This window comes from Solidesulfovibrio aerotolerans (assembly GCF_009856865.1).
Taxonomy (GTDB): domain Bacteria; phylum Desulfobacterota; class Desulfovibrionia; order Desulfovibrionales; family Desulfovibrionaceae; genus Solidesulfovibrio; species Solidesulfovibrio aerotolerans.
Map to the genome: position 1 here is coordinate 1 of NZ_WVUD01000024.1, position 57,671 is coordinate 57,671.

General features: G+C 49.6%; 50 protein-coding genes, 1 tRNA gene and 3 pseudogenes (1 of these 54 running past the window's edge). 18 read left to right on the forward strand and 36 right to left on the reverse strand.

The annotated features are described in order from the left end of the window. The 3 genes and pseudogenes from GTA51_RS20970 to GTA51_RS21500 all read left to right on the forward strand — a co-directional run. A partial coding sequence (locus tag GTA51_RS20970) for an ATP-binding protein (RefSeq protein ID WP_246198130.1) occupies positions 1 to 112 on the forward strand: 112 nt, incomplete at its 5' end. A gap of 85 nt (positions 113 to 197) precedes the next feature. Then, the gene (locus GTA51_RS12965) at positions 198 to 440 is read left to right on the forward strand and encodes a hypothetical protein (protein ID WP_160961705.1); all 243 of its coding nucleotides are present in this window, start codon (positions 198 to 200) and stop codon (positions 438 to 440) included. 78 nt (positions 441 to 518) lie between these two features. Beyond that, positions 519 to 626: pseudogene (locus GTA51_RS21500) on the forward strand (hypothetical protein); the annotation flags it as partial. Here GTA51_RS21500 and GTA51_RS20975 read toward each other — a convergent pair. The 6 genes and pseudogenes from GTA51_RS20975 to GTA51_RS21265 all read right to left on the reverse strand — a co-directional run. Next, positions 579 to 792: pseudogene (locus GTA51_RS20975) on the reverse strand (integrase core domain-containing protein); the annotation flags it as partial. The pseudogenes GTA51_RS21500 and GTA51_RS20975 overlap by 48 nt on opposite strands. Before the next feature lie 246 nt (positions 793 to 1,038). Then, positions 1,039 to 1,410, reverse strand: a pseudogene (locus GTA51_RS12975) (DUF6573 family protein); the annotation flags it as partial. Positions 1,411 to 1,890: 480 nt separating this feature from the next. Then, positions 1,891 to 3,309: a hypothetical protein gene (locus GTA51_RS12980; RefSeq protein WP_160961707.1), complete on the reverse strand. Its 1,419-nt coding sequence runs from the start codon at positions 3,307 to 3,309 to the stop codon at positions 1,891 to 1,893. An 11-nt stretch (positions 3,310 to 3,320) separates the two neighbouring features. Next, positions 3,321 to 3,809, reverse strand: coding sequence for a type II secretion system protein (locus GTA51_RS12985; protein WP_160961709.1), 489 nt, complete (start codon positions 3,807 to 3,809; stop codon positions 3,321 to 3,323). Positions 3,810 to 4,196: 387 nt separating this feature from the next. Continuing rightward, positions 4,197 to 4,667, reverse strand: coding sequence for a pilus assembly FimT family protein (locus tag GTA51_RS12990; RefSeq protein WP_160961710.1), 471 nt, complete (start codon positions 4,665 to 4,667; stop codon positions 4,197 to 4,199). A 625-nt stretch (positions 4,668 to 5,292) separates the two neighbouring features. Continuing rightward, a complete protein-coding gene (locus GTA51_RS21265) occupies positions 5,293 to 5,712 on the reverse strand; it encodes a type IV pilin protein (RefSeq protein ID WP_281353969.1) in 420 nt (139 codons plus the stop codon). Positions 5,713 to 6,202: 490 nt separating this feature from the next. Between GTA51_RS21265 and GTA51_RS13000 the strand changes: the two genes are divergently transcribed. Further along, positions 6,203 to 7,243 carry a sigma-54-dependent transcriptional regulator gene (locus tag GTA51_RS13000; protein ID WP_160961712.1) on the forward strand — a complete coding sequence of 347 codons (1,041 nt, stop codon included), beginning with the start codon at positions 6,203 to 6,205 and terminating at the stop codon, positions 7,241 to 7,243. Positions 7,244 to 7,928: 685 nt separating this feature from the next. Here GTA51_RS13000 and GTA51_RS13005 read toward each other — a convergent pair. The 11 genes from GTA51_RS13005 to GTA51_RS13055 all read right to left on the reverse strand — a co-directional run bounded on the left by GTA51_RS13005 (position 7,929) and on the right by GTA51_RS13055 (position 20,129). Further along, entirely contained in the window at positions 7,929 to 8,330 is a 402-nt protein-coding gene (locus GTA51_RS13005) for a bacteriohemerythrin (RefSeq protein ID WP_160961714.1), read from the reverse strand. Between the two features lie 149 nt (positions 8,331 to 8,479). Next, complete coding sequence (locus GTA51_RS13010; protein ID WP_160961715.1) at positions 8,480 to 8,854, reverse strand: hypothetical protein; 375 nt, start codon at positions 8,852 to 8,854, stop codon at positions 8,480 to 8,482. Positions 8,855 to 8,890: 36 nt separating this feature from the next. Further along, positions 8,891 to 9,160, reverse strand: a complete 270-nt coding sequence (locus GTA51_RS13015; RefSeq protein ID WP_160961717.1) for a hypothetical protein — start codon at positions 9,158 to 9,160, stop codon at positions 8,891 to 8,893. A 62-nt stretch (positions 9,161 to 9,222) separates the two neighbouring features. Continuing rightward, positions 9,223 to 10,347 (reverse strand): tyrosine-type recombinase/integrase, encoded by a 1,125-nt coding sequence (locus GTA51_RS13020; protein ID WP_160961718.1) that lies wholly within the window; start codon positions 10,345 to 10,347, stop codon positions 9,223 to 9,225. Positions 10,348 to 10,482: 135 nt separating this feature from the next. Then, positions 10,483 to 11,040 carry a tyrosine-type recombinase/integrase gene (locus GTA51_RS13025; RefSeq protein ID WP_160961720.1) on the reverse strand — a complete coding sequence of 186 codons (558 nt, stop codon included), beginning with the start codon at positions 11,038 to 11,040 and terminating at the stop codon, positions 10,483 to 10,485. A 274-nt stretch (positions 11,041 to 11,314) separates the two neighbouring features. Then, the gene (locus GTA51_RS13030; protein ID WP_160961722.1) at positions 11,315 to 11,692 is read right to left on the reverse strand and encodes a hypothetical protein; all 378 of its coding nucleotides are present in this window, start codon (positions 11,690 to 11,692) and stop codon (positions 11,315 to 11,317) included. A gap of 1,878 nt (positions 11,693 to 13,570) precedes the next feature. Then, positions 13,571 to 15,418, reverse strand: a complete 1,848-nt coding sequence (locus GTA51_RS13035; protein ID WP_160961724.1) for a replication initiation protein — start codon at positions 15,416 to 15,418, stop codon at positions 13,571 to 13,573. Positions 15,419 to 15,637: 219 nt separating this feature from the next. Next, entirely contained in the window at positions 15,638 to 16,552 is a 915-nt protein-coding gene (locus GTA51_RS13040) for a hypothetical protein (protein ID WP_160961725.1), read from the reverse strand. Beyond that, positions 16,549 to 17,481 (reverse strand): hypothetical protein, encoded by a 933-nt coding sequence (locus GTA51_RS13045; protein ID WP_160961727.1) that lies wholly within the window; start codon positions 17,479 to 17,481, stop codon positions 16,549 to 16,551. The genes GTA51_RS13040 and GTA51_RS13045 overlap by 4 nt, the downstream gene beginning before the upstream one ends. Positions 17,482 to 17,489: 8 nt before the next feature. Continuing rightward, entirely contained in the window at positions 17,490 to 19,085 is a 1,596-nt protein-coding gene (locus GTA51_RS13050; RefSeq protein WP_160961729.1) for a DUF3987 domain-containing protein, read from the reverse strand. Positions 19,086 to 19,634: 549 nt separating this feature from the next. Continuing rightward, positions 19,635 to 20,129 carry a MucR family transcriptional regulator gene (locus tag GTA51_RS13055; RefSeq protein WP_160961730.1) on the reverse strand — a complete coding sequence of 165 codons (495 nt, stop codon included), beginning with the start codon at positions 20,127 to 20,129 and terminating at the stop codon, positions 19,635 to 19,637. Between the two features lie 628 nt (positions 20,130 to 20,757). Here GTA51_RS13055 and GTA51_RS13060 point away from each other — a divergent pair. After that, a complete protein-coding gene (locus GTA51_RS13060) occupies positions 20,758 to 21,168 on the forward strand; it encodes a hypothetical protein (RefSeq protein ID WP_160961732.1) in 411 nt (136 codons plus the stop codon). An 87-nt stretch (positions 21,169 to 21,255) separates the two neighbouring features. On the opposite strand, the gene GTA51_RS13065 is transcribed toward GTA51_RS13060, so the two are convergent. From GTA51_RS13065 to GTA51_RS13075, 3 genes are all read right to left on the reverse strand, one after another. Continuing rightward, positions 21,256 to 21,636 (reverse strand): DUF6573 family protein, encoded by a 381-nt coding sequence (locus tag GTA51_RS13065; RefSeq protein ID WP_160961734.1) that lies wholly within the window; start codon positions 21,634 to 21,636, stop codon positions 21,256 to 21,258. 567 nt (positions 21,637 to 22,203) lie between these two features. Beyond that, positions 22,204 to 22,413: a PleD family two-component system response regulator gene (locus GTA51_RS13070; protein WP_160961735.1), complete on the reverse strand. Its 210-nt coding sequence runs from the start codon at positions 22,411 to 22,413 to the stop codon at positions 22,204 to 22,206. Between the two features lie 131 nt (positions 22,414 to 22,544). Beyond that, a complete protein-coding gene (locus GTA51_RS13075) occupies positions 22,545 to 23,213 on the reverse strand; it encodes a response regulator (protein WP_160961737.1) in 669 nt (222 codons plus the stop codon). A 459-nt stretch (positions 23,214 to 23,672) separates the two neighbouring features. On the opposite strand from GTA51_RS13075, the gene GTA51_RS13080 reads away from it, so the two are divergent. Genes GTA51_RS13080 through GTA51_RS13095 form a run of 4 tightly spaced genes read left to right on the forward strand, consistent with a single transcriptional unit; the run spans position 23,673 to position 30,013 of the window. Next, positions 23,673 to 26,672, forward strand: coding sequence for a PAS domain S-box protein (locus GTA51_RS13080; RefSeq protein ID WP_160961739.1), 3,000 nt, complete (start codon positions 23,673 to 23,675; stop codon positions 26,670 to 26,672). Between the two features lie 17 nt (positions 26,673 to 26,689). Beyond that, positions 26,690 to 27,910 (forward strand): response regulator, encoded by a 1,221-nt coding sequence (locus tag GTA51_RS13085; RefSeq protein ID WP_160961741.1) that lies wholly within the window; start codon positions 26,690 to 26,692, stop codon positions 27,908 to 27,910. Continuing rightward, a complete protein-coding gene (locus tag GTA51_RS13090; RefSeq protein WP_160961743.1) occupies positions 27,903 to 29,033 on the forward strand; it encodes an HD domain-containing phosphohydrolase in 1,131 nt (376 codons plus the stop codon). Before GTA51_RS13085 ends, GTA51_RS13090 begins: the two co-directional genes overlap by 8 nt. Beyond that, positions 29,030 to 30,013 (forward strand): HD domain-containing phosphohydrolase, encoded by a 984-nt coding sequence (locus tag GTA51_RS13095; RefSeq protein ID WP_160961745.1) that lies wholly within the window; start codon positions 29,030 to 29,032, stop codon positions 30,011 to 30,013. Before GTA51_RS13090 ends, GTA51_RS13095 begins: the two co-directional genes overlap by 4 nt. A 643-nt stretch (positions 30,014 to 30,656) precedes the next feature. Here the strand turns inward: GTA51_RS13095 and GTA51_RS13100 are convergent. The 7 genes from GTA51_RS13100 to GTA51_RS13130 all read right to left on the reverse strand — a co-directional run bounded on the left by GTA51_RS13100 (position 30,657) and on the right by GTA51_RS13130 (position 38,816). Then, positions 30,657 to 31,904 carry an HD-GYP domain-containing protein gene (locus GTA51_RS13100; RefSeq protein WP_160961747.1) on the reverse strand — a complete coding sequence of 416 codons (1,248 nt, stop codon included), beginning with the start codon at positions 31,902 to 31,904 and terminating at the stop codon, positions 30,657 to 30,659. A 30-nt stretch (positions 31,905 to 31,934) separates the two neighbouring features. Next, positions 31,935 to 33,182 (reverse strand): EAL and HDOD domain-containing protein, encoded by a 1,248-nt coding sequence (locus tag GTA51_RS13105; RefSeq protein ID WP_160961749.1) that lies wholly within the window; start codon positions 33,180 to 33,182, stop codon positions 31,935 to 31,937. 323 nt (positions 33,183 to 33,505) lie between these two features. Continuing rightward, complete coding sequence (locus GTA51_RS13110) at positions 33,506 to 33,877, reverse strand: hypothetical protein (protein ID WP_160961751.1); 372 nt, start codon at positions 33,875 to 33,877, stop codon at positions 33,506 to 33,508. Positions 33,878 to 34,382: 505 nt separating this feature from the next. Next, the gene (locus GTA51_RS13115) at positions 34,383 to 34,847 is read right to left on the reverse strand and encodes a bacteriohemerythrin (protein WP_160961752.1); all 465 of its coding nucleotides are present in this window, start codon (positions 34,845 to 34,847) and stop codon (positions 34,383 to 34,385) included. A gap of 276 nt (positions 34,848 to 35,123) precedes the next feature. Continuing rightward, a complete protein-coding gene (locus GTA51_RS13120) occupies positions 35,124 to 35,492 on the reverse strand; it encodes a response regulator (RefSeq protein WP_160961754.1) in 369 nt (122 codons plus the stop codon). Between the two features lie 1,435 nt (positions 35,493 to 36,927). Continuing rightward, positions 36,928 to 37,003 (reverse strand) — tRNA-Thr (locus tag GTA51_RS13125). Positions 37,004 to 37,043: 40 nt separating this feature from the next. Further along, positions 37,044 to 38,816 carry an NAD+ synthase gene (locus GTA51_RS13130; RefSeq protein WP_160961756.1) on the reverse strand — a complete coding sequence of 591 codons (1,773 nt, stop codon included), beginning with the start codon at positions 38,814 to 38,816 and terminating at the stop codon, positions 37,044 to 37,046. Between the two features lie 223 nt (positions 38,817 to 39,039). On the opposite strand from GTA51_RS13130, the gene GTA51_RS13135 reads away from it, so the two are divergent. From GTA51_RS13135 to GTA51_RS13145, 3 genes are all read left to right on the forward strand, one after another. Next, entirely contained in the window at positions 39,040 to 41,463 is a 2,424-nt protein-coding gene (locus GTA51_RS13135) for a tetratricopeptide repeat protein (protein WP_246198128.1), read from the forward strand. Between the two features lie 404 nt (positions 41,464 to 41,867). Next, positions 41,868 to 42,305, forward strand: coding sequence for a hypothetical protein (locus GTA51_RS13140; RefSeq protein WP_160961758.1), 438 nt, complete (start codon positions 41,868 to 41,870; stop codon positions 42,303 to 42,305). Between the two features lie 2 nt (positions 42,306 to 42,307). Further along, complete coding sequence (locus tag GTA51_RS13145) at positions 42,308 to 42,814, forward strand: hypothetical protein (protein WP_160961760.1); 507 nt, start codon at positions 42,308 to 42,310, stop codon at positions 42,812 to 42,814. A gap of 118 nt (positions 42,815 to 42,932) precedes the next feature. Here GTA51_RS13145 and GTA51_RS13150 read toward each other — a convergent pair whose 3' ends face one another. Both GTA51_RS13150 and GTA51_RS13155 read right to left on the reverse strand, forming a co-directional pair. Then, entirely contained in the window at positions 42,933 to 44,741 is a 1,809-nt protein-coding gene (locus tag GTA51_RS13150) for a methyl-accepting chemotaxis protein (protein WP_160961762.1), read from the reverse strand. Between the two features lie 80 nt (positions 44,742 to 44,821). Then, the gene (locus tag GTA51_RS13155) at positions 44,822 to 45,115 is read right to left on the reverse strand and encodes a hypothetical protein (protein WP_160961764.1); all 294 of its coding nucleotides are present in this window, start codon (positions 45,113 to 45,115) and stop codon (positions 44,822 to 44,824) included. A gap of 183 nt (positions 45,116 to 45,298) precedes the next feature. Here GTA51_RS13155 and GTA51_RS13160 point away from each other — a divergent pair, with 183 nt between their 5' ends. Continuing rightward, on the forward strand, positions 45,299 to 47,851 hold the full coding sequence (locus tag GTA51_RS13160) for a ComEC/Rec2 family competence protein (protein WP_343039513.1): 2,553 nt from the start codon (positions 45,299 to 45,301) through the stop codon (positions 47,849 to 47,851). Between the two features lie 549 nt (positions 47,852 to 48,400). On the opposite strand, the gene trpS is transcribed toward GTA51_RS13160, so the two are convergent. From trpS to GTA51_RS13175, 3 genes are all read right to left on the reverse strand, one after another. Next, entirely contained in the window at positions 48,401 to 49,408 is a 1,008-nt protein-coding gene (gene trpS / locus GTA51_RS13165) for a tryptophan--tRNA ligase (RefSeq protein ID WP_160961765.1), read from the reverse strand. Positions 49,409 to 49,468: 60 nt separating this feature from the next. Next, on the reverse strand, positions 49,469 to 50,113 hold the full coding sequence (locus GTA51_RS13170; protein WP_160961767.1) for a site-2 protease family protein: 645 nt from the start codon (positions 50,111 to 50,113) through the stop codon (positions 49,469 to 49,471). A 161-nt stretch (positions 50,114 to 50,274) separates the two neighbouring features. After that, a complete protein-coding gene (locus tag GTA51_RS13175) occupies positions 50,275 to 50,649 on the reverse strand; it encodes a response regulator (protein WP_160961769.1) in 375 nt (124 codons plus the stop codon). A 146-nt stretch (positions 50,650 to 50,795) separates the two neighbouring features. Between GTA51_RS13175 and GTA51_RS13180 the strand changes: the two genes are divergently transcribed. Both GTA51_RS13180 and GTA51_RS13185 read left to right on the forward strand, forming a co-directional pair. Further along, the gene (locus GTA51_RS13180; RefSeq protein ID WP_160961770.1) at positions 50,796 to 50,993 is read left to right on the forward strand and encodes a hypothetical protein; all 198 of its coding nucleotides are present in this window, start codon (positions 50,796 to 50,798) and stop codon (positions 50,991 to 50,993) included. 172 nt (positions 50,994 to 51,165) lie between these two features. Then, positions 51,166 to 52,086, forward strand: a complete 921-nt coding sequence (locus GTA51_RS13185) for a PP-loop family protein (RefSeq protein ID WP_160961772.1) — start codon at positions 51,166 to 51,168, stop codon at positions 52,084 to 52,086. Between the two features lie 292 nt (positions 52,087 to 52,378). Here GTA51_RS13185 and GTA51_RS13190 read toward each other — a convergent pair whose 3' ends face one another. Then, the gene (locus tag GTA51_RS13190; protein WP_160961773.1) at positions 52,379 to 53,512 is read right to left on the reverse strand and encodes a pyridoxal-phosphate-dependent aminotransferase family protein; all 1,134 of its coding nucleotides are present in this window, start codon (positions 53,510 to 53,512) and stop codon (positions 52,379 to 52,381) included. 361 nt (positions 53,513 to 53,873) lie between these two features. Here GTA51_RS13190 and GTA51_RS20625 point away from each other — a divergent pair, with 361 nt between their 5' ends. Next, positions 53,874 to 54,050: a hypothetical protein gene (locus GTA51_RS20625; RefSeq protein ID WP_170300337.1), complete on the forward strand. Its 177-nt coding sequence runs from the start codon at positions 53,874 to 53,876 to the stop codon at positions 54,048 to 54,050. A 176-nt stretch (positions 54,051 to 54,226) separates the two neighbouring features. Here the strand turns inward: GTA51_RS20625 and GTA51_RS13195 are convergent, their stop codons facing one another. Beyond that, positions 54,227 to 54,472: a hypothetical protein gene (locus GTA51_RS13195; protein ID WP_160961775.1), complete on the reverse strand. Its 246-nt coding sequence runs from the start codon at positions 54,470 to 54,472 to the stop codon at positions 54,227 to 54,229. Positions 54,473 to 54,707: 235 nt separating this feature from the next. Next, the gene (locus GTA51_RS13200; protein WP_160961777.1) at positions 54,708 to 55,142 is read right to left on the reverse strand and encodes a hypothetical protein; all 435 of its coding nucleotides are present in this window, start codon (positions 55,140 to 55,142) and stop codon (positions 54,708 to 54,710) included. A gap of 96 nt (positions 55,143 to 55,238) precedes the next feature. On the opposite strand from GTA51_RS13200, the gene serB reads away from it, so the two are divergent. Then, positions 55,239 to 56,459: a phosphoserine phosphatase SerB gene (gene serB / locus GTA51_RS13205; protein ID WP_160961779.1), complete on the forward strand. Its 1,221-nt coding sequence runs from the start codon at positions 55,239 to 55,241 to the stop codon at positions 56,457 to 56,459. Positions 56,460 to 56,626: 167 nt separating this feature from the next. After that, a complete protein-coding gene (gene phoU / locus GTA51_RS13210; protein WP_160961780.1) occupies positions 56,627 to 57,301 on the forward strand; it encodes a phosphate signaling complex protein PhoU in 675 nt (224 codons plus the stop codon). 79 nt (positions 57,302 to 57,380) lie between these two features. Here phoU and GTA51_RS13215 read toward each other — a convergent pair whose 3' ends face one another. Next, positions 57,381 to 57,671, reverse strand: the 3' end of a protein-coding gene (locus GTA51_RS13215) for a methyltransferase domain-containing protein (RefSeq protein ID WP_160961782.1). Its footprint extends 1,740 nt past the window's final position; only the last 291 of its 2,031 coding nucleotides appear in the window; its start codon lies beyond the right edge, outside the window; the stop codon is at positions 57,381 to 57,383.

The following is a 57,671-nucleotide window of genomic DNA, read 5'->3' on the forward strand; positions in this document are numbered from 1 at the left end:
AGTCTTCGGAGACGCCAAGATGACCACGGCGCTCTTGGACCGTGTGACGCATCACTGCGAGATCATCGAGACTGGCAACGATAGCTGGAGGCTCAAGCACAGAAGCCAATGAGGCGCCCCCCCCCCCCGATTAGATGGAGGGCGGACATCAACATCGAGGGGGTCAATTTTGGACGCTGATTGGGGGTCACTTTTCGGTGCTGTTTGACACCGACATCCCGATTGAAGACTGTCATGATCTCGAAAAGCTCTTGCGGAGCAATGATCTGGCGGCTCTGAAAAAATTTGAGGAAATCAAGCAATCGTTGCCTACCGAATATCAGACAAAAATCCAGGAAATTTCCTGCCAACTCAACAAGCTCGATTTCGAGGCGGCGAGGTTCAATCTCTTGGAGATGGTCACAGCCTCCATCTCCAAGAAAACAAAGGATGCATTTTGAAGCCGACTCCCCAGACCATCCTCCTTGTTGACTGTTGACGATGATCCCATCCTTATCCAGACCCTGGGCAGTCTCCTTATGCCGTTCGGACGGATCCTCTTTGCCATGGACGACGCGAGAGCTCTGGCAATGGTCTCTTCAGAATTGCCTGATCTGATCCTGGTCGACATCGTCATGTCCGGCCTCAATGGCTACGAGATATGCGCCAGACTCAAAGCTGATCCGGGGGTGCACCTCGTTATAGTCTTCGAACCAGGCCGCCAGCTGACTGAGAACGGTTTGCGCGTCCGGGCGGTCATGGACATACTGATCGCGCTTGAAGGTCTTCACGAACCGCCTCGGCCATGCCGTTGTACAGCCGGCCCCAAGCATAGCGGCTGTGACAGTCGATAACCGACTGTAAATACACGCGGCCTACGCCCTTGAGTGTACCAACCAGGAATGGCCCTGAGGGGCCCTTTCTGTTGATTTGATCTCTCGGTTCTTTACCTTGGGGAAGGCTCTGGATTTTGTCCGTTATCCTCAAGAGATAGTTGGTCTTTGAGCCGGACGAATCTTCATTTTGCTTTGATTCAGCCTGGTCGCGGTAGGGACCACCCTTTGGGAGCATGATGGTCAAGACCGGCTCGCCGTGATCACCTGGACCCATCACTGCCAGGATCTTCACAGTGGCCCACTTGCCCGGCGACATGAGGAACAACACGTCGAATTCGATACGACTACCACCACCAAAGGTCTTAGCGGCGATAAGTGTTTTGAAGAGAAGATCAGTCAGACGTCCCTCGAAGGATTGACCTTCACCTTCCAGGCCAGCCGGCGGTGTCAGGTAATCACCATAGAGGTGGTCAGTGACGACCGTATTCACCTTGAAGCCCATCTGTTTCGCTTGGTCGGTGACGTCGATCAACACCCCGTCTTCAATGGCCTGTTTCCGCGTGTAGCTGAAGATGACATTCCAGTCCTGGTTCATTTGGATATCCTCCTCGGTGGAATCTTGAATAATTCCATAGGGGATATCCTGGGGCCGGAGGGGAGGTCACGAGAGACTCCAGGTAAGTTTGGTTGACTCCCGTGATTTGAAGTCAATCTCTACTTTCTTCCAGGAATACGTAATGGTTTTGAATACATGAAATCGCTTGCTGCGACCGCTAGAGAAAAGAATGTTGGCATCATTGAGTTGCTGAAGGCTGTTGACGAAGCTCATGAAACCAAGAGCAACCAAGTATAGCTTAGGATCAAAACAAGAAGCCCATGTTGACCACTTTAGCGTGGCAGACGTGGGCTTTTATCTATCCATATCACATGTGATTATTAGTAATTATAGTCGCTTGCTAGTATCTTTTTGCAACACTCCTTCTCAGAAAATAACTTACAAACACTATCACTCTATTTTGCATAAATTTATCAGTCATAAACAAACAAAAAAAATATTAGTTAAAATGCGCAAACACTATCTCCAGTTAGACCTTGCATAATTAGACAAAACATACTCAACGACATTAAGGTTATTGTTCAAAGAGACAGTACCAGGCGAAGCAAGCGTACCAATCAGAATAAAATTTTGTGAAACAGAAAGTGAATTTTTAGCGTAAATAGTTCCAAACCATCCAGTGTTATTGTTAAAAACAATATCTGTATTTGATCCAATATAAATTTTCGCTGCATCTGAATGCGGGACAACTCGATCAGTATCTTCTACAACAGATCTAAAAGCCCCATTACTGGTTGTTTTAACAAAAACATTGGTGTTTTGGCCTATATTTATATTTCCAGTTACTAAAATTGTTAAGTCACCGCCGGTAGATATATCAAGATACAATTTTGCATTGTTGTTTGTTTGAATTGATGAGAAAATATAAGTGCCACTTTTCAAGTAAGCTGAACCATTTTGGTTTATCGTAAAATTTGTATACTGACCACTTGCTAGTGGAGAAGATGATGTCGATGCTGGAGCAGGCAACGTACCTGTATTTGTAATAGTTGGAGCTATTGGTGCATTTGTTGATGGACATGTAACTGTTGGCATTGTATATTGAAGAGGTGTGCCAATATAATCATTTTGGGCACGATTAATTGCTCCACCTGCTTGCCCTTTTTGTTGAATTGTAGCGTTATTACTCATTTGAATATAGCTCGTAGCATAAGCATTCTGTTTTATAATAGCATTTTGAGAGACTTGGATATAACCATTCGCGCTAACATCTTCATCAACAACAGCATTGTTGTTCAATTGAACATTTCCACTGGCAGCACACACAAAACCGTGCGTTATAGAATTCTGAGCTAAATTTACAGAAGTTTCTGAAATAACATTACCCTCAACAACAGCATTATTATTCAATGTGATTGAAGTTCCTGCAACGCTTCCATTTATGTACGCATTTTGTGGGCCATTCAGCGCTCCACCAGAACTTATTACATAATCACCTCCATTCCATTCTGTTACTGCGTCTGGAAATACCACAGATACAGAGCTTGGGAGTAAGTAGCTTGCTTGGCCATTAGCGGTAGTTCCTTTAATATTGCAAGCCAACGTAGTTCCACTCCAAACTAAATTGTAAATCTCAAAGGTTCCTACTCCTGGAATTGTTTTTGTGAGGTTGTTATTAATCGTTGTTTTTGATGTATCCAAGGTTGAATTGTCTATCGTTGCCTTTTTGCTTAATCCCAAAAGGTAATTTTTACCTGTGTAAGCAAGATTCCTGGCTTGATTTGCCTGATTGAACATCAATTGATTATACACAGCGCTCGATGACATTTGTTGCATCCCAACACCAAGCGCACCCAATACAACGATAGCAACTATTGCACCTATTAATGTTGAACCACTCGAGTTCAATATGACTTTTTTATTTTTGTCTCTGCTCATGTTTATCCCAGTCAAAGTGGGTTGTGTATTTGAGTTGTAAATGTTTTTTGTGCCCCATCGGAAAAGTAGCTAGTAATCGTAACTGAAAAAATTTTTTGAACAGTATCATACGACAATGACGTTGAAGCAAGGTTTAAATTCTTGACCAAGATATGGTCGCCAGGATTTGCATTTGGAGAACTTGTGGTGAGAACAATTGAACTGTCAGCATTCTTGAATTGAATATTTCTAGTTTCTGTGTTGTTATATAAGTATGTAACTCCGTTTGTGACTGCAGTTACGTTTGTCGCATTTTGCAGTTCCAAAGTAATTCGGATAATTGCAAGTTGAACATTTTGAGCTTGAGAGTAATTTGCATCTGCCTTGACATGGCTTGTAACAGAATTCGTATACATAGTTAAAGGTATTGATGCAACGATTCCAAGCAAAACAAGTACACAAATCACCTCGATCAAGGTGAATGCGCGACAATTTTTATTAATTTTGCTCTGTAAAGACATGGCTTAAGCTTTCCGACAATCCAGTGGATGGGTTTGTGCATTCTATCGTAACCAAAAGTTGATTAGTCAGGGGGGTTAAGGAGTATGCGTTATCATTGGTTGTCGGTGTGCATGCAGAACAAAGGGCACACTTTCCTACATAATAAGTTGCAAAACTTGTGACATTGTTACTTAATGTGGTTAGGGCAAAAGAATCTTTTGTGCTGGCATCGTAATCTCTGACAATTAATTCCATAGCATCGTTCAAAATCGAGCTATATTGAAGACGTTCTATTGGTTGATGTTGAGTTAGAACACCGCTTTGATAGTAAGGAATAATCATAACTGAAACCAGAGAAAATAAAATAAATGTAAGGACTATTTCCAATAATGTAAACGCTCTCGTGTTCATTCCACGTAACCTGTGACAGGATCAATTGTGAATGGAAGGGATCCAGAAGCTATAGAGACTGCCGGCTGTCCCATATTATCAAAGCTTATAACGAATGATCCTGGGTTAGTTTTTATAGTATATGTTTGCTTGGTAATGTTATTTTTTTGAATTAAACATGTTCCAGTGCTGCCGTTGATTGAAATCTTCCAGCCTGCGCCAGGAATATCTGCCATGGCGCGCATTTGCGTTTGTCTAACAACATCTTTTATGACTGACTCGTCGACAACATTGTCAACATTTCCAGTGTTAAATTTACTTGAAGCGTAAACAGCAAGGATGCCAAGAACAACCAGCACCGCGATGACTTCTACAAGAGTGAAAGCCTTATTGGATTTAAGAGTTTTTAGCATAGACTTTATTGGAGAGAAAGCAAAGTGGTAATTGGGCTGCAATGTTAAGAAAAAAACTACCAGCAATAAATCCATATGTTTGACTAATCCCAAATGAATTAAAGAGGTATACGTGCATTATCAAAATTATAAAAAAAGCAAAAACATTGCTAAGCATGTTTACAAATCGCTTGTCGTCTTCTTTGTAAATAGATTCTACGACAGGAAGTAGAATTGTGACTGACAAAAATAAACAAAAATTTGAAATTACTTTAGAACCATGAATAATAAATATATTGCCTTCAGAAGAAAGAAATAGATATAATGCGATAAAAACGTACATAACAGCAACAGCAACACGCATCAAAATCAGCGCGCTGTGGTCTTCTATCTGTTTTTTCCACCACATAAAATCTCCCTTAACTTTTCTTCATAAATACTTCTCTTTGCGAGTTTGTGCAAGGAGGAAAATGCGTGTCTTCGACGTTTGTAATGGAATTATCCATTGAACGGGTTTGTTCGACCGATGGTTTTGATTGCATTGAGGCAGGTTTTACGGTGAGTTAGCTCGGTGGGCCCAACTGCGGCCATCTGTCCAATTGTACTTTCGGCAGCGTTACAGGGGGATTTTTTCAAAAAAAGAACTGCCTCAATGAGAATTTTTTGGTTGAGGCAGTTCATAGTTAATAGTAGCGAATTAATAAAAGTAACCCACGAAAAACTAGATGTTGAACACTGCTTTAGCTTTTGTTAAAGCAGCCCAGTTTTTTGTGATTGCCGCATTTGTTGTTGCCGTTACTGTGAGAGTAACAGCAATCGATGCTGGCGTGGAGCCTGTCGCAGCGACGTCTGCGAGGCCATATGTAACAGTGAAATCACCAATCGTTGTAAGTGACGAAAGTGCAGTACTGAGCAGGGCTGCAGTAATGGGCCCTCCTCCCGCTCCAAGGTTGGCATACTGAATATGAACGTTCGTAGCGGCCGCGGCAAGAGCTCCGTCTATCGCTGCTTGCTGCGCTGCCTGCTGCATATCCATGTATTTGGGTATAGCGACTGCTGCTAAAATCCCAAGAATCACCAGGACTGCAATCATTTCAATTAGGGTAAAGCCTTTTTGACCAAGCCGCTTTTTCATCAACATAAAAACCTCCTGGCTAGTAGAAAAGTTAGCGTAAGTTTTAATTCCACAAAAAACACACATCACTACATTTTTTGTTGACAAATATGCGTTGCCATGTCAAGTTTAAAAATGATGACAAACATTTAATAATCCGCTTACCGGCTGAAATATTTCACTTTTACTTTTCAGATTTTACTCCCTCTGCTATGCCGGTAGCGCCAATCTAAATGGATTGATCCATGCTCTTCACAAATACACGTGAATCCAGAGAGGGGGAGCTGAGGGCACAGAGGTTGTGAAAGCGGCTCTTGAGTTTGCGGCAGATAAAGCAACCTGCTATTTCAGGAAATTACCTTGCTCAGAACAGACCTTGAACGCATTTCTAGCGTCTCTCCTCACAGTGGACTATCAAATGATATGAGCTAAACAAATTTTTTGTCGTTGGTTTAAACACACTGACTTTTTGCTGGGTTGTGTTTATTAAAAAGTTTCAAAACTTGGAAGAAATAAAATGGCAGATTCGGATTTTTTTGAGTTAGTTTTAGAAAGCGGACTTGATGAAACTTCAGCAAGATTATTGTTTCCAACTGTTTTAGGAAATAGTCCTCATTTTTTGTTATTTTTAAACCAAATACTTTCAGCTGCCAGAAAAAATTCAATAACGGTTCTAGAAGGAGAGACAGGTACTGGCAAAACAATGTACGCAGAGTACATCTGGAGACTGAGCGAACGAAAGGACGCTCCATTCATTATTATTGATTGTGCCACCATGCATGACGAAATAGCACTCAGTGATCTGATTGGACATGTTCGCGGTTCTTTCACTGGTGCATATGCCGACAGAATTGGAAAAGTTGAGGAGGCTAATGGTGGTTTTCTCTTTTTTGAAAACATTGATTCGATGAGTCCTGAAGCTCAAGCGGTTGCCGTAAAAATTATTGATGACAAAACTGTTCAAAGATTAGGAGACAGCTACCCTCGACCCGTTGATGTCAGACTTATTCTATCAGCCCAAAGACCATTGCCAGAACTCGTCACGAGTGGAACTCTGGATAAGAAACTTTTTTTTCGGTTAGTTAACTCTCGGATATCTGTGCCTGCATTACGTGAATTAAAGTTTGATCTTGAATTTATCGCGAAGCGATGTTGTGTTGACTACCTTGACATTTCCATAACTCAGAAAGCACTTAATCAAGTTAGAGCATATGACTGGCCAGGAAACTTCAGGGAGCTCTTAGACTGTTTTAAAAATTTGAGAAATGAAGAAAAAACGGAAATTAATCACTTAGACTTGCAGCTATATATTTCAAGTATAAAAGGTCATGCCAACCCACTACGAGAATTGCCCCCTCACGACCCTATTCCTTTTAATTTTAATTTAGACCACTATATGGAAGAAGCAGAACGTGATATTATAAAAAAAGCTCTACATCAAGCATTTGGGCTCCAATCGATCGCAGCAAAGATTTTAGGCATTAAGGAAAGAAGCTTGTGGCACCGCATAAAAAAATTAGACATTAAAGTAGAGAAGATAAAACACATGCAGCAATAATTAAAATTTCGAACAGATTGAAGATCACAGAATTGTACTAATATTCACTTTAGTTTTCATATGATTAATAATACCAACCACCTCCGGCGATCCCCTTAATCATCCCCTTACCACACCCGCAGTCGTCTGCGCATTATGTAAATCGGCTCATCGCCGCATTATCTCGACTCATTTCGTCCCGGCCCGCACCGCCAGCACCACTCAGCCTCCCACACCTTCAAAATTTCAAAATTCCGCATTTTACGTCTTAACATGCTGAAATTTCATGCAAATTTATTTGAAAATGCTTTCAAAATCGTTCAAAACATCCCAACATGCTGAAATAGCATAAGAATCTGCTCATACAGCGAGCAACTCAAAAAAATGGGGGAGAGGGGGACTAGCTGACTATTCCCATCAACCAACGGAGCCAACAGGCAGGGGCATCTGAATAACGAAAAAGGGGCCAGGACTTTGACGTCCTAACCCCTTGAAATCCTTGGAGCCAGCATGGAGACTCGAACTCCAGACCTGCTGATTACGAAGACGCAAACTTTGGCTAATCATATTGATTTCATTGACGTATTTTGGCTATTCACATGATCATTTGTGGCGCCCTGCCAACAAGACAAATACGAGTAGGATTGAGCTTTTGGCGATCTTTTGGCAATTGTTTGGCTCATCTTTGGTGTAAAAACTAAATATTCTAGTTGGTAATCTGAGACCTATGCGTTTTGATTTTCATGTCTTCAGCTACGATATGATCAATTAGCCAATGCCTAATAAATTTAAGTATTTCATTGATATTGATCGCTTGGTTGTCGTTTAGTGACCTTTGAAATTCTGCAACCATTGATTTGAGTTCAAAATGCTTAGCCTTGTGTCGCGGAAGATCTGGGTAGTCAAGACTTTCCATGTATAATTCTTCATTTTTAAAATGAGTCATAGTATATTGCTTAAGATTCTCAAATAAGTTTTTTATAATATCGTTATCGTTGTCAGTCGCTGCTATCGCCAACTGATTCATCCAGGAAACTAGTTGCTTGTGTTCCCCGTCGATTGTAGATATATTCAACATGAGTTTGTCTGACCAAGCTAACAGGGGCATAGGTCCTCACTTTTCGAATAATTTATTCGACACATGACTTGCTGTCCAGCATTAAACTAGTATAGCCGCGCAGTGTAAATCAATAAATATTATTAGTGTTAAAAAGGCAGGTGGCTAAACCATCCTGCCTTTAGTAACTACCTAACAGATTAAACGTATGTTGTCTTGCTTAACAGTGCATCTACTATTTTTTTATGCCCATGCTCTGGACTTACGCATTTGTTGTCAGATGATCTCTCCTCAACACCTGAAGCACAATCTGTATTTTCTGTATACAGGTCAAGTGCGATCTGCTTGTAAGCATCATTAACAGACAAATCAGAATATTTGCTTGGTTTGTAAAAATTCTCAATGTGTATTCCTGTAGTAAAGCTATAAATTCCCGAAGAGAAATCTTCAATTGAATACTTGTGTCTGTTAGGAACGAAGTCATTTAAATAACAATCCAAACAAAACCAGGAATACTTAGCTCTTGGTTTGTAGTTCTTGCCACACAAAACGCATTTCTTGTCTCTAAATGCCATAATAAACTCCAAAAGTTTCTTGTTATTGTTTTTACATTAGTCCCAGCAGTCGTCATCTCTTGAACTACTGCCGTAGATGTTTCCATAGTTAATAGTAGGTTTTGCTTTTTCTTTTTCAAGGTTGACTACATATGCTCTTACTTCATTCCAATGGCCTGACAAATCTTTTACGCTATGAGTATCTTTGAAAGGCAAATAAAATCTAATGTAGCATTTTTTGTCGATAGTTGACCAAAGTTTGTCTGCCTGAGCCATAAACGGATCACCACAGCATTCACAAGTCTTCTTTTTGGAACCTTTTCTCATAACCGTCTCCTGTTTTATGTTGATTGGACCTCTTCCCACAAAGAGGTCCAATCTTTTTAAGTTTATGCAAGTTCAGGTAACAAACCGACAGCACGTTCTTTTTCTCCGGCAAGACAATGATAGTAGTGACTTGTTGTCGTTGAAATCATTGAATGCCCAAGAAGTTTTGATACTGCTGCCAAGTCTGCACCTTTACTCAACATGGTTGTCGCAAAGAGGTGTCTAAGGTCATACATCCTGACAGGGTAAGTAATCCCTGCCCGTTCACATGCTCTTCTAAATCCTTTGCGAATCATTCCAACCTGTTTGCCTCTGTACTCAATCACGAATCCAGCCTGAGATTGAGCTCTTTTCTCCTTCATCTTCTCCAGAAGAGTTGATGCAATGGGCACAGACCGATAAGTCTTGGTTTTACTCGCATATATTCGGGCGATGCCTTTCTCGAAATCAATGTGTTCCCATCGCAGAGCAAGGAGTTCAGATTCACCAGGTCGAGTCCCCAAGCTGAAGCATACCTCCATAGCCCATCGAGCATGAGGTTCAGCACATTCCATAATTCTCTTGACGTCATCGACGGTAAGTTGGACCTCTCGCTGCTTCTCTTTTGATTTTCTTCTGCCAGTCATGGGGTTTACCTTGGTAAGATCCATGGTGACACCGAAATTGAAGATTGCATTGACGTAGTCCCCATACCGGTTCACGGTCATCTGGGTTCGGGGCCGTTTTTGTTTCCCATTTGTCTCCTGGAAAAACCGAATGAACGGCACCATGTCCCCTATGTAGGTCATTTCATTCACAACTCTGTCGCCGATGAGGGGATTGAACTGGTTCTTGATCATTTTTGCAAGTTTTGAGGTGTTTTTTTCGGTGCGACCAGAAACCTTGAGATGTTCAAGGTATTTTGAAGTGAGTTCCCGAAATGTCATACCCACCGATTGTTGAACACCTATGGTCGGATAGGTATTTTCCTGAATCACCAATGCCGGTTCAGTTGAAGTATAGGTGATCACCTGTGGCGATATCGGAGGAGTAAGCCGCCCTACTCCACTCGGTTCCTTAACAGCAGTATTAAATTGTTCTGCCAGGGCAGCTGCTTCATCACCTCTACCAAAAGACTTATCCCGTCTTTTACCATTCTCATCATGATAAAAGACCATCCATCGTCCATCTCTTTGATAGACGCCCATAAACACCTCCAAAGTGTAGTATGTGACTTAATTTTTGTAGATTTTAAGTAGTCGGTCGAATAATATCAGCAATTCTCAATGAAGCATTCAAAATGTGATCAAATCAAAGGGCAATCAAGCCCCTTGATGGTTGAATTAGATAATGTTCAGTAAAATTTCTTCTACTTCCTCCTCTTGAACCCCCAGATATCTTCGAGTAATCGAAGGACTGGAATGGTTTAATCTTTTTGCGAGGACTTCCCATGAAACACCAAAGGTCTTTCTCTGATGATAAGTCCAGGTTTTTCGCAGCGAATGTGCTCCAAAATTACCTTTAAGATTAACTGATTCAGTCCACCGCTTGACATATTTTGTCACTGCGAAGGTTGTTAAAGGGTAATTGCTGCCTTTTCTGCTTTTGAACAGAAAATGATCAGAATCATCCCTTACGGTTCGTAAATACGAATCAAGAGCAGATTTAATCTCCTTATTCAAGATGAAGACATTTTCTTTACCTGTCTTCTTCTCGCGCAAGGTTATCCGTTCTCCAACTTTGATGTCCTTTACATCACTGATTTTTAATGCAAGTAAATCTTGGACACGGAGGCCAGAGTTGCAACCCAGGACAAAGAGTAGTTTGTCACGAGGATTGTCACTCAGGATCTTTTTGATACTCTTGATAGTTTTGAGGTCTATGATAGGTTCAACCTTCATCTTTCCCTCCAATTCCCAGTTTTAGTTCAGGGACATTGAAAACGGACATACAAATTGCCCCTTCAAGGATACCCCTCGAGGGACTCGGCAATAACCATTTAAATTTCTTCAATAAATCCATTCCTAATTCCCCAATGTACGTTATTATAATAAAACGTACATTCCTTTAAAGTATTATTTCTGTATAACTTTAGACAATAAAACATAACCTTGCGCCGATTAGTTAAAAAATAGTCACATCTTTCGATATGACTATGGTTCAGGTTCTAAACACTCACACCTTGGTCAGAATGATCATTTCATTCTCAACCGAGACAGAGAATTCATCTCCTTCGGTAATGACAAGACCTTGTAAATCAAGGCTCTTCAGGTAAAGCTTGAGTTCAAACTTGTTGTTCACCTTCGGCCTTCTCGAGTTCTTCAGGTATAAACCCTTGACCTCGTAGAATGTCCTGTCATCGCTCATCAGCTTTAAAACGTATTGCTTCAAAGTCTGGCGATGAGTGATACCCATCTTAACCATGATATCCGATGCATCCATATTGGTAGTGATGCACTCGCGGAGGATCGAAGGATTGTACTTCGACTCTACCTTCTTCTTTTCAGAAACCTCTTGAACGTCGCCAGATGTGTTATCCGTCTTCTTGCTCATACAAGCTCCTTGGTTTAGGTTGGTTATTAATTTCTCTATTGGTCAGTAGAATGTTCAAGATATTATGGTAATAAGCTATTCAGACTGGTTTTGCGCAAGATTAAGATGATCATCCCGGGGCCAAAAACGTGAATTGGTGCCAGGATCAATTCTCCTGGGTTTTCGGTCACGGGGGACAGTAAACCATAGGGCAAGCCCCAAACGGCCCAGGACGGGGCGTATATAGCCCTGAATTTCTGGTGCCTGGGGGAGTGGATCGGTGCCGGGGTCAAAGGGGAGAGCTATTCAGATCAAATTCTGAAACAAGAAAAGGACCAAGCCCGAAGGCAAGGTCCTTTAATTTAGAAACGTAGCTTGCCGCCGACAATGGTGATCATGACCCACCACAGCCGGCGACAATTAGAGGATCGAATGAATCGTTGCCGATCCAAGCGTCCTTAACAACTCAACGGACGGTTTTCCCGTATTGAGCTGAAGCGAGAGATATTTTGTTATATATTATAAGTATATTAAGCTAGTCTTGATTCGTTTAAAGTCACAACAAACAGTCACATCTTAAACAGTCTACATTAGTCGAGTATGTTTTCAAGACATATAAATAATCTACAAACATTTTTTCTCTCGCTGTATCCCTTACGGATACGCAGCCATTCTCACTGAAGATTAACATCTCCAATGCTTTTGCTATAAATAGCATCCAGTGAGAACTTCCCTTGGTTTAGGTCAAGTCTATGTAAAGACCGTCCCGAACCTAATCGCTTACGTATGAATAGAAGATTTTGATTCTTCTGAACCGTTTAATTCGGTAAACTTCAGTTTGCCATGAACTTCGTTCATCATACGCGCCACCTTGGTTTCTTCATGATAATCATGAATACGGGCCAGCCTTCTAGTCTCAATCCCTTTCAACAACTGAATCACTTCATATTGTCTAGATATTGCTCAAATACTCTTGTTCGATGGAGCCGACAAGTAGCTTTGAACTTTGAGCCAATTTTATTTTTTTGACTTTACAGATTATTTAGAAAATCTGTTGCATTGACTTGCATCAACACTTGACCAGCGACCTAATGCAAGGCACCCATGGCACTTTAACTACGCTATTTTGTTTGTGTGATTATTGATACGTCTTGAAACAATTGTCGACCTTAGTAGACTGTTCGTTTTTAGATGTGATCTGCTGAAATTCGTAAAAAATCTTCATGATCGCATAAATATACAATAATATTAAGTATTAATTTCTCTTTACTGCATGAGAATATTGCCGAATAAACTATGCAGTACCATCCCTCCTTGTATTGTAGCTAGCGACAGATGTCTAACTTAAAGGTAAGTATCCAATTAAGGAACTTATCTAATGTCAATCTTTGAAAAAGAGAGGATGCTCAATCATGGATTTGCACCATCTCTTAGTCTTAAGTTATATCAGGATTTTGAGGACACCGGGGTCAGTTTGGTATATCAGTTTTACTTCTTAAATTTTAAATATTATAAATATATAAAATGTTAAGGCAGTTATAATAGTTTTAATTAATATATTTAAACATACTACCAGTATTACATATATAATATCTAAAACAAATACAATAAGTATTAAAGTTACAATGCATAGCAAAAATTCAAAGTTTATATTGTATATTAATTTCTTCTGGAGACACAATTTAATTATAACTTTGTTATTATTTTGAGGACACCGGGGTCAGTTTGGTATATCAGTTTTACTTCTTAAATTTTAAATATTATAAATATATATACGATTATGACAAATACATTTATAATTTATAATAAGATACAAACCAAAAAAGATATGTACTAATTTTATACCTATTGAACTAATTATGTAAGTTAAAAAAATATTTTACATATAATACACATATTTTATTTTGTTATACTAAGCTGCAATTGCTTACTTTTAAAGTAACTATCAATCATATCATTCCTCAGCCGAATCGTATTCTTAGATAGACCGGTTACTTTAACTAGGTTTCGGTTGCTTATAATCATCCCTTTTCCCATCAATTCATCGACGGCATTCAATATTAATGAGTCATTGTTAAACATTTTAGTCTTATGGGTATGCTTAGTACCAAGGGCTTTGTTTTCTTTCTGAAGTTTAGAACGCTCATCATCGCTTATATTTTTTTGTATAGGCTGAAGACCCATGACTCCAAAGTTCTTTATAACTCTACCATATCGCTTGTCATCACGCTTCGGCCATATCCACTCTGAAACAAATTTAGTCTTCTCATGAATTACATAATTTTGCATCGGACCTTTGTCTGGCCAATGCAGAGGTATTGTATCGGAATTATATTTATTTAAATAAGCATACATGTCTTGTTTAAAAGAATTTATATCAAAATGTTTCTTGACATTAAGAAATCCCCATTTTCTAGCTATGTTAAACAATTCAGGATCACGCCCAGCATAGATAGAACTTCTTGTTGCTTCAAAGTACTCTTTAATTGATGGCAAATTTACGAAGCTAGCAAGTTCTTTCAAACTGTAAGCTTTATCTACCCATGTTGTCGCCCAAGAGTTGGAGAATGGATTTTTTATTGATGAATGATTGTAAGATCGGTCAGCGTTAAGCTGTTGATCGTAAGCAAACCTGATAGCTTTGAAATAAGCAACTGGTTTCTTTAGAATTGCAGTCTTATTATATTCACATGGCCAATAGACTGGTGTCGTAAGTTCATAAACTATATGAGATCGACCATTATGAGTATTGACAATAGTTATCGTTGGTTCGGGAAGTTTACAGGCCTTCCATGCAGAAGCCGAGTCAGTATAATCTAAATCAAAGCACATATAGGAACGTCTTGACTTAGGAAACATCAAGTAGTTACTGTTTTTAAAAGCTTCATTAGGGTAGGTTGCACGTTCAATCTCTTTTCCGAATCCCCACCAGACAATGTCATCGAAATGATCCTTAAACCTTCTTTGGGGTGAAGAGTCTTCATAACCATCGTCTTCTTCAAAATCGGGAGTCTCATAGTCATTGTAAATCGGTTTAATATTATAATTCACTTCATCAGGTTCAATGCCTTTTGAATTACTTGGTCTTGCATTACTATCCGCGAACGATTCTTTTCTACACAAGTCTAGAACCCATTCCGGTGCATCCGCGATAGGCAAGTTATCCTGGATAGTATAAAACTGCATAGTGACAGGATGGATTGAACCTGGCGCGACCACTTGACTTCTACAACCAAGAATATCAAAAGCTACAACTTGCTTCTTAATACCACTACAAACACTAATCTCGCCCCATTCTTGGTATCTTCCGTATGTAAACTGATCTTTTGGATATTTGAAATAATAATGAGGTTTGCCACTTCCAGTTTTTACTGTAAAAGTATTCGTGTATGCAGAATCGATATGATGGTTTCGAATATATTGATCGAATAGTTTGATATTGTCCACATCGAGTACTATTATACCACTGGCAAGACCGCAGGCTATGCCTGCATTGTTGCTGATGTAGTCAAAAGCCTCGAACTCTTTTTTTGTGTAACAAGCTTCAGTCCAACCTCTTTTTATCGGGGCTTTAGCAACTTTAGTTTTTGTTGAATATGTACGAACTGGGATTAAGGAAAATATTTCAGAAAGTGCACTGTAAATATCAAGACGAGCAAAGTCATCAAAATCTTTGAGATTATTGATTGCTTCTACGAGTTCAATCGGAAGTGGTGTCTGGCTCTCATTAGTACTGTTCTCTGACATAACTCAACCGTACATCCTTTTGTTCTAAATTTGACTTTAGTTTAATTCTTGCCGGGAAATGAAAAGTGGATTGTCAAAGTTTGGTGGATAACTACTCGGTCTTCTGCCGGGAAGATTTATGCTTAAATCAAGGCATTCCTCAATCCATTCACATCTGGAATGTAGTTAGCCTCTGGGGTTTCGCCATAAGATTGTTTTAAGAAATATGGGTTCATTCACCTAGGGATAGATTGTGTCAAAACCATTCGCTTTGTGTGCAGCTCTGACATGATCCTGAAGTGTAACGAAATAATGAGTATTCACAAGTTGCCTACAAAATGTAGCGTTGTGTCCGTAAAGGTCTCTGTAGGTAATGCTGAGTTCATTTTTAATGTATTGCTCAACCTCTGGCCTGTAGTCATAGTCTTCGAAATATATTAGTTTATTGTCTTCTCTGTCTGGCTCGCTATCTCTGAAACGAAGCATAATCTCTGCCTTATCTGGATTGTATGGATAATTCCAAAAGTATACATACCCAAATTTTTGAGCTTGTGCCCAATTACTGCTGTCGTTGTAATCAATTGGCAAGTCTTTCAGTCGATTGTAGGAACTAACTCCCAGAAGATGAACTTTCTTTCCTGCATCCTTAATACGTTTCACAATTCCACCAACTACAAAATCATCTTTTTTATCTTCTGACATGCCCAGTGATATTATTTCATAGTTTTTAAGGTACTCACCGACTTCGTCTGTGTTCAATCCTCTGTAATCATGCACTACAGGTACAAGATTTTTAATGCCTTTTTCTTCAAGTTGTTTTTGACACTTGCAATTGTCGTCATATCCTGTTGCTTTAAAGTTCTTGTCAAAGTTGAAGATAAAATCAAATTGATTGTTAAAAGTCTGGCAATAGCAAGCAAAGCCGTCGAGGTCTATTTTTTCACGCAGAGATTCTTTCGCGTAGTTATAAGTAAACGCGCCACTGTCAAGAATTAGGCTATTAATTTTGTCACGATGTGTTACGATCATGTCATAATAATCGCCTTTTACTGTACCATAAGACAAAAGAACATTTAGCTCAGCTTCCGGCCTCATCTCCTTGTATTTAAGTAATACATTCAGATCGAAAGAAGACAAATAAATCTTGATGCTCATCGCGAGCCAGCCTTTTTAATCTCACTGCTCAAGTATTGCAAACATTCAATCGCTTCGTCGACTCTATCCGCAGCAAGCTTGGAAGGTATTTTTGATGGGTCGCTGTAATATGCGTATACAGTTTCTACTAACTTAGAGAGAGTGCAGTGAATTGACTCGCAGTATAGTGGTTGAATTTTGCCTGTTCGATTTAATCCCTTGTTTGCTATGCATCTTCTCAAGTACGCATTGATCTCTTGTTCCCCACCCAAAGACCGCATGTAGTCGATGTCATTGTCGTCAAACACACATCCAACTTTATTTGCTCTGTACATTAGCTCTTTGTCGTAAACAATACTACCCACAGAAAATCTAGTATTCAAGTACTTAGTTAAATCAGAAATTTTTTTGGAAAGTTCTGTCAATTCTTCTTTTGATTTTGCTTTTGTTTTTAAGTCAATCCCAAATTGGTCAAGCAATGAAACCAATTCTCCTTTTTTATGGTACGTGTTTAACGCCATGTATAGAGGCAAGAGTGTGTCAATGCCAAGATAATATAGCTTTACTATGACTGGGCTGTACTTTTCGAATGCATACAGATTCTGTGCTTGACGACGACGAGTCTCTTTAATCTTGGGGAATTGTTCTGCAGCAAACTTATCCCATGATTGGACTTGACCATCTAATGGGCGCTCCGCCTCGAATCTTTCGCGAACATGAGTTAACAGTTCCCCAACCCTTGCCCAACCATAGGTCCTAGTTTCCTTATCTCTTCGACCAATAATATCGAACTGTATCTGTACTTTTCTTACGCAACGAGCCTCTTCATCGTAATCTGACGCATTATTTAGGTTTGTTATTATCATGTTCAAAGCATTCAAGTTCTTGTCTGCCTTGATATTTCTGCTTTCTATATAGCTCAAGTCGAAATGTATCGGGTTTGTTGTCATAGCCACTCCTAACCAACCATTGTAATAATACTATCTTTTTTTGGCTTTTTTGATGCAATCGTTATTCGACCTGCATCTTTTAGGATGGCTAATAGAGCGTCATATTTTTTTGTATTAGCTTCTTTTATTCTGCGACTGCTGCATATTTCGTTGTGAGTGCGTGTCCCGCCATTGTCAGCCAAGTATTTCATTATACTTTCTAATTCTCTTTCTGTCTTCGATTTAGTAACCACCTCATGGATTAACCACTTCGTTGATTTAAAAGCACATTCTACAACTCTAAGTGCATTGTATAATGATTTAAGTTCTATTTCGTCTGAGGATGGATTTAATGAAAATTGCATTAACATCGCAATTTTCAATATATACGGCGACCATCTTTTAAAAAATGGCTCTATGAGATCGCTTTTCTCTTTAGAATAGGCTTCAATTAATCCTTCAAGTTGATTGTGCCAATCTTCAAACCATTGCTTCGATTCATCTGTAAGGCGATAGCTGATCTCATCAGGTGAATCGAGCAAATATTTTAGCATGGCTTTTTTGGCATCATGTATGTGTTGTCCATTCTGCCCTTGGGGAAGTGCTGGAGCCCGCTTTTCATTCGGTTTTGGAGTAAAGAGAAGAAATCTTGCTAAAAAACCAGATGTAATATCTTCTTCAGTTATCAACGACTTGAACGAACTATATGTCAAGGAACCGTTGATTGATATATAAGGTTCTATGATGTGTTTGGTGCCATCCGTCTTAGTCGAATGGGTGTATTGATGTGGGACATCATACAATGCAGTCAGCGTCGCCCTAATTTGCAATCCTCTTGTTCCTCCAGATAAAGCTGTAAGCCAGGTACTAAACTCAGAACTGATGATGACACCACCGCCATCAACAGAAAGAATTTCTAAAAGTGCTTCCAGTGTTGCTCTTGTTGGCAAAAATATGTTTCTCTTGTACAAATGCAATGGTATGCAGTTAAAGTCCTGATGCTGATAGTGCTCATTTATTACCAAGTGGGAGTGGTATTGTTTGTCAATATCAATGATTGTGCTTTCAAAGGTGACATCTCCCTGGATGCCAGCAGCTTCAGCAAGATATTCTGTGTAATCGACTAATTGGTCAGGTAAGTCTTTTAAAGTCACTCCTGCGAGGTCATTAAGAGTGAACGGCGCTTGGGGATGATACTTTTTTTCAAGAACATCAGCAAAAGTGTGTAGTGCACCTCGTGCACGTAGTGCCATGTCTTCGATTTGATAAGCTATCTCGAATGCATTGTTTTGGCTTGTCGTTTTGAATTGTCCTGACTTGTTAACTTCAAGCACCCACAGGTTTGGATATAACTTCTGAAAATAACCATGATTAATACCTTTTGTGGCATATTTTGGTATATAAAGTGACTTCTGCAATACGGCCGACATAAGACTTAATGTGTTGATCACTGCAGACAGTTTTTCACAACCTGTCTCCAGCATGAGTGCTTCAATATAGTCTTTAATTACAGGCGCGAAATATTGGATATCTATGTCAATATCAGCCGGAAGCAACGTTTTCATGAAATCAGCTGCTATTTCAGCCGCGGTCTGTTGTTGCGCTACGGTTTGATTGGTGGTCATAAATGATTCTCCAAACGAGTATTAATTTCTGGAAAAACCGGCGCGCCAAGTCAAGAAGAGGCTGGTTCGGGCAAATCTACCCTCGTCCGAGGCAACTTAATCTACCCTACATTCACCCCAATTAGCCCAAATACGTAGCCCGCAGACTTCTGTGGGATGGAGAAGCCGCATTTTCCCGTCGTTTTCGGGTTCATTTTGCTCCACCTCCGACGTGTCCGCAACTTCAAATTTTCAAAATCAGCAATTATAAATATTTAATTCAATGATTACAAACACTTATTACAAAAAATATTTTGAATTGAGGTTCAAAAATTTTCAACCAACTGATTTTAATCAATAAAATATTTTCTTGGCGTGGCGTGGCGTCACTAGGCACCCTGAGGGTGTTCCATGCACCATCGGCCGTTTCCTCCAGAAACGTAGAGCCCTAGGGCATTCTGGAGCATTCTCAGCCCTAGCAAGCGACGTCAGCGACTCCGGTTGCCCCCCCTTGCCAAATCAAATGGCCCAGACCAGCTTTCGCCGATCTGGGCCATGTACAACCGGTCGTTAAGGCAGAGACGGAGACTCCTGCACAACTTCAGCAGTAGTTTCAGCAGTCGACTTAGCCAAGGCTTCTTTCGCCTGCTTCTTCTTCCACTGAGGAGTCTGCTCCCACGGCTTACTCTTCTCAGTCGTTGCTTTCCGTTCCGCAGCAAGGTTCTTCGACACAAGCTTGGTTTTTTTGTCATACCCACACAAGTTCAAGTACGCTTCGCGGGTATAGTTATGCTCAGCAAGATGAGCTTTCGTGAGCATACTGAACTCTTTACCACAAACGCAGCACTTGATCTTGTCCTTACCGATTGCCTTTTTCGGGTTCACTTTCAGAACGACATCGTCCTTTTTAGAACTATCAACCCCAGCAGAACCTTTGGAGTTGATAATGCCACTCTGAATGCGGTAGGAACCCTCAGCAAGCGTTTTCACCATAGCAAGAGTGTCTTCAGCGGACATGCCGGGATGAGAAGCCATAACGCCCAAAAGAAGAGTATCATTAATCATCTTTAGACTCCGTGTTTATTGGATTTTTACCGAATAAATTGAAGCTGAAGAGACAAATTACCGTGGGGACATAGGTGATTCTGAATAAGTTTGACTGATAATCGAGCTGATAAGCCGCCGGAACACAAATTAGTGATAAGTGTTTTGCTATGCCTCCCTCCGCGTTATAGGTGATCACCAATGGAGCCAATGCTGATCACTTAAAAAGGTGTGGCAAATCGACCGGATACCCTCTCGAGATGTGGCGCGAACGCCCTGTTGCTTTTCAAAGACCAGCAATACCTTGATATGTAACCGACCTAACAGTGTCAACGTTTACCTTCGGCCCGTACCGTTTTATTCTCATTCTGTTGCCATTTACCACTTACATGCTAAATTCGGAGCAATGGTGCTAAAAATCCTGGGATGAGACTTTTCAAATTACCACTTTGCTTGAATCTTTACGCGGTAGAGACATGAATTTTACCACTTGCGGATAATGGTCTTGAATTGCAACGCAGCTATTCCATCTGATTTTAGTATAGAATACGTGCGTGTCGTTTGGAGAATATTCGCTTTACTATCAATAAATATTCGAGTATTATCCAAAAATTGGTCCCTTAAAACCACATACTTTGTTGGAGTTGCTATGTGCAAATCAAAGCAAAAAACAATTGAATCTCTCCTCGATTCCATGGTGTTTAAAGATTTCTTGTTAAGCTTGTTAACAATGAAAACTTTTTACCCTGAAACTTGGTACAAAAGCTACGATGCTAAACTTTTGCTCGACGCATTGGAGTATCATATTTCAAGATTAAGTGGCACGGATAAATTTGCCGCCAATCCAGTTGGTCTTGGAGCTTTGGAGATTGTCTATCAAGAACGTGTTGATGGTCAAGCTTGGCCTACATATGGCCAAATTCTTACGGCCTTAAAAAACGATATTATTATGCATTGGGATGGCCACCCTGTAAAAAGGAGAACTCTTGAAGACTTAAATAGAGAAGCTGATGAGGCCGAAGGGCTGGTTTACACTCAAGAAAACAGTAAATCTTCCTAATGTTTTAATTTTCTCAACCAGCCCCAATCTAACCTACTGAAGACCAGGATGGTTATACAGTTATGCCGTGCCTATTTCTGACACATTTCAGTCGTCTTCTGGCAACATAATGGTCAAGACTGGCTCGCCGCGATCACCTGGACCCATCACTGCCAGAATCTTCACAGTGGCCCACTTGCCCGGCGACATGAGGAACAGCACGTCGAATTCGATACGACTACCACCACCAAAGGTCTTAGCGGCGATAAGTGTTTTGAAGAGAAGGTCGTGAAGCCGTCCCTCAAGCGACTGACCCTCACCTTCCAGGCCAGCCGGCGGTGTCAGGTAATCACCAAAGAGATGGTCCGTGACGACCGTATTCACCTTGAAGCCCATCTGCTTCGCTTGGTCGGTGACGTCGATCAACACCCCGTCCTCGATGGCTTGCTTGCGCGTGTAGCTGAAGATCATGTTCCATTCTTCGGTCATTTGGGTATCCTCCCTGTTGGAATCTTGAATAATTCCTAGGGGGATAACCTGGGGCCGGAGGGGAGGTCACGCCAAGTTCGCTGATCGCAACATGAAATATTTAGCTATATTATCAATTATACTTTAAAAAATAAATGGGATCACATGAAATATTTTTTGTCAAAGACGAGACAAGTTAATCTAAGGCTTGTGAGCACTTTCATTGTAACAAGGAAAATTCAATTCGATTTCGCCCTTTTGACTTTGCCTGACAAAGCAATGAATCCGCCTGCGCCAAAACGCTTTGAGATGACAGCCTAGTATGCATTTAGATGTTACAACACCAAAGTTTGCAGTGACGAAACAAGATACTCATGAACTATTGCAGTAGAAAGATCGCGCGAAAATATATTTACGACTTTTATGCAACTCAAACAGCACCGCGGATATCTGTTTCTAAAATAATACAAAAAAATTCTTTACCTCCATAACATGCCACTAAAGTTGCATGGCGTACTGCATACTTTTAAGCAATTTTTGCAATAATTTGCGAGATATTATCTAAGCAAGGTGGCCATATCTATCGTTCTATGCCTTAAAAAAATCCATACCTAACATAAAAGGAGAAAGTTCAGCCTTCGTACGAGCGTGACGAGCATATTCTTGATCAAAAATTTCATTAAATTTTCGCCAATATTGAATTTTAGTCCGCGCATCAGTGAGACTAAGTTGTTCAAGCTTATCTCTGTACTCTTCAAGCATTTGCTCAGTTAGTTTTTGCTTGGTGATATCGCTCATTGCTATGCGGAATACGGATTTATCATCTCTATTCTGTAAAAATGTAGCCCTCAGATTCGCCCGAATTTTGAGTTTATCCCCCGCACTTTCGGACAATAGGCACGTAGAATTGTCGCCGGTGTCACAAATTGCTACATCGTTTCCGAGTCAAATCCCGATGACAGATAGCTTTGTAAATTGATCTTCTTGTTGGCAATACCCAACTTTTTGCGAATATTGTCGCGGTAGGTTTCCACGGTGCGAGGGGAGAGACTCATGACCAGAGCTATCTGTTTAGTTGAATCCCCCCTGCGGATCATGCCCGCTATTGATCGTTCGCGAGGCGTCAGTCGAGCATTGCAAAAATCTGGCGCAGCAGCCTGCGCTTTCGACACACTGACACCAAGCACCCCCAACATCGAACCATCTGATTTAGCAATGAATGAGTCGCGACGATACTTTGCTAAGCCATCCCTCAAGACCTCGCAGAGCACGGAGGTTGGGCAGGGCTTGGTTAGGAAGCGGAAAATTTCACCTTGATTTACGGCTGCGATGGCGGCATTTAGATCGCCATGCCCCGTCAGTATGACGCGCACACAATCAGGAGCAAGTTTCCGCAGACGCTCCAAGAATTCTACACCGTTCATCCCGGGCATTTTGTAGTCTGAAACCACCACGGCAAATGGTCCATCCCGTTCAATAAGTTCTAGCCCCTCCGCACCCCCTAGTGCAGTGTAGGGGTCAAATTCCCGCCGAAGCGTAATCTTTAACGCGTCCAAGACATACTGTTCATCGTCGACGAGGAGAATCTTTCCAGTCATGCCACGATCCTTTACGTTCCAGAGTTCATAGATCAATGGCAGCTCAAGACAAATCGATCTATTATAGCTGCCAACTTCCCGACTTTAGCCCAAAACGTTGAACTCTATGAAAAACTACCCCCTCGCACCCAGACCAAGTCTACCCGTAGTTTTTCCGTATTTTTTTTGCAAGTTTCATATTCCTATGCACTACCACTTTGCGTATTATTCAAGAGATCCGAACCGGCGGACGATTAAAATATTACTTTTCTAAGGTAGCAAACGCCCCCCTCCTGGAAGACGTGCGGAAGCAACTATGAGATGCAAGCAATTTTAATCGCCTCCATAAAATACAACGTTCATGATATTAATCTTTTTTAATTATATAAAGACAAAATTTTCGGCACAGAATGCCGAACAGATCATTGTTCACTTTATTGCAATATTATATATGGCCAATTTAGGAGCGAAGGAACTGCTATGAACAAATCAAACACCCCAAAAAAACATGTATTTGATTTATATTTTATGCAAAACAACGCCGTCGCTATATGCTATGGCATATCTTCATTGATTGTTGCATTACTTTTTGTTGGTATTTTTTTAAAATGTATTATTGAAAAACAACTTGATGTCTCCGCAGCATATAGAGACACATCAAACATAGCAAGAGCTGTCGAGGAGCATGCAATTCGAACGTTCGAGCAAGCCAGCCTCTTGGCGATGTCTATTCGATTCCGCTACGAGCAAGAAGACACCCTAGACCTTAACTCTCTGGCAAAAGTCGACCCGCAGGCTATGAGCATCTTTCAACAGCTTGCCATCATCAATGAACACGGGATCGTCTCGGGAAGCAGCATTCCCGGATTTGCCCCTGTTGACTTATCAGAGCGTGAGCACTTCAAGGTCCACCTCCTTAATCCAGGCGCGGGTCTCTTTGTGAGCAAACCCGTACTGGGCAAGGTGTCCGGCAAGTGGTCTATCCAACTGACGACGCGCCTGACCAGAGCGGACAAATCATTCGCTGGGGTCGTAGTGGTTTCTCTCGACCCATTCTATCTTTCCTCTTTTTACAAAGACATAGACATTGGGCCGAATGGAAGGATTACTTTGATTGGCCAGGATGATGTTATCCGAGCACAGAAAAATATGAATGAATCAACATTTGGCGCCATAATAGACGACGAAATGGTCAGATACCTCAGGGATAATAATTGGGACCATGTCAATTTTGAAGCAAATGACACGAACAGTGGCATAAAAATGCTTTGTACATATAAGGCTGTTGAGGGATTTCCTCTTTCAGTTCTCATCAGCATCCCGGAAAATGACGCTCTTTCAGGATTTTATACACGGCGAGCTGGCTATATTGCGTTTGTCACCTGTCTTTCAATTCTCGTTTTTATCTTAGCAGCATGGATGTCTCGTGTTTTTAGGGCATTACGCGACAATTCTGACCGTCTTAGAATTGTATTTGACAACTCTCCTGTTGGAATTATGCACTTAGGATCAGATGGGACAGTGATTGATTGCAATGAAAAGTTTTCTCACCAAATGGGTGCTCCAATTTCTACAATTCTTGGATTCAATGCTGCCAATAAAAGCGGCGTTAACCTCCGCAGTTGCATTAATAATGCACTTTATGGGAATATAGAAATATATGAAGGCCCATACACTTCTACTGTAGGACACAAGGAAAGCTACTTCAGAATGATTTTTAATCCTGTCAGTTTGACAAATTCACCTAATGATGTCATCGTTACAAGTGAAGATATTTCCGAAAGGATACATGCTCAAGAAAACTTACGAGTTACAACCGAGCGATTACAGCTTGCAACTCAGTCTTCTGGCATAGGAATATGGGACTACAATATAGAAAATAATGTTTTAATTTGGGACGATATGATGTACAAAATTTACGGAATAAACAATACTTCAGCATCTTTGACCATTGAGGAGTGGCAGTCAAATGTTCATCCGGACGATCTTCAGTTTTGCATGTCATCCGTTGAACGGGCCATCCGCGGTGAAGAAGAGCTCTCCATTGATTTTCGTATTATTTGGAAAAGCGATAATTCAATTCATTATTTAAGGGCAAATGCTCTGGTTAATCGAAAAGAATCAGGCCTAGCGCATCGCATTATTGGTATTAATCTCGACATAACTGCAAGGAAGACCGCTGAACTAGCTCTTCAGGAAGCTTACGCTGAAACAGAAAAACAAGTTGCTAGCAGGACTCAAGAGCTTGCGCGCGCCAACGAATTGCTTCAAACAGAAATCATTGAGCGGAAGCAAGCCCACTGTGAGATCAACCAGATTCTGTCCTCAATCTCTGCGATTATTATCGGCGTAGACCAGCGCGGTATGGTGGTTCGCTGGAACGCCGCTGCCGAAAACATATTTGGCCTAACGCTCCAGGAGTCAATTGGAAAGCCCTTTCACTCGCTGCCCATTCCATGGGACTGGGAGGCTCTTATGAAGGGCGTAGCACTAACCCGAAGCGAGTTGAAGCCACAGCGTCTCTACAACCTTTGGTACGAACACGGTGAAGGGTATGACGGCTATTTTGTCATCACCATCGGACCGTTGTGGAATGAGAACGGGGGGGCAGACGGTATTCTTATCCTAGGTGACGACATTTCTGAGTTGAAATCCTTAGAGATTCAACTTGCTCAGGCCGCAAAGCTTGAGGCGATAGGCCAACTTGCCGCTGGTATTGCACACGAAATCAACACCCCCACCCAATACGTAGGCGATTCGGTGATGTTCCTTAAGGACGCCTATGCGGATCTTGGCCAATTGCTGACTCAGGTTGAAGAGTTGAGCCGCCTACCCTCGCCCTGCGGGGAGGAAGTCGCGGCATCACTCTCCTTAATGCTGGAAGAAATCGAGGTTGATTTTCTCAGAGAGGAAATTCCCAAGACCATATCACGCATCGACGAGGGAATTGGGCGCATCGCTGCTATCGTACTTGCTATGAAGCGTTTTTCCTACACCTCGGGGGACGAAAAAAAGGCCGTTGACATTCGAGAAGCCATCGAGAACACCCTAGTCATTTCGCGCAACGAATGGAAGTACGTAGCCGAAGCCACTACCGACTTCGATCCCGAATTGCCGCCCGTCATGTGCTTGGCCGGCGACATTAATCAGGTTTTCCTCAACATTATTGTTAATGCAGCTCACGCAATCGGCGACGTCGTTCGCGAGAGCAACAGTCTTGGGTGCATCGCCATCAGCACCAGAAAGGACGGTGATTTCGCCGTAATCATTATCAAGGACACTGGGACTGGCATTCCAAAGGAAGTAGGGAGCAAAGTTTTTAATCTTTTCTTCACCACCAAAGAAGTTGGCAAAGGCACAGGGCAGGGGTTGGCTATCGCTTACGACATCGTTGTAAACAAGCATAACGGTTCCATCACTTTCGAATCTGAGGCGGGCCAGGGGACCACATTCATTATCCGCCTGCCTCTCGCCGGATAACCCCACGGGCAACTACTATGAAACCGAAGATCCTATTTGTAGATGATGAGCAAAATATTCTGGACAGTCTGCGCCTGAGCATGCGGTGCATGCGCGTCAAATGGGACGTGTCCTTCGCCCTGGGAGCAAGGGCGGCTCTTGAACTGCTGGAACGACAACCCCATGAAGTGGTTATTAGCGACATGCGCATGCCTGGGATGGACGGGGCGCAGCTACTGCGGGAGGTGCAGCTGCGCTACCCGAAGAGCGTGCGCATTATTCTTTCCGGATATAGCGAAGAGGAAAGTGTGCTGAAGACCATCAAGTTGGCTCACCAGTACCTCAGCAAGCCTTGCCGGCCTGTTGATTTGATTGAGGCGGTTGAAAAAGCTTTAACCCTACGCGATGTACTCGAAAACCAACAGATTAAGGCACTTGTCTCCAGTTTGGACGCCTTGCCCAGCCTGCCTGAGGTGTATAAGCGACTGGTAGCTGCGTTGCAGGAGGAGCATTCGACACTAAAGCAGTTGGGCGATATTGTCGCCGAGGACGTAGCCATGTCGGCTTCTATTCTGCGCGTGGTTAATTCGGCCTTTTTTGGATTGCCAACGCGGATATCCAGCATTCAGCATGCGGTCAACCTCATTGGCGGACAAACATTACGAGTGCTTGTGCTCTCAAGTCATCTGTTTACGGTGCTTGAGGCAGCTTCCATGCCATCATTTTCCGTAAAAAAACTCTGGGAGCACAGCCAGCGGGTCGGGTGTTTTGCTAAGGTGATCGCCGAGACGGAAGGCCTATGCCGTGACGAGCAAGACAACGCATTTATCGCCGGTATGCTGCACGACGTGGGCAAACTCATCCTAGCGACGAACATGCCGGATCAATACCGAGTGGTCATCGCCAAAGTCCAGGCCGACGCCGTCTCTATCCATGCTGCGGAGGAGGAAGTGTTTGGCGCAAGCCATGCCAAAGTGGGAGCTTATCTGTTGGGTCTTTGGGGCTTTAGCCAGCGAGCCATGGGGGCTGTCTGCTGGCATCACACGCCGGAAAAGCAGATGTTCGAGCCGTGTTGCTCGGCGTTGACCGTTTATGCTGCTGACGGGCTGGACCACGAGCTGGTTCTTTTTAGCAACAATCATACAACTTGGCCCCTTTGTTTTCCGGGTGTGGAAACGATTCTGTGCCAGGAGCGATTGGCTCTGTGGCGCTGCTGTTGTTCCAAGGTTTTGGAGGCAGGAGGCTGCAGTTATGGATAAAGTGCTTTTTGTAGACGATGAGCGCCATATTCTGGACGCGTTTCGGAACAACCTGCGCAAGCGTTTTGCCGTGTCCACGGCACAAGGGCCGGAAGCAGGCCTGCAGGCCCTCGAAACTGAGGGCCCATTTGCAACAGTGGTATCCGATCTCAAGATGCCAGGCATGGACGGTGTGGCTTTCCTTTCCCGTGCCCGTGAGATATCGCCGGATACGACGCGCATTATGCTTACCGGCCATGCAGGCGTGGAGGCCTCCATTAATGCTGTCAACCAGGGGCAGGTGTTTCGTTTCCTCACCAAACCTTGTCCGATGCCAGACCTTCTCGCCGCCCTGGAAGCAGGGGTTCGGCAGTACCGGCTTATCACGGCGGAACGAGAACTTCTGCACGGCACCCTTCGTGGAACGATCAAGGTTCTCACTGAGGCGTTGGGTCTGGCCAATCCTGTGGCTTTCGGCAAATCGCAAAGAATAAAGGCACTCGTGGGCAGCTTGTCCAAGGTCATGACAATTAAATCCACGTTGGAACTAGAATTAGCCGCGATGCTATCCCATATAGGGTGTATGGGTTTACCGCAAAATATACTGGAAAAAGTTGAAACCGGGGATAAACTCACTTCACAGGAATTTTACCTTTATAGTGAACACCCTCGACTGGGAGCCATGCTTATCCAACACATTCCAAGACTTGGCGGTGTTGCTGAGATTATCGCTGCACAGCAAAATGATTATTCGCCTAAGATACCCCAGGGGGCGCGTGTGCTTCGGCTAGCCCTTGATTATGATGCATTGAAAAATAGGGGCAGCTCTCCAAACGAGATACTCTTTGTCCTTCGCGGCCGGAAAGGAGCCTACGACCCAGATATTCTTGACGCCATGGAGAAGGCTGCATGCTCAAGCGATGGGTATATAACAAGATGTATTTCAATGCGGCATTTCAAAAAAGGCATGGTCCTCGGTCAGCATGTAATGGCGGTTGGTAACATCATTTTATTGGCCAGTGGCACTGAACTAAACGATGCTAGCATCCTGCGCTTACAGGAAGTCTCCAAGAGCTTCAGCATTCATGAGCCGATCTGCGTGCTTATTCCCTTGGACGATAGCCAAGGTTCAGGTTTATTGTGAACAAGAAGACACTAATTTGCTTTCCGAAGGTCTTGTTTGTTGATGACGAGCTATCGGTGTTGGAGACGTTTAAGTCAATTTTTCGAAACCAATTTGAGGTGACGATCGCCCAGAGTGCCATGGAAGCCTTGGGTCTATTGAGGATGGGCCTACGATACGATGTCATCGTTTCGGACATCATGATGCCGGGGATGGACGGTGTGGAATTTCTCAGCAACGCCAAAATACTCGCACCATTATCGACTCGCATCGCGCTGACCGGCCATACAGATATGGACAAACTGGCTGACGTAGTCAATCGAGGCCATGTCTACAAATTCCTCATGAAGCCCTGTCGGGCGGACCGGTTGGCAGCGGCAATTCTGGAGGCTGTCAATTATGCTGCCCACTCCCGAGGTACGGATGCTGACTTTAGCCGAAACCTATTGGCGGCGCTCAACTTTCGCAATCTCGAAACAAGTATGCATGTTGAGCGCGTCGGGCGGGTCAGCGCCCTGCTGGCTCAGACTTTGGGCTGGAACGAGGATGGCTCGACCCTTTTGCGAATGGCTGCCCCGCTTCACGACATCGGTAAGATCGGCATCCCAGACGCCGTGTTGCTCAAACCTGAACAACTGTCGGACGAAGAATATGCCATCATGAAAGAGCACTCGCGTATTGGCGGAGAAATGCTCAGAAATTCTTCCACACCACTCTTAATCATGGCAAGAGAAATCGCTTTGTATCATCATGAGCGACCAGATGGAACAGGCTATCCACACGGTATCCTTGGCGAAAAAATTCCTCTGAGCGCTCGCATTGTATCTGTTGCTGACGTATATGATGCCATTGTAACACAACGTGTATATCGAAATGCCATGTCGCACGCCGAAGCATCAGCCCTTATAAAAAATGGCCGTGATACTGCTTTTGATTCAATGGTTGTTGACGCGTTTATCAGTGTCATGGAAAACCTAAAAACAATTTACAATCCGAATTGATCCCCCTCCCCTGCTCAGTGACGTCGATCAACACCCCGTCCTCGATGGCTTGCTTGCGCGTGTAGCTGAAGATGATGTTCCAGTCCTGGTCCATTTGGGTATCCTCCCTGTTGGAATCTTGAATAATTCCATAGGGGATAACCTGGGGCCGGAGGGGAGGTCACGAGAGACTCTAGGAAAAATTTGTCGCATCTACAATGTGGAAATGTATTAGTTCTTAAGTCTGTCAGAAACAAACCTACTTGTTTCAAACTTTTGCGAGCGAGTCATCAAGAAATACGACAAAGATCTTCCTATTTCAGTATAGTTGTTGCATGAAAAGTTTGCACAAACATAATCTAGCAAATCTAAATCCAATAACAGTTCTTGCAGTATATTTTCGTCGCCAATTAGCAAGCAGTAGTCATTGATATTTTGAGATGAGTGTCTAATTAAATTTAAAAAGTATAATGATAATGCGGCCTTTTTAAAATTTGGTATTGCATCGTCAGACCCAAGTATCTGCCTTGCAACAGACTCAATAATGGTTGTATGTCCAATTTTGTGCGCCTCGCTCATAGTTAGCTTTTTTTGGCCCAAAGCTAATATTAAACATGTTTTACAGTATTAGCATTTAAAGGTTTATCTAAATATTTTTTGTAATTTAGTTTGCGTTAATTTCAACTCCTAAGTTTTTTATATATGAAGTCAGGTGAATTCGGCACTGCTTATTGTTCAAACAATCTACAATTCTAAGCGGGCCGGTGCTTTCGATGTAGTCGTCAAGAGATATGTCGTAGGGCTGGCAGTGCCTATTGTTTTCATCAAGAATTATTCTTACTATTGGCTGCAATAGGCTTTTGTTTCCTTGAGAAATAACGATGCCTTTTTTATCATTGCTAAGAACTACTATAGAACCTATAGGATAAATGCCTATGAATTTAACAAATTTGTCAACCAATGATGGAGAGTAAGAGCTTTTTTTAGAATTAAATATAACAGAAACCGCTTTGTGTGAGTGTACGGCACTTTTATAGTATCTGTCTGAGCGTAAAGCATCATAAGAATCAACAATGCTTAATAAAGCTGCAGAGTGCGAAATCTCTGTTGAACTTAAACCATTGGGATATCCGAGTCCTCCGTATCGCTCGTGATGCTCTAGAACTGTACGGTTGATTTCATTTGAAGTAATACCACTGGCTGCAAGTAGCTCGCAACTGTATATAGGGTGATTTTTAATTTCTTTAAATTCACTTTCAGTGAGCTTGCCAGGTTTTTTAAGTATTTTTTCAGATATTTTTATTTTTCCGATGTCGTGATATAAGCCTGCCAATCCAAGGAGCATTAAGTTTTCACGTCCTAAAGACAAATGTTTTCCAAATATTGTAGCGTACAAAGATACATTTATACAATGAGTGTACGTGTACTCATCGTGGTTTCTGAGGTTCATTAAAAACAATGTCGCACCGTTTGTTTCGTCGTCATTGTCAATGATAGTATTAATAAATTCTTTGCTTGCTGAAATATCTATTTTTTCATTTTCTTTAATCTCTGTAAGAAATTTTTTACAGTATTCGATAAAGGCTGAGTAGTCAGAGTTTGATTTTGTGACGGAACTAATTATGTTATCAAAGTGTGATGATTTGGTGCCGTCGTAATATTTATAATCACCAAAAGTTTGAAACAGTCTTTCTACCTCAAATTTTTTTTGAGGATTTGCTTTAAAGAATGACCCTTTTTCAGTATCGATGAAAATATCACTAAACTTAGCGCATGTAATTTTTTTTAATTGATTATCATTTTTTATTTCTAAATCGGTTAAAAGTATCTCGGGATTAGATTTTATAGACAAGCCTGGATTTGTAATGTACATTCCAGTCTTTAAGCTTTTTAGACTGACCTTGACGATCATATAGTCCTCACATTTTTGGTAATTTTTCTATTAATGTTTTTGGCTTGAAAGCATTGTTCTGTGTGTTTTTTTAAATGATTTTTTGTAAAGTAGATTCGTCCGCTCGATATCAAGAGAAAGTTGTAGAGTTAGTTCTTTTATTTTGTCTGAATCCCATCTTTCATAAGACTTGACTAGGTCTAGCAATAAGTTTGCTGTGTGGTTATTCTCTAAAAGGGCGCTCTCGATTTGCTCTTCAAGGGCTAAGTATTTAAGTATTGTTTCCATGGAAAGGTTGAGTATTACAGTGACAAGTGAAAACATCCCATAAACAAATAAAGATTCTGGTTTGAACTTAAGAAAATTATTTTCTTCCGCAAGCATTTCTAAAAAACAGCCTCGATTAACTGCCATGAACGAAAGTTCTTCAGCTTTCATGGAAGGGTTCAAGTCGGACAAGATAATGGCTCTGAGCCACTGCACAAGTTGCCTTTTTCCCAATATTGTCACTGCTCTTTCTATGGAATTAATCCGGTTGCCAGGGTTTATGCCAGCCATATTGGCATATTTCATTAGTCGGTAGCTAATTGATGTGTCCGTTTTTATATTAGAAACTATTCTTGCTATATCAAAACTGTCAGAGCCAAGTTCTTTAAGAAGGTTTATCTTAGTAATGCTGTTTGAAGAGATTTTTCGACCAGTTATTGTTTCGGGTCGAGAAAAAAAATAGCCTTGGAATAAATTGAACCCCATTTTTTGTAAAGCTAAGTAGGTTTCACGGTCTTCAACTTTTTCGGCAAGAATATCAACGCTATATTTTTTTAAATTTTGAACGATTTTAGCTACTTTAGACATGTCGCTCAAGAGGAGAATGTCAATCTTCACTATTTTTACATAAGGCAAAAACGGTTCGAGTTCAACCTGTCCTGTAAAGTCATCGAGTGCAAAAGTGAATTTATGCTTTGCAAGTAATTGAATCGATTTCAATACATTTTCTGTGGCGCTTACATTTTCTAGTATTTCAATGATGCAGGTTTCTGGCGGAAGAGCAAATCCAGCCTCAGAAGCTAGTAATTCTTCTGGGAAATTAATTAGAAGTTTTTGAGATTTTTTTAATTCTTCACAAACTAATAGAAACCCATCTGAGATTACTTTGGCTGTAGCTAAGTTCCCATCTTTAATATCTGCACAGACAGCACCCCCAGATGAGCGATAAAGAAGTTCGTATCCCCAGATGTTTTCGTGAGTGTCGAATATTGGTTGTCGCCCGATGAATGTGCTTTCAAATGTTGAGCTCATTAAGAATTCCTGGCGTATTGTTGCTAGTTGGTTGAGATCGATTGATTTGTGTAGTTATGCCGACCACCTACTAGGGAGGCATATAATGTGCTAGATAGGACATCATCCTTTGTATTTTAAAATTTTTTTGAATATCTACTTTGCATTGCCTCCATATTACCAGTTGCCAGAGTTTTTTTGTTTACTTACCAGTGCCTGTCTCCAAATCATCGTAGTCAGATAAGGAATGATGCAAGGGTGAGCAAGGCCAGAAAGGTTCTGGCTAATTTAGATGTATGTAGCCTTTAAATTTTCAAAATTTTGCAGCAACGTCTGAATAGATATTAATCATCAAGTAATGCACTCAGTTCGTCAAGTAAATCTTGTTCCTCTAGTAGTTTTGTAAAGCTAAATTTTGTTACCAGTTGTTTGGCGAAGTTCTGGCTTAAAGCGTCTTTAATTAGATGACTATCTGCAGATAGAGCTATTGCGTCTAACCTTCTGAAGATTTCCGTTGTTTTTATTGTTAGTTCTATTCCGTCGATCTCAGGGCTCTGTATATGGAGAATTAATTCTTTAATGTCATAGTCTTTTAGGATTTCGATTACTTCATATGAACTGTGTTCTTTAGAAGACCGATGCCCTGTGTTTAGAATGGTTCTTTCAGTCGATGCTTGTTTTCCTAGACTGTCATTGTCAAATAAATTTATAACCATAAGTGTGCCTATCAATTGGCTGCGCCGTTATCTGTGTCGACATGTGTAACGAATTTACGGGAAGTTGTTATTAAGAAGTTTGAAAGTATTATCCCAAGTTTTTTGTAGTTTCTGAATAAAAAACAATCCAGTGCTTCATCAAGTAAATCGTGTTTTAACAGTAGTTCTTGGAAAACGTTTTCATCTCCAATCGTTTGATAGTAGTCACCCACTATAGCCCTGTTTGTTGTTATTATATTTATAAGGTATAGTGCAAGAACTGCTTTATTTACAGTGGGTACTGGTTGTTCTGTGCCTATTATGCTTCTACCGACGAAATCTACCACTGCAGAATTAATGCAATATAGGTTTGAGCTCATCTCTTCGCTTTGCGATTGCTTTTTGTGATGCTTGTGTTTATTTATTACTGCCTGGAGCTTGAATATCTCGTTACATTGAAGATTGCTGACTAAATTAGCTGTTACTTTTAATTCAATATTTAGTTCCTCATTAATTCCCCTAAATATTATGATGAATTGTTAGGATCAGCGTTTTCATTTTCTTCCATCACAGCATTTTGAGTCGTTTCAAGTGTTTTCGACCTGAAAAATTGTCCTATCTTCATGTCTTCATGTAAAACGTGGTTTATTAGCCAGTCTTTCAAGAATTCAATGACACTGTCTTCTGAAATGTATCCCTCTCTGTAGAGTAACTGCTGATAATCTTTGACACGTTTTCTTAGTCTTGCATGTTCCTGCGCATGCGCATTCGCAGCTGGGTACGATATTGCTTGTTGGTGCTTTTCTTCATTGCTAAAATGATATACTGTATAGGCGCGAAGCTCTTTGAATCCTTCAGTTATTGCTTTATTGTTTCTTTCGCCTTTAACACTGTAGGCCAGCTTGTTACATATAGCTATTAATTTCTTGTGCTCCTCATCAATGATTTCGACCCCAATGCTTAACGCTGGTGTCCATTCGATCTTAGCCATACGCTTTCACCTGCAGAATCTTAAGGCTTTGATGAATATAATAGTAGATAAATCCTGAGTTGGTCAACCTCTACTGTGACATAGTGTCTGCCGCGCTCCTCGGCGATCCCCTTAATCATCCCTCTACCACACCCGCAGTCGTCTGCGCATTATGTAATTCGACTCACCGCAGTATTATCTCGGTTCATTTCGTCCCGGCCCACCTTGCCCGCCACCCCTAACCACCGACATCTTCAAAATTTCAAAATTCAGCATCTACTTGCCAAATAGATATTATCATTCAGTAAGATACTCAATGGCATCTAGCAGATCTTGTTCGGCTACTGGCTTTTTAAAGCTAAAGTCTGCACCAAGCTGCTTTACATAGTCAAGATACGGAACGTCTTTGATCAAGTTCCCACCGCCAGATATTGCTATTATACCTGTCTCTTGGTTGAGCCTCCTGGCTATCATTATCAGTTCTATCCCGTCTATCTCAGGCATAAATATATCTGTTATTAATACATCGATGTCATTGTTTTTTAAAACTTCGATTGCATCATGCCCATTGTCTGCCTTGAACACACAATGACCATTCCCAAGAAGAGTTCTTCCAATAATTGCCAGTTGAACTTTACTGTCATCAGTGACTAAAATGTTTGCCATAAATTAACTTGCTAATTAATTACACTAATTGCTTGCGCAACATTTATATTGAATTTACGAGCTGCCTTTGCCATGAAGCTTGAAAGCACTGCACCAAGCTTTTTATATTCATGTGATGCAAAAAAACATAAACATTGTCAAGAAAATTACAATCTAACAATAATTCTTGAAGGATATACTCATCACCTATTGTTAGATAGTAATCATGGACTTAGCTGCTGTTAGTGATGACAATATTAATAAGATACAATGCGAGTACCGCTTTATTCACACAAGGCACAGGTTCTTCAGTGCCTAGTATGCTCCTGCCAATAAAATCTACTACTGTTGAATTGACTTCAAGAAGTGTTAAATTCATGGATAGCCTTTATCTAGGTTGAGCTTTTGAAAAGTTTGTTAAACCTATAGCTAGTCTAGAACAATTAGAGATGCTATCTAAGAAATATTTATTAGCCTAGCCAGCAAAGATACATTCCCCAAAAGTCGCCGACATGGCATCCATTACTTAACGACCAATAGCTTAGACTGTGCTTTTGCAGTAGATTTGGTCGCCTGATCTCCAGAATTTTGCATTTTAATTACGATATTGCGACGAATAGCGACTTGATGCGCAAGTTCAGAAACCGCCAGGGGAGACTGAACTCATAGCATCTGCTGTCTCAGAAGATATTTTGGCGACATTCTCTACTGAGCGATTGATTTCTTCAGAAGTAGCAGACTGCTGTTCGGATGCTGTCGCAATCGAGTTCTTTCATCGTTTGAATTTACAGCGAGGTAGTTAAAGCGAAAACACCAATAATGACGGAAAACACGATTAGGAGCCTTACGCCGATTCTCAAGTTGTTGAAGTTCATGTCTTCTCCAGAATTTTGGCAAGATGATTTCTAAATTACATCCGGTCTTCGATTTTAAATCTTAATTCCATATACCGATCTGGATAGATTAATGCAATAAAAATTTCACTGTTTACATTTTACCCATTCGAAATTCTTTATAAGACCAGTAAAGTCCTACTTGCGATGGTTTCAGAAAAGTTCTTCGACGTTCCCCTTAATCATCCCTCTACCACACCCGCAGACGTCTGCGCATTATGTAATTCGGCTCATCGCCGCATTATCTCGGTTCATTTCGTCCCGGCGGACACCTCGCCCGACTACCCAGCCTCCCAGATCTTCAAAATTTCAAAATTCAGCGTTTTCGATCTCAAAATACTGAAATATAGTATTATTTTTTTTGAAAATGCCTTCAAAATCGTTCAAAATATTTCAACATGCTGAAATAGCGTATGAATCTGTTCGTACAGCGAGCAACTCAAGAAAATGGGGGAAGGGGGGACTAGCTGACTATTCCCATCAGCCAACGGAGCCAACAGGCAGGGGCATCTGAATAACGAAAAAGGGGCCAGGACTTTGACGTCCTAACCCCTTGAAATCATTGGAGCCAGCATGGAGACTCGAACTCCAGACCTGCTGATTACGAATCAGCTGCTCTACCAACTGAGCTATGCTGGCGCATTGGAGTCGCTCCCTATACGCCCATGGCTGGCCTGCGTCAAGACTCTATGCCAGACTCTTTGTCCGACCCGCAGGTGCCACGCTCGGGGGCGTACCGGTTAACGATGGGCAGACGCCAGTCTTTGCCAAAGGCCCGGGAAGTGATTTTTGGCCCAGGCGGGCTTTGACGACGTTTGTATTCGTTGCGATCAACCAACCGCGTGACCCGGTCCACCACCGCCGGAGCCATCCCCTGCGCCACCATGGCTGTCGGCGACAAGCCAAGTTCCACATAGGCCCGCAGAACCGGGTCCAGGGCGTCGTACTCCGGCAGCGAATCCGAATCCTTCTGGTTGGGCCGCAGTTCCGCCGTGGGCGGTTTGACCAGCACCCGCTCGGGGATCAGATCCAGGCCGGCCTGCTCGTTGCGCCAGCGCGACAGAGCGTACACCAGGGTTTTGGGCACGTCTTTTATGACCGCATACCCGCCGGCCGTGTCGCCGTAGAGCGTGGAATAGCCAACGCCCACCTCGGACTTGTTGCCTGTGGTCAGGACCAGTCGGCCGAATTTGTTGGAAAGCGCCATAAGCAGCGTTCCACGGATGCGCGGTTGCAGATTTTCCTCGGTGACATCAAAGGGACGGTCGCCGAACAGGGGCGAAAGCGCTTCAAGGAAGGCCTGGAAAATGGGTTCGATGACCACGGTCCTGCATTCGATGCCCAGACGCGCCGCCAGGGCTTCGGCGTCCTCCAGGCTGTCGTCGGAGGAAAACCGGGTGGGCATGGCCACGCCGAGCACGTTTTCCGGTCCCAGGGCATCGGCGGCGATGACCGCGGTGATCGAGGAATCAATGCCGCCGGACAGGCCCAGAGCCACGCCCGTAAAGCCGGATTTGCGCACATAATCCCGGGTGGCCGTGACCAGGGCGCTATAGACTTCCGCCAACGGGTCCAGACACGAAGCCAGGGCCGGACCAGTTAGTGCCGGACGGGCTGCGGCAGGCAGGGCCGGCAGGATGATGCGGGTCGGGCAACTGGCCGGGGCCGGCTCCCATTTGCGGCAGCGCGGGTCAAGGAGGCGTTGCCGGGTGGGCTGCTCCGTGTCGAGATCGCAGACAACCATGTCATCCTCAAACTGCCGGCCTCGGGCGAGCAGCCCGCCGTCCGGGCCGAACAGCAGACTCTGGCCGTCAAAGACCAGTTCGTCCTGGCCGCCCACGAGGTTGACGTAGGCCACAAAGGCTCCATTATCCGCCGCCCGGGTGGCCAGCATGCGCTGGCGCGCGCTCCCTTTGTCCATGTGGTAGGGCGAGGCGGAAATATTGACCAGCAGCCGGGCACCACCATACTTGGCCTGTTCGGTGGGCGGGCCGTCGGGATACCAGATGTCCTCGCACACGCTCACTCCGAAGGCGAAGCCGGCCCGGTCGAACACGGTCGTGGCGCTGGCGGCGGCGAAATAGCGGTTTTCGTCAAACACGCCGTAATTGGGCAAAAACCGCTTGGCCGACACGCCGGCGATGCGGCCGTCGTGGGCGATGATGGCGGCATTGAACAGGTCGCCGTCCAGCCACGGACAGCCGAAGATGGCGGTCAGGCCCTGGCTGGCCCGGGCGATGTCCTGGGCGGCGTCCATGCAGGCGGCCACAAAATCGGGCTTTACGAGCAGATCTTCCGGCGGATAGCCGGAAACGACCATTTCCGGAAAGACGACGATATCGGCTCCGGCAACACGGGCTGTTTCCAGGCGGGCGAGGATTGTGGCGGCGTTGCCGCACACGTCGCCTACCGTCGGATTGATCTGGCACAGGGCCAGGCGCAACGCGGCCATTTCCGGCCTCCTTGTCAGGCAAGTTCCGGGAATCCTTAGCCCGTCTTGCCCCGGTCGGCAACCGTCACGAGCCCCCCTGGGCGCGAAGGGATCGCGCCCCACCATCGAGCCGGCCTTTGTAAAGTTGTACCGGCCTACCACTTGGTGCCGGTGCAATACTGTGTTACCAGGGAAGAAAAATAGGTTTGGGATTGGATAGGTGGTCGAGTGGCAACCCGACCCGATGGAGACACGCGTAACAACGGATGAGGATTTCGACGAAAACAACAGCGACAACCAGACGGGGGCAAGCATGCAGGCCGGGCGGACCCAGGTGGCAAGGGCGGCGTTGAGCCAGCGCGAGAAACAGGACGTGGCGGCCCTGTTTCAAAGCGGTCGGCTGGCGGAAATCGTGGAACGGGCCAACAGCCTGACAGCGCGCTACCCCACCGACGCCTACGGCTGGAGCGTGCTCAGTGCGGCGCTGCTCCACCAGGGACGCAACGATCAGGCCCTTGTCCCCCTGCGGCGCGCCCTGGATCTCTCCCCTGGCGATGCCGGTCTGCATGGCAATCTCGGCCTGGCTTTTTTGCATCTGGGACGCCTGGACGAGGCCATGGTGAGCCTGCAACGCGCCCTGGCCATCAATCCCGCCGCCACGTCTTCCCGCAACACCCTGGCCAACGCTCTGGCCGCCGCCGGCCGTTTGGAAGAAGCCGCCGACGCGTATCAGGCATCGCTTGCGGTGTCACCGGACCAGTCGCGAACACTGTACAACCTCGGCAACACCCTGCTTGCCCTGGGCCGGCCCGAGGAGGCGGTTGTCCGTTACCGGGCCGCCCTGGCCCTGACGCCGGACTATCCTTTTGCCCTGGTCAACTACGGTGTGGCTCTGGCCGCCCTGGAGCGCCCGGCCGAGGCCGAGGACTGCGCCCGGCGGGCGCTGCGCCTGGACCCGGCGCTGGGCGAAGCGCAGATTTTGCTGACCAATACCCTGCTCCTGCGCGGCTATACCGGGGCCGCCCTGGCCGTGGTGGAGGCCTCCCTGGACCTCGGGGAACGCCCGGAAATGCGCCGGCTGTTCGTGGCCTGTCTGCGGGGATTGCCCCTGCCGCCGGGCGGCTCGGTGCGGCGCGGGCGCATCCTGACCGCCCTGGCCGAACCCTGGGGCCGCAGCGCCGAGGTGGCGGCGGCCGTTGCGCCCATGCTTGAGGCCGATACCGTTATCGGCGGCTGCGTCCAGCGCACCCTGGCGGCCTGGCCCAAGCGCCTGGATGCCGCAACGCTCTACGGTCCCACAGGCTTTGCCGCCGTGACCGGGGATGCCCTGCTCCTGGCCCTGCTCGACGCCTCGCCCATCGCCGCCCCGGGTCTGGAGCGGTTTTTCACACTGGCCCGCAGTTGCCTGCTGGAGGCCGCCCTGGGCGTTACAACCGCTGCGCCTGACGCTGACGGCACGGAGCGGGAAACGGCTTATTACGCCGCCCTGGCCCGGCAATGCCGCATCAACGAATACGTGTTCGACCTCACGGCCGATGAGGCCGACAAAGCGGCCCGCCTCACAGCCCGACTGTCCCAGGCCCTGGCCCAGGACCAGCCTGTGCCGGCCGTGTGGGTGCTGGCCGTGGCCGCTTTTGGGCCGTTGCATGCCGTGCCCCAGGCCCAGCGGCTTTTAAAACGGGCCTGGCCGGAGCCGGTGGCTCTGGTGCTGACCCAGCAACTGTTGCGCCATGCCGAGGAGCAGCGGCTTCGCGGCCGCATTGTCCAACTGACCCCCATCGACGATGTCGTGTCGCGGCTGGTGCGGCGGCAATACGAGGAAAATCCCTATCCGCGCTGGGTGCGCCCGGCCCCGGTGGGCGAACCCGCCCCGCTCGCCGCCCAGCTGCGGGAACGCTTTCCCCGGGCGCACCTGGCCGGCCTGCCGGACAGTCCAAGGCTGGATGTGCTGATCGCCGGCTGCGGCACCGGGCAACATTCCCTGGAAACGGCCCGGGTTTTCCACGGGGCCAACGTCCTGGCCGTGGACCTGAGCCTGACCAGCCTGTGCTATGCCCGGCGAAAGACCCGGGAGCTGGGCGTGGCCAACATTGAATACGCCCAGGCCGATCTGCTGCGTCTGGGCGAGCTCGGGCGAAGCTTTGATCTGGTCGAATCGTCAGGGGTGCTCCATCATCTGGCCGATCCGGCGGCAGGCTGGCGTTCCCTTGTGCCGCTGGTGCGCCCGGGCGGAGTCATGCGCATTGGCCTCTACAGCCGTCTGGCCCGGCGCGGCATCACCAAGGTGCGGGACATGATCGCCGCCCGGGGACTTGACGGGTCGGCCGCAGCGATCCGGTCCTTTCGCCAGGAGCTGCTTGATATGCCCTGGGAGCCGAGTTGGGGCCGGTATCTGCTGGGAGACTTTTTCAGCGTCAGCGGCTGCCGCGATCTGCTGTTTCATGTCCAGGAGCACTGCCTGAGCCTGCTTGAGATCAAGGCCTTTTGCCTGGAAAACGGCTTGGCCGTTCTTGGCGTGGAAGTGGACCCGCCGGTGCTGGCTGCTTACCGGACGCGTTTTCCGAACGATGCTGCGGCCACGAACCTGTCCAACTGGCACGCCTTCGAGGAAGACAACCCGGATACGTTTATCGCGATGTACCAGTTCTGGGTGCAAAAGACCGGCTAGCGCCGCGTTGCCCAATCACCTGCCAGATGCCCCTGCGTTTGGAAAAGGCTTCGCCGCAACGCTTTGGAAAACCGACGGAAACAGTCTGACATTAATAAAAGCACATTATTTCAAATAATTGGACAACAACCCAAAGGCTTGACGCCGCCCCGGCTTTGGACTAGCTGTCCCACTCTGGAGCCTGTACCGGTCACAACCGTGCCCTACGCGATCCTGCCGCTTCGGGCCGGCCGCACCCGTCGGGCAAACCGCGCTCCTGGTTCGTGTTGCGCTCGTCCCCTCCAGCTTGGTTTGCCAGGCAGCAGCGCTTTGAACGTATTATTTTTATTCACAGAAAAGCAGCCTTGTTTTTTGTGAAAACGACAGCAGGCCCACGGCCAACCGCGCCACGCAGCAAGCCTTATATGCCGCACAGCTTTTCTGAAATCTCGCTTATCTATGTCTCCTTCTCCGTGCTCGTCCTCTACGCCCCGGCTGTGCTGTGCGCCCTGGGACTGGCCTATTTCCTGTACCGCCGCCACTCCCGGCTTGAGCGTCGCCAGCAACAGCATCAACGCATCCGCCACGCCATCGCGGACAAGGGCCTTGGCAAACGCAAACGGATGCTCTTGGCCGTGCAGCGCCGCAATATCCGGGAACTGGCCAAGCTGGTGCGCTGCCAGCTCAAAGAACACGAACGCAACCTCACCCCCTACCAGCACCAACGCGCCTCGTCCTTTATCGAACGGGCCGTCACCACCGTAGACTTCGAGCGCCTTTACACGCTACACGCCCTTTTTGCCGCTAACGCCGAAAAGCAGGTTTCCCCGGCTGTGGAAGCCTTTTTCGAGCACACGAGGTAAGCATGTCCCTGCCTGAAAATATTGGAAAATTCGTATCCAGACTGATCAATACCGTCAAAAGCGAATCTGCCGACTGGCAAAAGGCGCACCAGTCCGACCTGGGCCGGCTCAAGGAAGAAAAGGTGCTGGCCGAGGCGGAACTCAAACAGCGTCTGGAACTTATGGAGATCCGGTTTGCCCAGGAATGCAAGCGGGCCCGTCTGGAAGAAGAACGGCAGACAGAGCATTTCAGCGAATTTCTGGCCAGTATTGACGAAATGAAGGCCAGCATGCTCGAATACTACGGCTCCATGCCAAAGCCCATAGCGCTTATGATCCACCACCAGGCCGCCGAACTGCTCAGGGAAGCCTGGCACAATCCCGACGCCCGGGAACGCCTGCAAAAGCAGACGCGCTTTACCAGCCTCATGCTCACCATCACCGAAGACCTCTCGGAACTCGGTCGTGACGGCGGCCCCAAAGCTCTACCGGAAAAGACCATCGCCTTTATCCAGAACAAGCTGGAATAGCGACCGCCCGCCCACCGGGACAGCCACGGCCCGGCGGGCGGCACCCCGGCCGCACGCCGAGGGGGCAGCGCTTTGGCCGCTGGCCGCGCTCCCCCCCCAGGTTGCAGCCCCCCTGCCCTTACCCGTCCAGACTGCCGAGCTGGCGGATCAATCCGGTCAACGCCCCGGTCTGGTCGGAGAGATTCTCGAAATGCCGCGAGGCATCGGAGGCTCGATCAGCGTTGTCCCGGGCAATGGTGCTGACCTGCTCCACGCTGTCCATAATGGCCTGGGCCGAGACGGCCTGCTGATCGGCCGCAGCGGCAATAGCCCCGACCTGGGCAGCGGCCTGTTCGGCCACGCCAAGGATCTGGCGCAGTTTGTCGCCGGAGGTTTCAGCCAATCCGGCCACGGCGTCCACGGCAGACAGGGTCTTGTCCACGCTGTCGAGGTTGTCCCGGGTCATGGCCTGGATGGCCTGGATGCTTTGTCCCACCTCGCCGGTTGCGGCCATGGTCTTTTCCGCCAGCTTGCGCACCTCGTCGGCCACCACGGCAAACCCGCGTCCGGCGTCGCCGGCCCGGGCCGCTTCGATGGCGGCATTGAGCGCCAGCAGGTTGGTCTGGTCGGCGATATCGGAAATGACCTGGATGACCGCGCCAATGCCCTCGGACTGGGTTCCCAAACGTCCCATGTTGCTTTTAAGCGCATCGGCCATGGCTTTGAGGTCGTCGGTGGCCGCCATGGTGCGCTTGACGATGGTTGCGCCTTCGGTGGCGGTTTCCCGGGTCAGCCCGGTTGATTTCGAGGCTTCGGCGGCATTTTGAGCCACTTCGCCCACGGCGTCGCGCATGTGGGCCATGGCTTGGCCCGTGCTTTCCAGACGCTGCTGCTGGCTGGTCGCCCCGTGTCGGATGTCCTGGCCGATGGCGGTGAGATCGCGGGTGGCCGTGCCAAGATGCCCGACCACGCCGGTGAGCCCCTGCACCGTGGCCAGCATGGCGGCATTGGCGGATTCGGCTTGCAACATGGCCTGCCGGGCCGCTTCGGCGGCCTCTTCGGAACGCCGGGCCTGGCGATTGGCCTCGTTTTCCTTTTCGGTCAGCGCGGCGAGATTGGCCGCCAGGGACACGGCCATGGCTTCCAGGGCCTGCTGCAACTGGCTGGCCTCGTCACGGCCGGTGGCGTCGAGATGGACGTCGAGGTCGCCGGCGGCAATGCGCCGGGCCGCGTCGGTGGTTTCACGGATGGGGCGCACGATGCCCCGCGAGGTGACAAGGCTCATGGGCAAAAGGACGAGCAGAAACATGACGGCGAAGACGACCGAATCGATCAGCGTGGCGCGGTTGGCCGTGGCGCGCATCCGCCCGGCAATGCTCGCAGCGGTCTCGTCAACATTGTCGACGTACACCCCGGTGCCGATCCAATAGGCTGTCCCGGGGATGGCAACGGCGTAGCCGATCTTGGGCATGTCGCCCTTGCCGGGCTTGGCCCAGGTGAAATTGACGAAGCCGCCGCCCGAGGCGGCCGCTTTGGCCAGTTCGCGCACCGAATGGACGCCGTCAGGCCCTTTGAGGCCGTCGAGATCCTTGCCGTGCAGGGCCGGATTGACGGCGTGGGCTACGCTGGTGGTGCCGGAATAGATAAAGAAATAGCCTGAACGGTCGGTTTCAAAAATGGCTCCTTTGATGGCCTCGCGCAAAAACGCCACCCGGGCCGGCTCATCAGGCACCTGGGCCAGGGCCGTGGCCAGGGCGGCCGCCAGGACATCGGTGGCCACTTTTATTTTGGCCCGCTCGCCAGCCAGCAAAGCCTTTTGGGCTTCGCCTGCGCCGGCATCGGCCAGGGTGTAGGAGGAATAGGTGCCCACGCCGAAAATGACGGCAGCGGACAGGGCGGAAACGAAAAAAAGCAACAGGAGACGGGAGGCAATAGGGAGATTTTTCAAGACACAAACTCCTTGTCTTGGGAAAAAGCGCCCTTGGCCTGTCCCCGCAGCAACACGGCCGGAGGGTGGCAGGGAGGGGATTACAGGGTTGCGCCGCCGGCCAGGGCAATGAGATAGACGGCCGTCGCCACGCCGACAAACTGGAGTGCCCGGCTGACAAAGGCGCGGCGCTTGGCAAGCATGAACTCCACCATACCGATTCGTTCGTCAGGACGTTCGCGAATATGGGGCAGCCGGTCGATGTAGTGGTCCATATAGGCTGGCTCGGAAAGCAAAAGCAGATAGATCCGGTTGCGGCAATACAGTCGAAAAAACAAGGCGACGACCAGAAAATAGGCGAGAAAGAGTGCGATTGCATATGTCAGGCTCAGCATGGATACCTTCCTTTGCGGCCAGACCAATGCGGCGGCCGTCCTGGTCGTCTTCCCACACTTCCCCCGTAAATTCAAGCCATCGCGCCGGCCGCATCGCCCTGGCGGCAGGCGATGGGCCTTGCGCCAACCCCACAAGCTTCCTACACTCCGGCCGTGGCTTTGTGTCAAAAAACGGACAGTTCTGTGCACCCAGCGCCCGACCAGACCGTGCCCCGCAGCGTGCCGCCGTTGTTGCCCTGGCAGCCGTGTTTTTTGGCCTATGCCGCCGGCATACTGGCTGGGACCGCGTTTGTGCCGGCGCTTTTCGCCTTGGCCTTGCTGCTCTGTTTCCCGCGTCCCCTGCCCGGCAGCCCGCGCCTGACCACTTTTCTCCTTGCCTTCGGCCTGGGCCTTGGCGCGGGATACTGGGCCATGCCCGCCCTGCCCCAGGCTTCGCCGGCCTGTGTCACCAAAGCCGAACCGGTCACAGCCGTCGGCGTCGTGACCGAGGTCGATCCCAGGCCCGAAAACCGGCTGGCAGTTATCCTCAAAGACGTGCGCCTGACGGAGCGCGACGCAACCCAGGCCGCCTTGCCCGGCCGGCTGGCCGCCACCATCGACCACCCGGGCTTTGAGCCAACTCCCGGCGACGTCCTGGCCATCACCGGCCGGGTGCGCACAACCGCCGGCTTTTCCAACCCCGGGACCACCGATTTTGCTTTTTTGCGCCGCCTGGACGGCGTCTTTTTCCGCACCTATGCCCGAGGCGACCGCGATCAGGTCAAACGGCTGTCCCAAAGCGACAATGGGCCGGCCTTGTGGCGACAAGCGCTACGCCAGCACGTGGCCCAGGCCCTGGCCACGCCGCCGGACGGGCCAGCCATGGACGCCGCCGCCAGGGCCGGTCGGGCCATGGTGCCGGCGCTGCTGTTTGACGACAAATCCGGCTTCACCGAAGACGACCTCGATCTGGTGCGCCGGGCCTCCCTGGCCCATACCCTGGCCCTGTCCGGCATGAACGTGGCCTACGTCGTCACCCTGGCCACCGCACTCATCCTTGTGGCCGGCAAAATCAGGCCGGGCCTCTACCTGCGCCTGCCCCGCCCCCGGCTCATCGTCCTTGCCGCCGCGCCCCTGGTCGTTGCCTACTGCTGGATCGGCGGGGCCTCGCCGTCGCTGCTGCGAGCGGCCCTCATGTTCGCCGCCTTTGGCCTCATGCTGCTCCTTGGCCGCGACAAGGCCCTGTTCGACGGCCTGTTCCTGGCCCTGGCCGCCTTCCTTGTCGTCTCGCCCCTGGCTGTCTACAGCGCCAGCCTGCAACTCTCGGCCCTGGCCGTGGCCGGCATGGCCCTGTTCTGGCAGCTGTTTCGCAGGCTCGCGGGCCGCATCCCCGGCTCGGGCCTGCCCCGCACCGCACTCCTGTGGACCCTTGGCATCCTGTGGACCAGCGTGAGCGCCGAAGTCGCCGTGCTGCCGCTTTTGGCCCGGATCTTTGGCGAGTTGGCGTTTAATCCCTGGATCAATCTGCTGTGGCTGCCGGTCCTTGGCGGCGTGGTCATGCCGCTGGTCCTTTGCGGCGCAGCTATCGTGGCCATTCCCGGCCTCGCTCAGGCCGGCGGGCTGCTTCTCACCCTGGCCGCCGAGTGCTGCGCCTGGCTCATGCGCGCCCTGGCCTTTTTCGACGCCCAGGGCCTGCTTGTTTCCCAGGCCGTTCTTCGCCCGCAATGGCCGGCCCTTTTGGGGTGCTACGGGCTGCTGGCCGCCCTGGCGTTTCCTGCGGCCGGCCGGGCCAAACCCCGCGCCGCCATCCTGGCCAGTCTGGCCCTGCTCCTGATCCCGGCCACGTGGCAAGCCGTCCAGGACAGCCGGCAAAACGTCAGCCTCACCGTCCTGGACGTGGGCCAGGGCCAGTCCGTCGTGGTCACCATCCCCGGCGGCAAGCGCCTGCTCATCGACGCCGGAGGACTCTTTGGCAATTTCGACGTGGGCCGGGCCGTGGTCGGAGCCTTCCTCACCGACGGCCGCCGGCCGCGCATCGAAATGGCCCTGGCCAGCCACCCCCACAGTGACCACATCAAAGGCTTCGTCTCCCTGCTCTCCCGCTTCGAAATCGGGGCCTTTTACGATAACGGCGGCAGACCCGAAGCCTCCCTCGCCGCCCCCATCGAGGCCGCCCTGGCCCGGCGCAACATTCCCCGTAAAGCCCTGGCCGCCGGCGACAACCTGGACCTCGGCCAAGGCCTTGCCCTCGAAGTGCTCCACCCCGGCCCCGACGACGACCTTTCGACCAACAACGGCTCGCTCATCCTGCGCCTGACCCAAAACGGCCACGGGCTGGCCCTTTTTCCCGGCGACGCCCAAACCGCCGTGCTGCGCAAACTCGCCCAAAAAGGCCACGATCTGCGCGCCGACGTGCTCGTCCTGCCACACCACGGCTCATCCTCCAGCCTGGCCAACGCTTCTACGCCGCCGTCGCCCCCCAGGTCGCCATCGCCAGCGCCGGCGACTCGGGACACTACCCGTCCGGCAAAGTGTTGGATTCCCTGGCCCGGCTGGCCTGCCCAACCTACGCCACCAACCACAACGGCGCCGTCACGGTCCGCTTTGACGATGCAGGGACGATGGTCGGCGTGGAGACGCAGCGAAGCGAATAATGCGGCGAAGAACTGGGGCGCTGCCCCAGACCCCGCCAAGAGAGGCTCTGCCTCTCCTGGACCTCTCCGCCGGGGGGCGACGGCCCCCCGGACCCCCGGTTAGGGGCGCATGGGGTGGACGGAATAAGGGGCTGAGGCGGACGCGGGAGTGTGGGAAGACTGTTGGCGCGGGAGCGCGGGAGCGCTTGGCGGCTGCGCCGCGTGGGTGGCTGCAATTCGGGCCGCCGACACTCCCCGCGAAGCGCGGGGAGCACGGCGGCCCCAATTGCAGCCACCCGGTTCGCCCGTAAAGGCAAAAAAACGAGCTAGTTCTGCCAAAGCCCCAATGTCTTTTCGATTAGGCTCCAAATCTTGTCGCTCAGACTCCAACAAAATGCGGCCCTGGGGCTTTTGCGCAAGGCTTTGATTGCGCAAAAGCCCCAGGGCCGCTGGCGAGTTGGGGGTCGGAATTTGGCCGCTGTTCCTGGCGCGGCTTCCGCGTCGGGAACAGCGGCCAAATTCCGACCCCCATTCCCCCACGCCGACGCTGCCGCCAACGCCGCACCTCCAACCCGCTTACCCATCTCCCGCCCCCCAATCGGGGGGTCCGGGGGGATCATCCCCCCGGCCGCCGGAGGCATCTTCGTTTCTGTCTTCTCTTTTCTTCCACCCACTAAAATATAAAATTCAGCTTTTTCTTCAACCCTTCCAGGTTGCGGCTCGCGCGCTCGCGGGCTTTGGTGTCGCCGGATTTCAAAATATCCCAGACGAGGTTGGGATCTTTATCGAAGGCTTTGCGGCGGTCGCGGATGGGTTCGAGGAAGGCGTTCATGGATTCGACGAGCAGCTTTTTGCAGTCGCCGCAGCCCCAGGTGGCGTGGGTGCAGCCGTCGATGATCTCGGGCAATTTCGCCGGATCGGTGAGCAATTCGTGGTAGGGGAACAGGTTGCATTCTTTGGGATCGCCCGGATCGGTTAAGCGGGCGCGTTTTTCGCAAGTCAGCATGCTCATGACTTTTTTCTTCATGGCACCCGGTTCTTCGGACAGGCCGATGGCGTTGCCGTAGCTTTTGCTCATTTTGCGGCCGTCGAGACCGGGCAGTTTCGAATCCGGGGTGAGCATGGCCTGGGGTTCGGGGAAGAAATTGCCGTAGAGGTGGTTGGCCCGGCGGGCGATTTCCCGGGTCAGTTCCAGGTGCGGCAGTTGATCGAGGCCCACGGGCACGAAGGCGGGCTTATAGATGAGGATATCCGAAGCCATGAGTACGGGATAGCCGAGGAAGCCGTAGGTATTGAGTTCCTTGGCGGCCAATTCCTGAAGCTGATCCTTGTAGGTGGGGCAGCGCTCCAGCCAGGGCACCGGGGTGACCATGGACAGGAGCAGATGCAGTTCGGCGTGTTCCTTGATCTGGGACTGCTGGAACAGCACGCATTTGTGCGGATCAAGGCCGGCCGCGACCCAGTCCTTGACCAGATCCGGCACGAAACCTTTGATGCGTTTGGGATCGGCGTATTCGGTGGTCAAGGCGTGCCAGTCGGCCACGAAGAAGTAGCATTCGTGGCTGTCTTGCAGATTGATCCAGTTTTTGAGCACACCGAAGTAGTGGCCGAGATGGAGCGCGCCGGTGGGGCGCATGCCGGAGACGATGCGTTTGTTTTCTTTGGGAGTATTTTCGCTCATGACCGAAGATTCCATACTGTCTGTCGTCAGGGGGGATGGGATGGCGGCCGGGGCCGCGACCTAGAGCAACACGTGGGTGAAAAAGCTGACCAGCGGCATGATAAGCCGGCCCAGGATGCCGGTTACGGCCAGGAGCAGCAGCGCAATAAAACCCCAGCGGCCAAAGGACATGTACCTGTCGGCCAGGGGCGGCGGCAGGAAGGCGGCCAGCACGTTGCTGCCGTCCAGAGGCGGGATGGGGAGCAGATTAAAGACGGCCAGGGCCAGATTGACCTGGACGCCGGCGGCGCAGATGTAGGCCAGGGGCGCGAGTATCCGGTAGGCGGCGGAGTCGGGCACAACGCCCATGGCGGCGTATTCGATGAGCCGGATGAGCAGGGCGAAGCCGATGGCCAGGGCGACGTTCATGGCCGGTCCGGCCAGGGCCACGAGCATCATGCCCCGGGCCGGGTCGCGGAAGTAGCGCGGATTGACCGGCACGGGCTTGGCCCAACCGATCATGCGGGTGAGCAAAAAGGCCAGGGCACCGATGGGGTCGAGGTGTTTAAGGGGATTAAAGGTCAGCCGGCCGGCCAGTCTGGCCGTGGGATCGCCCAGCCAGTTGGCGACGTAGCCGTGGGCCACCTCGTGAAAGGTGACGCCCATGAGCACTGGAACGAGGAGCAGTGCAATCTCCTGAATGGCGCGTGCGATATCTGGAAACATGGCCTAGGCGGCTAGCACGAACGCCAAGCCGGGGCAAGGCCTATCCCCGGACAGGGCTATCCCCGGACCGGAGCATCATCCGGGAAGTCGGCGGGTTCTCGTCGCAGGACTCGGCCGTGGCCGCGTCAGGAGGAGAGTACTCCCGGCGCGGCCAAGGGCATCTACGATCCTGTCGCGGCCTTGGCCATGGCCTGGGCCACCTTGGACTTGAGCTCGCCCAAATCCACGGACTTGACCACGTAGTAGTCGGCGGCGATGGACTTGAGATCGTGCTGGAAGCTGTCGTAGGCGGTGCTGAGGATTACCGGAATGGCCTGATCCTTGCCGCGGATTTCCTGCAGCAGATCGAGTCCCGAGCGATTGCCGCCGAGCTTGATGTCGAGCACCACAACATCAGGGGCGACCTTCTCCAGCAGCGGCAGGATATCTTCCTCGCCGTCGGAGACAACTACCTGATAGCCTTCGCCTTCCAGTTCTTCCTGGTACAACATTCGGATATGCTTTTCGTCATCGACGACCAAAATCTTCCCGCTCATGGATAAACTCCTTGGAATACGGCACAAATCATTACAGGTGCCTGCCAGACAATTGCATCTTATGCGCAAATCCCTTTCCCCGGTCAACCGTTTTCAGCCTCTCCCTGGCTTGATTCCCAAACCCGACCGGGATACACAGCCTGCCTATGATAACAGTGACCATCGACGGCAAAAAACCGCCGCTCACCTACCCCAAACTCAAGACCGTCCTCCAATTGCTGGCCAATCTTAACCTTCGTGTCAACGATGCCCTGATCATCCGGGAGGGCGAACTGCTCACCCCGGACCGCCATCTGCGCCCCGGCGACCATGTCACCGTGCGTATGGTCATGTCCCGGGGCTGATCGCCGGCCGCCTTGCGCCGCCGGGGCGCGAAAACGCGCGGCCGGTCCGATACGGCGTCGGCCAAAAGCATTGGTGCAGCGTGCCACATCCAGACCTGCTCCGCGGCCCGGTGCAGCGTTACCCAGGAACTGGCGCTGCGATCTGCGGCTCTTTTTTGCGAGGACAAATGTTATGAAATGCAAGCGCTGCGGCGAACTGGCAGCGGTCAAGCTGCCGAGCCACCATGCCGGCTTTTGCCCGGACTGTTTCGAGGTGTTTTTCAAACGGCAGGCGGAAACGGCCATCCGGCGGCATGGCATGATCAAGCCCGGCGAGAAGGTGCTGGTTGCTGTCTCCGGCGGCAAGGATTCGCTGGCGCTTATGCGGGTGCTGACTGACCTTGGCCACGACGTGGACGGGCTGCATGTGCATCTGGGCATCCCGGACTCGTCCGATCCGGTCTGTGAGCGTACCGAGGCCTATTGCCAGGAAAACGGCTTTCGGCTGCATGTGTTGCGCACCGCCGAGGTCGGGCTGGCCATTCCCGAGGTCAAAGACGCGGTCCACCGGCCGATCTGCGCTGTGTGCGGCAAGATCAAGCGCCATTATTTCAACCGCTTCGCCTACGAAAACGGCTATACCGCCCTGGCCACCGGGCACAATCTCGATGACGAGGTGGCCCGGCTTTTCGCCAACACCCTGCGCTGGGACGCCGCCTATCTGAGCAGCCAAGGCCCGACGCTGCCCGGCGAGGGGCGCTTTGTGCGCAAGATCAAGCCGCTCTATCGCCTGACGGAATTCGAAACAGCGGCCTACTGCTTTTTAAAGGGCATCAACCACTGGAAGGCGGCCTGCCCCTACAGCGGCGGGGCCAGCTTCACCGGCCACAAAAAGCTGTTTGCCGATCTCGAAGACCGCAGTCCGGGCCAAAAGACCGCCTTTTACGAAGCCTTTCTGGCCCAGGGCCGACCGCATTTCAAGGGCGCATCCCGAGGCGAGGGGCAGGATACGCTCTATGCCTGCGCCCAGTGCGGCTTTCCGTCCTCCGGCGAAGTGTGCGGCGTGTGCCGGGTGCGGGAGCTGGTGGCGAAGCGAAAGGGTGAAGCAGATTAGATTAGATTAGATTAGATTAAAGAGAAGATGCCTCCGGCGGCCGGGGGGGATAATCCCCCCCGGACCCCCTTGATAGGAGAAGTTTTTTAAGGGGTTATGGGCGTAGACGGGTAAACTGGTCGGATCTGGACCGGGACAGCCGAAGTGGATGCTTGGCGGAATCCACCGATCCCCCGGCGGCGGGCGTCGCCCCCCATACCCCCCTTGCCTTCCAGGTGGGATTCCAAAGGGCTCAGCCCTTTGGCCGCCGGAGGCTCTTCTCCCCCCATCCCAACCCCTACTCCCCACTCCGCTAGCGGGCGAGGGCCTCGCCCAGATCCTTCAGATAGGCTTCGAGCATGGTCGGCGTGATGTCGCCCATATGGCCGATGCGAAAGATCGGGCGCTTGCCAGCGGCTTCGAGATCTTCGTTGAGCTTGGCGTAGCCGGGATCGAAGAGATAGCCGCGCGCCCGCAGGGCTTCCTTGACGGCCCGCAGATCGGCCGCCGTCATGCCCTGGGCTGCGGCCACGGCCGTGACCGTCGGCGACCGGCTGCCCTCGTCGGCAAAAAGATCAAAGCCCGGCAGCGCCTTGACGAAAGAAACGGCCATATCCCGCATGGCAACGTGTCGGGCGTATCGCGCGGCCAGCCCTTCTTCTTCCACGATATAGTTCAGTTGCAGATACATCTGGTTGCCCAGCGCGCCGTTTGGCGTGGACTGGGTCTGGAATTTCTCGGCCCGGCCCAGGTGGCTCAAAATATCTGTGGCGTGGCCCCGGCCGGTCACATGGCGGGCCTTTTCCACGGCGGCCGGACTGACGAAGCCGATGCCGAAGCCGGCATGCAGCCCCAGGGCCTTCTGGGTGGCGGTGGCGTAAAAATCGCAGCCTGACTCGGCTATGGGGCACGGCGCGCCGCCGAAGATGCTCACCCCATCGACCAGGGCCAGCGCCCCGTGGGCTTTGATGACGCGGCACAGGGCCGGCACGTCGCAGGCAACGCCCGTGGAGGTTTCGTTGTGGGTGATGGCCACCACGGCCGGTTTGAGCTCGGCCAGGGCCGCGTCCAGCACGGCCGGATCGACGGTCGTTCCCGGCTCGAAGGCCAGATGCACGGTCTTTTTGCCGTTGGCCACCGACATCTTGTGCCACAGGTCGCCAAACGCGCCGACCGTGGCATGGAGCACGGTTTCGCCCTCGGCCACGAGCGAGCGGATGGACGCTTCCATGCCCGTTGAACCCGAGCCTAAAAACAGGATGGTGCGGTAATCGGCGGGCAGGCCGGCGATAAGGCCCAGATTGCGAAAAATCGGCTCGAACCGCTTGGCGTTTTCCGCGTCGCGGTGGCCGTATTCCGGCCAGGCCCCGGCAGCGCGCACTTCGGGGCGGATGTAGGTCGGGCCGGTGATGAAAAGGGTCAATTCCGGAAACGGCGAGTTGGCCATGTGACTGCTCCCTGTTGCGGTAAGCGGCGTACCCTACGGAAAAAGCGCGGGGGCTGCAATTCCTGGAATGCGGCGGTGGAAGGCAGAGAAAAAGAGAAGAGAAGGCAGAAGAAGCCTCCGGCGGCCGGGGGCCTGAGGCCCCCGGACCCCCCAAATGGGAAAGTTTTTAAAGGGGTTCTGGGCGCTGATTAAGCATGCTCTCGGCTACGGACTGGGACAGGCGCAGATTGCGCGAGAAGGATACCACCGCCGTTCGGCGACCGGGCAGGTGCTCCCCCGGCCCTCGCAGCGCTGGAGAGTACGTTGGGCATGGATGCTGCAAAGAGGTTCCTGGCCGGCAAAATCGGCCAGGGAGATGTGTATGCTTCGACTTGCCGTGGCGCTGTTGGCGCTGTTGGCTGCGGCCTGTGCCCCGGTTGCCAACGGGGAACTGGCGCGGCTGTATAACCGGGACAACGACGACTGTCTGACCCAGATTCAGGGACGGCAGGATTTCCGCACGTTTCGGCAGAAAACGCCGTCGTTTCTGCTGCCGTGACAGGGCAGGGACGCTCCCCCTGCCTGCTGCCGGGGGGGCGTTTGCCTGTGGGATGCGGCGAAAAAGGCGATGGCCGCGTCCGAGCGGACTTTGGGACGCAAATGTGGGGGGAGCACCGGTAGTTCGGCCCTGCGTATGCCCGCAGCGGCCTGCGCTCCGAGGGCGCGATTCGTGGATTACGGCCGTTCGGCGGCGTCCGGGGACGGGGCCGGGGCTTCGGTTTCGGCGTCGGCGGCAGGAGCCTCGGGGGCGTCGGGATCGGCGGCGGCCTCAGGGTAGACGATCTGTCCCGTGGCCTCGTCGTAGACCGGGCCTTCTTCGACATCGCCGCGCTGATTTTTGCGCACGAGTTTTTCTTCTTTTTTCTTCTTCTTCGCCAGTTCCTTGGACCGTTTTGCAAAAGTATAAGCGTTTTTGGCCACTTGTCCTCCAGTGTAGCGTTTTGGTCAAAAAGGGGCCGGGATTGCCGGCCGGCAAGGGCATGCGGATGCTTGCGCCAAGCGGCGATTGATAGCGTCTCGGCATCAAACATAGCCGAAATCGCCGGCCGGGGAAAGGGAAATCGTTTGCCGCGCGCCGCTTGGGCCAACGGGGTGGCGCAACGTGCCGGAAGACGTGAAGAAGGCGTCGGTTTGCGCCGGTTTGTGCCGGTTTGTGTCAGCTGCCGGAACTCCTGGAGGGAGCAGCCGGGCCGGGGGCGGCACCGCGGCCCCCGGCCAAAACCGGGGCCAGCAGGCACATGGCCGGAACCAGGGGCCACAGATGCCCGGCCGCCATGTCCCAGTCGGCAAGGAGTGTTCGCCAGGGTGCGCCAAAGAGATAGTGCCCGGCCAGAAATTCAAAAGCCAGGGTAAGCGCGCACCACAAAAGCCCCACGCCCAGCCGTTGGGGAAGCGGCCCGGGATGGCGGCGCACAAAGCGGTCGGCGATGGCCCAGATGACGGCGCAAAGGGCCAGGGAACCCGCGGCCCGGGCCGCCATATCGCCCAGGATCGGGGTGAAAAGAAACTGGCGCAGCGCCCCAAGGGACACGGCCGCGAGCAGTTGCAGGAGCCACAGCGCCACGGCGATGCGAAAAATATGCCGGTTCATGGCTGCCCTGATACCGCGCCTTGGCCGGATTGAAAAGCACCCGCCAACGATCTCCCCCATCTTGCCCCCGGGCCGGGGCGGCGCTATAGCCTCCCCATGCAGCAGCCCGAAATCATCCTCATCCGCGTGTCCGGCGACGACAAGCCCGGCCTCACCGCCGCCATCACCGCCGAACTGGCCAAATTCAAGGCTGATATCCTCGACATCGGCCAGTCCGTCATCCACGACAGCCTGACGCTTGGCATCCTCGTGCGGGTGCCCACCTCGGCCGAAGCCACGCCCTTTCTCAAAGATCTGCTCTTTTGCGCCCACAAGCTCGGCGTCAACCTCACCTTCACGCCTGTCGACGCCGACAACTACGAGAACTGGGTTGATGCCCAGGGCAAGCAGCGCCGCATCGTCACCCTGCTCGCCCGCAGCTTAAACGCCGAACACATCGCCGCCGTCACTGGCGTCATCGCCCGAAACGGGCTCAATATCGACATCATCACCCGCCTGTCCGGGCGCACGTCCTTGGACGCCGCCACAGCCCCGCGCATGGCCTGCGTGGAATTTTCCGTACGCGGCACACCCGCCGACTTAACGGCCCTTAAAAGCGAATTCCTGGCCATCTCCGCCGACATGGGCGTGGATATCGCCATCCAAAAAGACAACGCCTTTCGCCGCAACCGACGGCTGGTGGCCTTTGACATGGACTCGACGCTCATTGCCGCCGAGGTCATCGACGAACTGGCCAAGGCCGCAGGCGTTGGCGAGCAAGTCTCGGCCATCACCGAATCGGCCATGCGCGGCGAGATCGACTTCAAGGAGAGCCTGCGCCGCCGGCTGTGCCTGTTAAAGGGCCTGCCCGCCGCCACCTTGGCCGAAGTGGCGGCGCGCATCCCCTTAAACGACGGCGCCGAGCGCCTGATCACCAACCTCAAGCGCTTTGGCTACAAAATAGCCATTATTTCCGGTGGGTTCACCTATTTCGGCAACCGCCTCAAAGAACTCCTGGGCATCGACTATGTGTTTGCCAACGAGCTGGAAATCATCGACGGCACCCTGACCGGCGCCGTGGTGGGCGAGATCGTGGACGCGGCCAAAAAGGCCGAACTGCTGCGCATGATCGCTGAAAAGGAAGGCTTGTCCCTGGAGCAAGTCATCGCCGTTGGCGACGGGGCCAATGATCTGCCCATGCTGGGTATCGCGGGTCTGGGCATCGCCTACCACGCCAAGCCGGTGGTCAAAAAAGGGGCCGGCCACTCCATCTCCACCCTGGGTCTGGACAGCATCCTCTATCTGGTGGGTGTGCGCGACCGCGACACGCTTTCGTAACCGGTTCGTCGCGCACGGCTGGGCCCCGGGCTCCAGTTGACAGGGTTTGTGCGAATCGTCACAATTACGGCATAAGGTCGTAACCGAAAAACGGTCGTGACAAGGGTTAACGCCAACGACGCCGCACGGGGCAGCCCCCCCACCGCCGCCAAATCAGGAGCCACGCCTTGGAAACCCCACTCGACCAAGCTATCCACAAGCTCAAGGTGGATGTGCTGCACATGATGCATCTGGCCCAGGACGCCGTCAAAAAAGCCGTGGCCAGTTTGTTGGAACACGACCCGGACCTGGCTCGGGCCGTCATTGATGCCGACCGCGAAATCAACGACTATGAATGCCGCGTCGATACCGAAAGCCTCAAAATCCTGGCCCTGCACCATCCCGTGGCCAAAGATCTGCGCTTTATCGTCGGCTCCATGCGCATGCTGGTCAACATCGAGCGCCTGGGCGATGAGGCCGTCAATATCGCTGAGCGCGTTCTGACCCTGACAGCCGAGACGCGGTTTCCGCTGCACGACAATCTGCGCCAGATGGCCGATCTGGCCCTGGAACTCGTTGCCGCCTCCATCGCCTGCTACATGGACCTCGACGATGCGGCGGCACTGCGCATCATCGAGCAAAACGCCGCTGCCCTGGATCTCAACGTGCGGATCTTTCGCGATGTCACCACTGAAATGATCCGGGAATCCCGGCCGGTGGAGCGGGCCGTACAGCACTCGTTTGTGGCCCACAGCCTCAAACGCGTGTGCGACCAGTGCGCCAACATCGCCGAATCGACCATTTTTATCCGCCGCGCCGTGGACTACAAGCACAAGTGCTCGCCTCTGCCCGGCTCGGCCTGATTGCGCCGACACCGCCATCCCAGACGTGAAAGCCCCCGGCGGCACTCGCTGTGCGCCGGGGGCTTTTGTGAACGCGACACTACGCATCCTTGGGCTTGACCGCGACCAGGATCATGCGTCGGGACGTTTCGGCAAACACCGTCAATCCCTCGCCATGGACATGGACCAATTCCAGCCCTGCCAGCCGCAGCAGCAGCTTGTACTGGGCCAAGGAATACATCCGCACCCCGGACCTGACCACGCTCTCGCTTGACCCGTTTGGCTCGGGAACCGAAAAACGCGTCACCAACCGCTCGGCAACGTCGTCCCAGGCGACCGCGCCGGCCGGCTTGCCGTCCGCATCGTATTTGCACGTGAGGTTGCCCAGGAT

Excerpts from the sequence above, each read along its gene's own strand:
- GTA51_RS12980 (WP_160961707.1), bottom strand. The coding sequence starts at position 3,309 with ATGAGCAGAGACAAAAATAAAAAAGTCATATTGAACTCGAGTGGTTCA.
- GTA51_RS12985 (WP_160961709.1), bottom strand. The coding sequence starts at position 3,809 with ATGTCTTTACAGAGCAAAATTAATAAAAATTGTCGCGCATTCACCTTG.
- GTA51_RS12990 (WP_160961710.1), bottom strand. The coding sequence starts at position 4,667 with ATGGATTTATTGCTGGTAGTTTTTTTCTTAACATTGCAGCCCAATTAC.
- GTA51_RS21265 (WP_281353969.1), bottom strand. The coding sequence starts at position 5,712 with ATGTTGATGAAAAAGCGGCTTGGTCAAAAAGGCTTTACCCTAATTGAA.
- GTA51_RS13000 (WP_160961712.1), top strand. The coding sequence starts at position 6,203 with ATGGCAGATTCGGATTTTTTTGAGTTAGTTTTAGAAAGCGGACTTGAT.
- GTA51_RS13005 (WP_160961714.1), bottom strand. The coding sequence starts at position 8,330 with ATGCCCCTGTTAGCTTGGTCAGACAAACTCATGTTGAATATATCTACA.
- GTA51_RS13010 (WP_160961715.1), bottom strand. The coding sequence starts at position 8,854 with ATGGCATTTAGAGACAAGAAATGCGTTTTGTGTGGCAAGAACTACAAA.
- GTA51_RS13015 (WP_160961717.1), bottom strand. The coding sequence starts at position 9,160 with ATGAGAAAAGGTTCCAAAAAGAAGACTTGTGAATGCTGTGGTGATCCG.
- GTA51_RS13020 (WP_160961718.1), bottom strand. The coding sequence starts at position 10,347 with ATGGGCGTCTATCAAAGAGATGGACGATGGATGGTCTTTTATCATGAT.
- GTA51_RS13025 (WP_160961720.1), bottom strand. The coding sequence starts at position 11,040 with ATGAAGGTTGAACCTATCATAGACCTCAAAACTATCAAGAGTATCAAA.
- GTA51_RS13030 (WP_160961722.1), bottom strand. The coding sequence starts at position 11,692 with ATGAGCAAGAAGACGGATAACACATCTGGCGACGTTCAAGAGGTTTCT.
- GTA51_RS13035 (WP_160961724.1), bottom strand. The coding sequence starts at position 15,418 with ATGTCAGAGAACAGTACTAATGAGAGCCAGACACCACTTCCGATTGAA.
- GTA51_RS13040 (WP_160961725.1), bottom strand. The coding sequence starts at position 16,552 with ATGAGCATCAAGATTTATTTGTCTTCTTTCGATCTGAATGTATTACTT.
- GTA51_RS13045 (WP_160961727.1), bottom strand. The coding sequence starts at position 17,481 with ATGACAACAAACCCGATACATTTCGACTTGAGCTATATAGAAAGCAGA.
- GTA51_RS13050 (WP_160961729.1), bottom strand. The coding sequence starts at position 19,085 with ATGACCACCAATCAAACCGTAGCGCAACAACAGACCGCGGCTGAAATA.
- GTA51_RS13055 (WP_160961730.1), bottom strand. The coding sequence starts at position 20,129 with ATGATTAATGATACTCTTCTTTTGGGCGTTATGGCTTCTCATCCCGGC.
- GTA51_RS13060 (WP_160961732.1), top strand. The coding sequence starts at position 20,758 with ATGTGCAAATCAAAGCAAAAAACAATTGAATCTCTCCTCGATTCCATG.
- GTA51_RS13065 (WP_160961734.1), bottom strand. The coding sequence starts at position 21,636 with ATGACCGAAGAATGGAACATGATCTTCAGCTACACGCGCAAGCAAGCC.
- GTA51_RS13070 (WP_160961735.1), bottom strand. The coding sequence starts at position 22,413 with ATGAGCGATATCACCAAGCAAAAACTAACTGAGCAAATGCTTGAAGAG.
- GTA51_RS13075 (WP_160961737.1), bottom strand. The coding sequence starts at position 23,213 with ATGACTGGAAAGATTCTCCTCGTCGACGATGAACAGTATGTCTTGGAC.
- GTA51_RS13080 (WP_160961739.1), top strand. The coding sequence starts at position 23,673 with ATGAACAAATCAAACACCCCAAAAAAACATGTATTTGATTTATATTTT.
- GTA51_RS13085 (WP_160961741.1), top strand. The coding sequence starts at position 26,690 with ATGAAACCGAAGATCCTATTTGTAGATGATGAGCAAAATATTCTGGAC.
- GTA51_RS13090 (WP_160961743.1), top strand. The coding sequence starts at position 27,903 with ATGGATAAAGTGCTTTTTGTAGACGATGAGCGCCATATTCTGGACGCG.
- GTA51_RS13100 (WP_160961747.1), bottom strand. The coding sequence starts at position 31,904 with ATGATCGTCAAGGTCAGTCTAAAAAGCTTAAAGACTGGAATGTACATT.
- GTA51_RS13105 (WP_160961749.1), bottom strand. The coding sequence starts at position 33,182 with ATGAGCTCAACATTTGAAAGCACATTCATCGGGCGACAACCAATATTC.
- GTA51_RS13110 (WP_160961751.1), bottom strand. The coding sequence starts at position 33,877 with ATGGTTATAAATTTATTTGACAATGACAGTCTAGGAAAACAAGCATCG.
- GTA51_RS13115 (WP_160961752.1), bottom strand. The coding sequence starts at position 34,847 with ATGGCTAAGATCGAATGGACACCAGCGTTAAGCATTGGGGTCGAAATC.
- GTA51_RS13120 (WP_160961754.1), bottom strand. The coding sequence starts at position 35,492 with ATGGCAAACATTTTAGTCACTGATGACAGTAAAGTTCAACTGGCAATT.
- GTA51_RS13130 (WP_160961756.1), bottom strand. The coding sequence starts at position 38,816 with ATGGCCGCGTTGCGCCTGGCCCTGTGCCAGATCAATCCGACGGTAGGC.
- GTA51_RS13135 (WP_246198128.1), top strand. The coding sequence starts at position 39,040 with ATGGAGACACGCGTAACAACGGATGAGGATTTCGACGAAAACAACAGC.
- GTA51_RS13140 (WP_160961758.1), top strand. The coding sequence starts at position 41,868 with ATGCCGCACAGCTTTTCTGAAATCTCGCTTATCTATGTCTCCTTCTCC.
- GTA51_RS13145 (WP_160961760.1), top strand. The coding sequence starts at position 42,308 with ATGTCCCTGCCTGAAAATATTGGAAAATTCGTATCCAGACTGATCAAT.
- GTA51_RS13155 (WP_160961764.1), bottom strand. The coding sequence starts at position 45,115 with ATGCTGAGCCTGACATATGCAATCGCACTCTTTCTCGCCTATTTTCTG.
- trpS (WP_160961765.1), bottom strand. The coding sequence starts at position 49,408 with ATGAGCGAAAATACTCCCAAAGAAAACAAACGCATCGTCTCCGGCATG.
- GTA51_RS13170 (WP_160961767.1), bottom strand. The coding sequence starts at position 50,113 with ATGTTTCCAGATATCGCACGCGCCATTCAGGAGATTGCACTGCTCCTC.
- GTA51_RS13175 (WP_160961769.1), bottom strand. The coding sequence starts at position 50,649 with ATGAGCGGGAAGATTTTGGTCGTCGATGACGAAAAGCATATCCGAATG.
- GTA51_RS13180 (WP_160961770.1), top strand. The coding sequence starts at position 50,796 with ATGATAACAGTGACCATCGACGGCAAAAAACCGCCGCTCACCTACCCC.
- GTA51_RS13185 (WP_160961772.1), top strand. The coding sequence starts at position 51,166 with ATGAAATGCAAGCGCTGCGGCGAACTGGCAGCGGTCAAGCTGCCGAGC.
- GTA51_RS13190 (WP_160961773.1), bottom strand. The coding sequence starts at position 53,512 with ATGGCCAACTCGCCGTTTCCGGAATTGACCCTTTTCATCACCGGCCCG.
- GTA51_RS20625 (WP_170300337.1), top strand. The coding sequence starts at position 53,874 with ATGCTTCGACTTGCCGTGGCGCTGTTGGCGCTGTTGGCTGCGGCCTGT.
- GTA51_RS13200 (WP_160961777.1), bottom strand. The coding sequence starts at position 55,142 with ATGAACCGGCATATTTTTCGCATCGCCGTGGCGCTGTGGCTCCTGCAA.
- serB (WP_160961779.1), top strand. The coding sequence starts at position 55,239 with ATGCAGCAGCCCGAAATCATCCTCATCCGCGTGTCCGGCGACGACAAG.